Source organism: Gemmatimonadota bacterium, assembly GCA_016714015.1.
Lineage (GTDB): Bacteria > Gemmatimonadota > Gemmatimonadetes > Gemmatimonadales > Gemmatimonadaceae > Pseudogemmatithrix.
Genome location: JADJNZ010000005.1, coordinates 1 through 56,270, shown reverse-complemented (window position 1 = coordinate 56,270; position 56,270 = coordinate 1). Strand labels below are relative to the sequence as shown.

Here is a 56,270-nt window from a genome sequence, read left to right as displayed (position 1 = left end):
ACGCCGGGCGTGACCACGCTCGCCGACGTCGCCTGGTGGATCCAGGAGCAGCAGCTCGTGCGGGGACTCGGCTCGTCGTTCGAGGTGCCAAGCATCTACGTCACCGGCCCCAACGGGATCGAGGCGACCTCGAACGACCGCATCATCCAGCGCGGCGACATCATCATGATCGACTTCGGGGTCGGCTTCCTGAACATGTGGACCGACCAGAAGCGCATCGCGTACGTGCTCAAGCCGGGCGAGGTCGCGCTCCCCGCGAGCTATCAGCGCGCGTTCGACCAGGCCGTGCGCGTGCGCGAGGTGATCCGCCGGACCGCGAGGGCGGGCAAGACCGCGCAGGCGATGATGGACGACGTGAACGCGGCGATCGTCGCGGCCGGCTTCTCCGCGATGCGGGGCTTCAACCAGGTGCGCGCCGACGCCTCGACCGAGTTCATCATCGGCTGCCACTCGGTGGGCGACTGGGGCCACGGCATCGGGCCGTCGATGGCGTTCTTCAACCCGGGGCGGCTCCGGTTCGAGATCCGCCCCTCGAACCTCTTCTCGATCGAGCTCTTCGCCTACACGCCGATCCCCGAGTGGGGCGGCAAGAAGCTGCGGATCCCGCTCGAGGACGATGCCGTGGTGACGGCGCGCGGGGTGGAGTGGCTGTCACCGATCAATCATCGGATCCAGCTCGTCCGATAAGCCGCTGCTCCGCGATCCCAATGAGGTTCCGCTCGGGATCACGGCAGAAGCACATCCAGATCTCGTGCGTCGCCGTCTTCCCCACGAGATGCGGCTCGTCGTCGAACGGCACGCCGCGCGCGCGCAGGTCGGCGTACGCCCGCGCGCAATCGGGCACGTCGAAGTAGAGAATGGAGTTCCGGTGGTCGAACTCCGGCGCGCTCGGCGGCGAGAGCATCAGCCGCACGCCGCCCGCGTCGAAGAAGGCGAGTCCGTGCATCTCGAACTGCAACGGCAGTCCGAGTCCGTCCCGGTAGAACGGGACCGCCGTCGCGACGTTGTGCTGGACCAGCGCGACCTGTTGCAGCTTCCCCAACCGGATCCCGTCCATCGGTGCCTCCGCTGATCGGGCCGCGGCCGCGCGCCTGACGCCGCCCGGGCTTGCCCGTTAGTTAGCATTGCTAAATATTATCGGACATGCCGTCACGCCGCGCAAGGCCCGCCACGAGCAGCGCCCCGACGATCGACTCGATGCCGGCGCGCACGCCTCGCATGACGCGCGGCACACGCACGGCGGCAGGGGTGCACCCCGCCGCTGAGCCCCTGCACCGCGGCGCGCTGCACCTGATCCGACTCCTGCGCCGCGAGGACGACGCCAGCGGGCTCTCCCCCGCGCGACTCTCGGCGCTCGCCGTCCTCGTCTTCGGCGGCCCGACCAGCCTTGGCGCGCTCGCCGCCGCCGAGGGCGTCAGCGCCCCCACCATGTCGCGCCTCGTGACCGAGCTCGAACGCGGCCGATGGATCCGGCGTCGCCCCGATCCCGCTGACGCGCGCGCGACACGCCTCGAGGCGACTGTCGCGGCGCGGCGACTGCTGCTCGCGGGGCGCGCACGCCGGCTCGAGGCGCTCTCGGCCGCGCTCGACGGGGTCTCCGACGCGGATCGCGCCGCGCTCGAACGCGCGGTCCCGGCGCTCGAACGACTCGTGCATCGGCTCACCACCGGGGCCCCGACCGCCACGCCGCGGACCGCACGACGCCGTCGGCGCTTCGACTAGGCGCGGACGCTTCGCCTAGCCCGCGGCGACCCTGACGCCCATCTCTGCCAGCAGCCGCACCGCGTCACCGAGGCGCGCGAACCTCTCGTCCGTCGTGTGCCCCTGCCGGTACCGCGCGAAGATCTGCTGCGCGATCACCGCCACCTTGAAGAGCCCGAACGCGTGGTACCAGGCGGACGAGCGCATGGACCGCCCCGATCGCTCGAGATAACGCGCCCACAGCTCCGCGCGGGTGAAGTTCCCCGGCAGCGCCGTCACGCCGAGCCCGAGGGTCTTGAACGCGGGATCGTCCCCTGCCTCCACCCAGTAGGCGAGGGACGTCCCTACGTCGAGCAGCGGGTCACCGAGCGCCGCCATCTCCCAGTCGAGCACCGCGACGATCCGCTCCGGCTGCGTGGCATCGAGCACGAGGTTGTCGTACTTGTAGTCGTTGTGCACCAGGCAGGCGCCCGACTCGCTCGGCTGCCGCTCGGCGAGCCAGGCCGCGAGCTGCGTCATCGCCGGCACGTCGTCGGTGCGCGACCGCTCCCACCGCTCCGTCCATCCCTCCACCTGTCGCTGCACGTACCCCATCGGCCGTCCGAGCCCGCCGATCACCGGATCGCTCGGCGTGGCCCCATGGATCGCGACGAGCGTCTCCACGAAGCGCTCCGAGAGCGCCCGGAACCGCTCCGGCGTGAACACCGAGGGGGCCGTCGCCCCGCGCAGGATCAACCCGCGTACGCGCTCCATCACGTAGAACGGCACTCCGATGACCCTCGCATCCTCGCAGGTCGCGAACGCCCGCGGCGCGGGGACCCCGCGGAGCTCTAGCACGGACAGGATCCGCGCCTCGCGCGGCATGTCGTGCGCTTTCCCCGACGACACGCCGCGCGGCGGACGCCGCAGCACCGCCTCGCCATGCGTGCAGCCGAGCAGGTAGGTCAGGTTGGAGAATCCGCCCGGGAACTGCGACACCTCGTTCACGCGCCCCAACTGCGGGAGCTCGGCTGCGAGCCAGACGTTCAGGGCGTCGAGCGGGAGTTCCTCGCCGTCGCGCACAGGTCTCGTCTCACGCATCGGTCAGCGTCGCTCACGGGTGGAGTTGAGCGTGAATGATGGCCGTGGCTCCCGGCCTCTGCCAGTCGCAGGGCGACGGGGAGCTAGTGCCGACCTACCTCCTTCGGGCGATGTCGCCCGAGCAAGCGCCGGAACTACCGTGAGAGTGTGACGCGGATGTCCCGCGCACACGGCCAACACGGAGACCCCCATGCAAGTCCCGAAGCTCGTCGTTCCGGTCCCGGTCCCGTCCGAGACCGCGACACCGACCGTCCCGAGGCCGGCGAAGGTCGACCACCCCGCCACCGATGAACTGGTGACCCCGACCGACCCGAGGCTGTCGAACTCGATCTTCGGCGATCGGAAGCCGGCGAAGAAGTGACCTGAATCGTCGCGCGGTAGCGCGCGACCCCGGAGGCTCCATGCGTCCCAGCAGGACTGCAGGACTTATCCTCGTCATCGTCGGCGTCGCCACGCTCGCACTCGGCGGTTCCTTCCCGGGGACGCGCGAAGCGCTACGCATCGGGGACCTGCGTGTCACCACCGAGGTGCGGCGCCCCATCAGCCCCTGGATCGCGACCGTCGCGATCCTCGTCGGAACAGTGCTCCTCGTCACCGGGGCCGGGGACCGCTCGGCCAAGACGCGGTGGTGATCGTCATGCGCTCAGCGCCTGACCGTCGGCGGAGCCGCCTCGGGTCGATCCCTCACGCGATGATCGTGCTCGCCGCGATCGCCGCGGTCGGCATCCCCACCGGCATGCACGCGCAGTCTCGCGAACATGGACCTCGGGCAACGCGCGTCGGCGTGTCCCGCGCGATCGCACCGCGTGCGCCCGGCCTCCGACCCGATGCCGCGAAGCAGCACGTGGCCACACCGATCGATGCGGCGATGCTCGTGATCGGGGGCACCGCGTTGCTGATCGGACTCTCGCACGACGGCGAGGCGGGGCGGATCGTCTCCCTCGCCGGCGCCGTCGTCGGCGTCGTGGGGCTCGTCAACTACCTGCGCTGAGTCGACACGGGCGCCGCGGCGCCCGCTGACGCTATCCGCGCCGCCGTGTGCCGCGCGGCATGCCCGCTGCCTCGAGGATCCGCCGCGCGACCGCCGACTTGTGCACCTCGTCCGGCCCGTCATAGATGCGCGCGCCGCGCTCGTGGCGGAACCAGTACGCCAACGGCGTGTCGTCGGTCATCCCGAGCGCGCCATGCACCTGGATCGCGCGGTCGAGCACGCGCTGCAGCACACCGGCGACGTGGAACTTGATGAGCGAGATGCCGTCCCGCGCCGCATGCGCCCCCTCCCGCTCGATCCGGTGCGCCACATCGAGTACCAGCAGTCGCGCCGCGTCCATCTCCGCGCGGCACTCGGCGATCCAATGCTGCACCACCTGCTGCTGGCCGAGCGGCTCCCCGGGCGACAGCTCGCGCGTCGCAGCCCGTTGCACCATCAGGCGGAACGCGCGCTCCGAGATCCCGAGCCAGCGCATGCAATGGTGGATGCGCCCGGGCCCCAAGCGCTCCTGCGCGAGCGCGAACCCCTGCCCCTCCGCGCCGATCCGGTTCGAGACCGGCACGCGCACGTCGACGAATCGCAGTTCGGCGTGACTCGCGTAGTCGCTCCCGCCCTCGCCCATCACCGGGATGTTGCGCACGAACTCCAGTCCGGGCGCGTCCATCGGCACGATGATCTGGCTCGCGCGCTGGTGGGCCGGCGCGTCGGGCGCGGTCACGGCCATCACGATCGTGAACGCGGCGCCATCCGCCGACGACGTGAACCACTTGTGCCCGCTGATCACGTACGACTCGCCGTCCCGCACGGCCGTCGTCCCCATATGGACCGGGTTCGAGCCCGCGAACTCCGGTTCGGTCATCGCGAAGCAGCTTCGGATCTCGCCGCGCGCCAGTGGCGCGAGCCAGCGCTCCCGCTGCTCGTCGCTGCCGTGCGCGAGCAGCAGTTCCTCGTTCCCGATGTCAGGGGCGTTGCAGCCGAACAGATAGTGTCCGATCGGGCTCTCGCCGAGCACCGCACTCACCTCGCCGAACGCCGGCAGCGGCAGCCCGAGCCCGCCGAACGCGGGCGGGAGGTGGGGAGCCCAGAGTCCGCGCCGCTTCACCTCCGCGCGAAGCGCGCCGAGCTCCGGGAGCAGCTCGGCGAAGGGGCGCGAGAGGAACGCGCGCTCCATCGGGTGCGCGTGCGTCTCGAGGAACGAGCGGATCTCCGCCAGCGGGAGTGCGGTCATGCGGTCACCTCGGTGCGGGTCGCGCGGACTCAGCCGTCGCCCGTGCGGTCCTTCTTGGTCGCCCCGCGCGCCGATGCCTCGAGCGCGCCCCACTGCGCGGGCGTGAGCTGCGACATCCATGAGAACTGGCCGCCACCCTTGAGCTTCTCGCCACCGTCGATCGTGATGCAGTCGCCGTTGATGTAGTGCGAGAGATCCGACATCAGGAAGGCCGCGAGGTCCGCCAGCTCGATCAGTTCGCCAGGCCGCCGCATCGGGATCCGGTCGATCGCCGCGTCGAGCATCCCGGGATCGGGGAGCAGGCGGTCCCACGCACCCTTCGTCGGGAAGGGCCCCGGCGCGATCGCGTTGCACGTGATCCCGCGCGGACCCCATTCCACCGCGAGCGAGCGGGTCATGGCGAGCACGCCCGCCTTCGCCGCCGCCGACGGCACGACGTACGCCGACCCGCCCTCGGCGTAGGTCGTCACGATCGAGAGGACCCGTCCGGGGCGCGCGGCCGCGAGCCAGCGCTTGCCGAGCGCGAGCGTGCAGTAGAACGACCCGTGGAGCACGATGCCGAGCACCGAGTCCACGGCGCGATGCGAGAGCCGCTCCGTGGGCGAGGCGATGTTGCCCGCCGCATTGTTGACGAGCCCGTCCACGCCGCCGAAGTGTTCCCACGCCGCACCGATCATCGCGTCCACGGCGTCGGGATCCCGCACGTCGCAGGCGAGCGGGAGGACCGTGCCCCCGTGCGCCGCCATCATCTCGTCGGCCGCGGCGCGGAGCACCGCCTCGCGGCGCGAGGCGATCACGACCTTCGCGCCGAGTTGCAGGAACCGCTCCCCCATCGCGCGACCGAGCCCGGTCCCGCCGCCGGTGATGAGGATGACGCGGTCCTTGAGGAGATCCGCCGAGAAGCTCAAAGAAGACCTGCGACCACGCGCACGCGCATCGGGAGCACCGGGTATGAGGACTCGGCAAGGATACCGCGGGAAGCCGTGCGAGGGAACAGCGCAGCTGAGGGACCGAACCCCGCGATGGCTGATGCGGGGAGCGGCCACCGCGCCACCCCCCGCATCACCCTTCCGCCTCCACCCTCGAGCCTTCGTCGTTTACGCCGCCACCGGGGCCACCGCCACCGCCTCGGCCTCGATGTGCAGCTTCACCTCGTCGGAGACCATCACGCCGCCGAACTCGAGCGCCATGTTCCACACCAGCCCGAACTGCTCGCGCGAGATCTTGCCGTTCGCGACGATCGACGTGCGCTGGTTGCCCCAGGGATCCTTCACTTCCTGCGACATCTCGCCCTTGAGCGTCACCGACTTGGTCACGCCGCGGATCGTCAGGTCGCCGACGATCGTGAGTTCATCGCGCGTACCCGTGATCTTCGTCGACGCGAACGTGAGCTTGGGGTGGTTCGCCACATCGAAGAAATCCGGCGACTTCAGGTGCCCGTCGCGCTGCTCGTTGTTCGTCGTGATGCTCGTCGCGTCGATCTCCATCTGGATCGCGGTTGGCACGCCAGCGGCGTCCGTCTCGCCGGTGCCGTTGAAGACGTTGAAGGCGCCGCGCACGGTGGAGATCGCCATGTGCTTGACCGAGAAATCGACGTTCGCGTGGGTGGTATCGATGTTCCACTTCATGGGAGAGACCCTCTGGAGGTTGGGTGCTGGCGCGCCCTTGCATTGGGGCGCTTGGGAGATCGATGGAACGGTTCCTACGGCTGCCTAGTAATCTTATTTCGGTGATTTAGACTGGTACATATCTTATAACTGAGATAATAAGTAGCGAAAATGGGGCCGTCAAGCCCCCCCTTCCCTGCCAGATGTTCCAGCCCCGCTCAGCCAGGCAGCGACAACGACGCAGCCTCTTGGCCGAGCACCCGCAACAGGTCCGTGATCGCTCGCTGATCCGCGAGCCCGAGCCCCGCCATCGCCCGACGGATCACCTCCGCGTGCGCCGGGAAGACCTCCGTCATCAACCCGCGCCCCTGCGCCGTTAGCGCGGCATATCGCGCCCGCCGGTCCGACGCGCAAAGGCGCCGCTCGACCAGACCCTTCTTCTCGAGTCGGTCGATGAGGAAGGTGGTCCCACCGCTCGAGATGAGCGTCCGGCGCTGCACGTCGCCGAGGAGCAGCGGGCCCTTGTGATGCAGCGCCTCCAGCACGCCGAACTCGGCGGGCGTCAAGCCGTGGCGTTCGATATCGGCGCGCGCATGCGCCTCGATCGCCTCATTCGCGCGCGAGAGGACCACCCAGAGCTTCAGCGCGGTCGCGGTCGGCACGTCCTGCGGCGGTGCGGCGGGCGCATCCGGTCCCGCGAGAACGTGCGCAGGCGCCTGAAGTTCGGTTTCCGTTGTCATCTCAGTACTAAAGTATACCCCCTTCCTACTCCCGTCCAGCCTCACCGCGCATCGAGGTCGCCTCGGCCTCGAGCCCCTTCAATAGGTCGGCGAGGTGCGTGGCGGTCGTCCGTGGGTTCATGATCGTCACGCGCAGCACACGCCGCCCGCCGAGCGTCGTCGCGGTGATCCAGCCGCGACCCGAGCGGTTGTAACGCTCGCGGAGCTCGCCGTTGAACGCGTCATCCGCCCGATATCGGAAGCAGAGGATGTTCGCCTCGGGCACGTGCAGCGGCTCGAACCGATCATGCGCGTCGATGAGACCTTGCAGCGTGGTCGTGAGTTCGCAGAGATGGTCGTAGAGCATCCCGATGCCGTCGGCACCGAACCGCTGGAGCGTCGTCCAGACCTTCAGCGCATCCGCCCGACGCGAGCACTGGAAGCTCAGCGGCCCCAGGTCCACCCCCACCGCGTCGGTGCGCTCATGGAACAGGTACGGCGCCTGCTGCGCGTACGCCCGTGCGAGGTCGCGCGATTCGCGCAGGAGCACCGTCCCCGCGGCGAGCGGGAGCAGCATCATCTTGTGGGGGTCCCAGGCCAGGCTGCGCGCCCGCGCGATCCCGCGCACGCGATGCCTATGGCGCGCCGAGAGCAATGCGGACGCGCCATGCGCGCCATCCACATGCAGCCACACCGCGAACGACTCGCACACGCCGGCTATCCGCTCGAGATCGTCGAACGCCCCGGTCGCGGTGCAACCGGCCGTGGCCACCACGGCGAGCACGGGACGACCCGCAGCGCGAAGCTCGCCGAGCGTGCGCCCGAGCGCGTCGGGGTCCATGCGATGGTCGCGCGACGCGACCGAGACGCAGTTGGACGCACCGATCCCGAGCACGCCGGCCGCGCGCGAGACGGCATAGTGCGTATGCTCGCCATGCACGAGCACGGGCGGCGTGCCGACGAGACCGGTGCTCCAGGCTTCCGGCTGGTAGGCCGCGCGGGCCGCGAGCAGCGCGGTGAGCGTCGCCTCGGTCCCGCCCGAGGTGAGCGTCCCGCCCGAGCCGGGGCCGAAGCCGGCGAGTTCGCTCATCCAGGCGATCACCCGTCGCTCCACCGGCGTCGTCGCGGGGGACATCTCTCGCACGGCGTGCGAGTTGTTCACTGCCGAGATCACGACATCGCTCCAGACGGCGACGGCGAGCGGCGCCGAGACCTGATGGCCGAGATACATCGGATGCGTCAGCCGGTTCACGTCGGAGAGGACGTCGCGCTCGAGTCGGGCGGCGACCTCGTCGAGCGGGCGCAGACCCATCGGGAGCGGTTCGTCGAACCGGGACGCGAGATCGGCGGCGCTGCGCGAGGTCGACACGGGTCCGTCTCCCGCCCGTGTCCGTGCGAACTGGTCGGCGGCGAGCCGCAGGAACGATGAACCGCCCTCGAAGGCGGTATCCTCCTCGAGGGCGGCGAGCAGTGCGGCGAGGTCGGTCGTCGTCATACGGCAATCTAAGGTCGGCCGGCACGCTTGTCCGCGCGCGACAGCAGGGCGACATTGCCCGCATGCCGCTCCACCCCGTGCACCGCGCGTTCGCGCTCGCCACGCTCCTCGCCGCCTCGGTCGCGTCGGCCCAGGACGCACGCCTCATCCCCGCGCCGCGCGAGATCTCCACTCCCTCGGCGTCGGTCCGCTTTCGCGGTCCCATCACCTTCGCACCACTCGCAGAGACCGACGATCGCGCCGCCGCGCGCGAGTTCGCGGACGCGATGCGCGAACGCGGGTACCGGGCGGAGGTCACGCCGGTCGAGCGCGGCTGGACCATCGCCGTCCACCGCGTGGGCTCCGACGCCGCCGCCGATGTCCTGCGCACCGCGCAGCTCGTGTTCGACGACGCGATGCGCGACGAAGGGTACGTCCTCGCGGCGAGCGACCGTGGTGCCTCGATCGTCGCCGCGAGCGATGCGGGCGTGTTCTATGCGCTTCAGACCCTCAAGCAGCTCTTCACCGGTGCGGGCGAGCAGGCGATGCTCACCCCGGCGCTCATCCGTGACTGGCCGGCGATGCGCTGGCGCGGCGTGCAGGACGACCTCTCGCGCGGCCCGGTCCCGACGCTCGAGTACCAGAAGCGGCAGATCCGCCTCTTCGCCGCCTACAAGATCAACGTCTATTCGCCCTACTTCGAGCACACGCTCCAGTTCGCCTCGAATCCGGTGATCGCGCCGCCGGGCGGGTCGATGTCGCGCGCCGACGTGCAGGCCCTCGTCGAATTCGCGCAGCGCTACCACATCACCGTCGTCCCGCAGCAGCAGACGTTCGGGCACCTGCACCACATGCTCAAGCTGGAACTATACGCGCCCCTCGCCGAGACATCGCACGGGCACGTCCTCGCGCCCGGCCAGCCGGGGTCCCTCGAGTTCACGAAGACGGTGTTCGCCGAGATCGACTCGATGTTCCCGTCGCCGTTCGTGCATCTCGGCGCAGACGAGACGTTCGAGCTCGGGAAGGGCCAGACGCGGGCGCGGGTCGATTCGGCCGGGATGGGGCAAGTCTACCTCGAGTACCTCCGCGACATCGAGGGCACGCTCCGTCGCCCCGGAAAGCGCTTCCTCTTCTGGGGCGACATCGCGATGCGGCAGCCGCAGTTGGTGCCGTTGCTGCCCAAGGACATGATCGCCGTCGGCTGGGAGTATGCGGCGTCGCGGAACTTCGACCGGTTCCTGAAGCCCTTCCGCGACGCCGGGATGGAGACCTGGATCGCGCCCGGCGTGACGAACTGGAACCGCGTCTGGCCGAACAACAACATCGCGCTCGCGAACATCCAGGGCTTCGCGCGCGAAGGGCAAGCCGGCGGCGCGACCGGCATGCTCAACACGCAGTGGGACGACAACGGCGATGCGATCTTCGAGCAAGTCTGGCTCGGGATCGTGTTCGGCGCCGCGGCGGCGTGGCAGGCCGGTGAGTCCGACCTCGCGAGATTCCGCGCGTCGTACGGCCTGCAGTTCCACGGCGACACCACCGGCCGCATCGACGCGGCGCATCGGCACCTCGATGCGGCGCAGGCGGCGCTCCAGGAGTCCAGGGCTGGCGACGCCTCGAGCTATCTGTTCTTCGTCGACCCGTACAGCGACGAGGGGGTCTTCGACCTCATCCGGCTCCGGCCCGTGCTCTCGCGCGTGCGCGTGCACGCCGAGTCGGCGCTGGTGCTCATCGCGCAGGCGCGGCAACAGCGACACCTGCGCGAGGTGACGGCGCTCGATGCCATGGAGCTCGGCGCACGTCGCATCGACTGGCTCGCCGCCAAGTTCCAGTTCGCCGACGAGATCGCGATGGCCTACGCGCGCGCCGACTCGGCCGCGCGCGCCGGGACCGCCACCTGGCTCGACCTCGCCGAGCTCTCGGGGATCAACGGCCGTCTGCAGGACATGCGGGACGGCTACGTCCTCACGCGCGAGCTGTTCGAGCGCGCCTGGCGCGCGGAGAACCGCCCCTACTGGCTGCAGAACAACCTGGCGCGCTATGACGCCGAGATCCTCACCTGGGTCCAGCGCACGAGTGCCATGGATCGCGCCCGCCGCCGCTTCACCCGCGAGCAGCGGATCCCGCCACCCGAGGAGCTCGGGATCCCGCGCGCCCTCCTGCCGGCTAGCGAGGGAGGAGCGACGGTACCGCCGCGCCCGGCGCCTGCCGCACGCGGAACACCGCCGTCTCGGGGGCGTACAGGCGCCCCGTGAGCTCGGGTGCGATCTCGGCGACGCTGCGCGGCAGCGTCGCCGGGACGAGTTGATTGCGCACGACGAAGACGAGCAGGTGGAAGCGGTCGTCCGTCTCGAGGCCGCGCGAGAACCTCGGCTCCCACGCGCTTCCCATCACGCGGGCGAGCGAATCGGCTGGGGTCCGCGGCCCGGCGATGAACACCGCGTCGAACGCGAAGGGAACCTCGGTGAAGAGCCGGATCGTCGCCGTGTCGCCGCGCCCGACCGCCGCGGCGATCGCCGTGCGCAGGTCGGACTCGGTGCGCTCGAGACGCTCCGGACCGCAAGCGACGGCGCCAAGCGCGAGGGCGAGGGCGACGCGCGTCATCGCTCGCCGGGAGTTCGGAGCACCGGGGATCATCTCGTGCCTCTGGCCTGCTGGGGACCCGGGGGGATCGCGTGAGGAATCTGCCCACATCAGGATCGCCCCACCACCCCCAACGCGGACGCGGCGGCCACCGTAGAATTGGGTTGGCAGCACCCTTCACTAACCCCAGCCCGAGCCCCACCCTCATGCGACTGCACCGACTCCTGTCGGCCTGCGTCGGCGCCGCGGCCCTTGCCGCAGGTCCCGCGCACGCGCAGACCGTCGACCAGGCCGTCATCGACGGCCTGCGATGGCGCAACATCGGCCCTGCGAACATGCAGGGGCGCATCGCCGACGTCGAAGGCATCCCGTGGCCGTCCCGCACCTTCTTCGTGGCCGCGGCCGCGGGCGGTGTGTGGAAGACGACCAACAACGGTACCACCTTCCGTCCGGTCTTCGACAACTACGGCGTCGCCTCGCTCGGCGACCTCGCGATCGCGCCGAGCGACACGAACATCGTGTACCTCGGCACCGGCGAGCCCAACTCGCGCAACTCGATCTCCCCGGGCGGCGGCGTCTTCAAGTCGACCGACGGCGGCCTGACCTGGAAGTTCGTCGGCCTCAAGGAGACCGAGCACGTGGGCCGGATCCAGGTGCACCCCACGAATCCGAACGTCGCGTGGGTCGCCGCCCTCGGCGCCGCCTGGCGCCCGAGCAAGGAGCGTGGTCTCTACAAGACCACCGACGGTGGCGCGACCTGGCAGCTCAAGAAGTTCATCAATGACACGACCGGCTTCGTCGACGTCGATCTCGATCCGCGCAACCCGGACGTGCTCTGGGCGACGAGCTACCAGCGGCTCCGCGGTCCCTACTTCCTCAAGTCCGGCGGCGCAGGCTCCGCACTGTGGAAGTCGACCGATGGCGGTGAGACCTGGACCGAGGTGAAGGGCGGTGGCTTCCCGGCCACGATGAAGGGCCGCATGGAGATCGCGGTCGCGCCGTCGAACGGCGACGTCGTGTACGTCTTGGTTGAGGCCGATTCCAACCCGAATCCGAAGCCGGCCCCCGGTTCTCGCGCGCAGCAACTCCTGAGCGGGCTCTACCGCTCGGCCGACGGCGGCCGCACCTGGGAGCGCACCGCGACCGACAACGTGCGTCCGTTCTACTACTCGCAGGTCCGCGTCCACCCGACCAACCCCGACCGCGTGTGGTTCTCGTCCACGCCGGTGAAGGTCTCGGATGAGGGCGGCAAGAACGCGCGTAACGCGACCGTCGGCCTGCACGTCGACCACCACGCGATGTGGATCGATCCGAAGGACCCGCAGCGGCACATCGTCGGCAACGACGGCGGCATCGGCATCTCCAATGACAACGGCGGCAGCTACATCTTCCCGAACGCCTTCGCCATCGGGCAGCCGTACAACGTCTCGTTCGACATGGCGGTCCCGTACAATGTGTGCGGCGGCCTCCAGGACAACGGCTCGTGGTGCGGCCCCAGCCGCCGGCGCCAGGGTCCGATCACCAACTCGATGTGGTTCACGTACAACGGCGGCGACGGCTTCGTCACCGCGCAGGACCCCACGAACCCCGACATCATCTACGGGGAATCGCAGGGCGGCAACATCGGCCGCTATCAGGTGTCGACCGGCCAGCGCACGAACCTCCAGAAGCCGAACTACCGCGCGCAGTACATGGCGTGGGAGGACAGCATCATGAACGTGCGCGGCGACACCACCAAGCCGGCGACGCCGGCGCAGACCCGCCTCATCGGCGAGCTCCGTGCGCGGCAGAAGTCCGACTCGGCCGCCCTCCAGCTCCGCTGGAACTGGAACACGCCGTTCTTCATCTCGGCGCACAACAGCAGCACGCTCTACTTCGGGTCCAATCGGGTCATGAAGAGCACGAAGCGCGGCGACGAGATGTATCCCATCTCGCCGGAGCTCTCCTACGCCGACACGATGAAGCTCCGTGTGTCGACGCGCACCACTGGAGGCATCACGATCGACGCGACCGGCGCCGAGACCTTCGGCACGATCGTCTCGCTCAACGAGTCGTCGATCAAGCCGGGCTACCTCTATGCAGGCACCGATGACGGGCGCCTCTGGAAGACCGAGAACGATGGCGGTGCCTGGACGGAGCTCACGACCAACGTGAAGGACGTCCCGGCAGGCACCTACGTCTCGCGCATCGAGCCGTCGCACCATGACGCCAACACGTTCTACGTCACGTACGACAACCATCGCCGCGGCGACTTCACGCCGTACGCGTTCGTGACCCTGGACGGCGGGCGCACCTTCAAGTCCATCGCCGGCGGCCTCCCCAAGGGCGGCGCCGACTTCGTGCACGTCGTGCGCGAGGACCTGAAGAACCCGAACCTGCTCTTCGCTGGCACCGACGTCGGCGCCTATGTCTCGCTCGACAAGGGCGCGACCTGGACGAAGTTCATGACCGGCCTGCCGAACGTCCCGGTGCACGACCTCGCGATCCATCCGCGCGAGTCGGAACTCATCGCCGCGACGCACGGCCGGGCTTTCTGGATCGTCGACATCGCGCCGCTGCAGCAGATGACGGCGACGGTCGCGGCCGCGCCGGCCCACCTCTTCGCGCCGCGCACCGGCTTCCAGTGGGGCGAGAAGCCGTACAACGGCGAGTCCACCGGGCACCTCCTCTTCCAGGCGCCCAGCCCGCAGTATGGCGCGGACATCTGGTACCGGCTCACCAAGCCGGGCGGCCCGACGCGCATCGTCGTGCAGGACGCGAAGGGTGACACGCTGCAGACGCTCACCGGCCCCGGCGGCGCGGGCCTGCACCGCGTGACCTGGACGTACAACGGGCGTCCCGCGCCGCGCGCCGCGCTGCGTGGCGCTGCGCTGCGCGACTCGATCCTGCAGGCACGTCGGATGGTCGCCGCGTTCGACTCCATCGAGAAGGCCGGCACGGTGCCGAAGCCGGCACTCGACATGATCCGTCGCAACATGGAGCAGGGCGCCCAGGGCATGCAGGCGATGGCCCGCGCGTTCGGCTTCGGCGGCGGTGGTGGCGGCGGCGGTGGTGGCTTCGGCGGCGCCGGCCCGCAGCGCTGGGTCGACCGTCCCGGCGAGCAGGGCGCGCCGGCCGGTGGTCAGAGCGGTCGCGGTGCGGCGCCGCCGCCGGGAGGCCAGCAGGCGATGGGCCTCGACCAGAGCCAGCTGTTCGACATCATGCGCGCTATCGGTGTCACGCAGGGCGGCGGTGGTGGCGGCGGCTTCGGTGGCGCGGTACCGATCGCCAAGGAGGGCGACTATCTCGTGTCGATGACCGTCGATGGCCAGACGATGAAGCAGGTGCTCCGCGTCGAGCGGCGCGCCGGTGGCGACTCGAGCGGCTTCCCGTTCGAGGTCGAGGAGATGTTCAAGGCCTACGATCGCTATCTGCGCGATCGCCACTAGTCTGAGCGAAGGCACGAAGGGGGCGGATGCGCCATGCGCATCCGCCCCCTTCGTGCATCAATGGTCAATCGACGAACACCGCGCGCGCTACTCGTCCAGCGCCGTCACCTCGACGTCCGCGTGGCCGTCCGCGCCGAACTGCACGCGCACCGTCCACGGATTGCAGCAGACCTCGCAATCCTCGATGTATTCCTGCACGTCGCCGCCGCTGGGATCGAGCGTGATCTCGACCGACTCCCCGCAGTGCGGGCAGCTCACGGTCGCTTCGGTCTCGGCGTCGCCGTCCTCGCCGTCTTCCGGTTCTTCATAGTCGTCTCGCATGCGCGAAGGATAGTCGATCCGGCGCGCCGATGCGGGGTCAGTCGCGCACGCGCACCACGCGGACCGGCCCCTCGATGTTCGCGCCGTCCAGCGCGCGCACCGCGAGGCGGTCCACCGTCGCCTCCAGCTGGAGCGCCTTGACCTCGCCGCGGACGAGCGAGGTGCGCCACCGTCCACCCCTCATTCGTTCCTGCACCAGCCACCAGCGCGGGCGGGCAGGCCCCGACGGCGTGAGCCGCGCCTCGAGCCCGCCGAAGAGCTTCCGCCGCACCTCGACGGTCGGCTCTCCCTGCGGCTCCACCGCGAGCCACGGCGAGGTCGGCACCAGTGCCAGCGCGGGATACGCTTCGGAGCCCAGTCGGCTCGCCAGCGAATCCCGGTCCTCCAGGAACACCTTCGCCGAGAAATGCACGTTCCCCGTGGCGCCCGCCTCCGCGCGGGTCGCATCGACCTGCGCCACGATCTCGTCCGTCCGCCACGCCGTGCGCGACCGCTCACCCACGCGACTCGTGTAGTTCCCGGGCCACAGGTTGCGCCCCGCGACGTTCTGCTCGGCCCACCAACGCAGCAACACCGGATACGGCTGCGCTGGCGCGCCGATCGGCCAATAGAGCTGGGGAGTGAAGTAGTCGACCCACCCCTCGCGGAGCCACTTCCGCGCATCGGCGTAGAGCTCCGTGTACGCATCGAACCCGCGCACGATCGCCGGATTCCCCGGTCGCCAGATGCCGAAGGGACTCACGCCGAACTTCACCCACGGCTTCGTCGCGTGGATCGCCCGATACAGCTCCTCGACGAGGCGATCGACATTCTCTCGCCGCCAGTCGTCGCGCTCGAGCGTCCCGCCGGCCGCGGCATAGCGCGCGTAGCTCCCGGAGTCGGGGAACGCGATCGTCGCGCCCCCGCGATCCCGCTCCTTGTACGGATAGAAGTAGTCGTCGAGATGCACGCCATCGATGTCGTAGCGCGCCACGACGTCGGTGATCACGCGCACCGTCTGCGCCCGCACCTCGGGTTCGCCGGGGTCCATCCAGAGATGTGTGCCATAGGTCTTCACCAGCGCCGGGCGCGTGCGCGCAAGGTGCGTCGCCGCGAGCCGTCCCTTCGCCGACGGATGCTTCGCCCGGTAGGGATTGAACCAGGCGTGGAGTTCCATCCCGCGCTTGTGCGCCTCCGTGACCGCGAACGCGAGCGGATCCCACCCCGGCGACGGCGCCCGGCCCTGCCGGCCGGTGAGGTACTCCGACCAGGGTTCGAGTCGTGAGCGGTAGAGCGCATCGCCGGCAGGCCGGACTTGGAGGATCACGGCGTTCAGGCCGCTGGCGCGCGCGCGGTCGAGCAACGCGATCAGCTCCCGCTGCGCCTGTCGCGTCGGGAGCCCGGGACGCGACGGCCAGTCGATGTTGTCGACCGTCGCCACCCAGACCCCGCGGAACTCGCGCGCGATCTCCGGCGGCACGCACGTCGGCTCGGCGAGCGCACATGGCTCGCGATACGGCACCGTCCGCGCGGACGCCTCGCGCGGCGCCGACTCGGCGCGACGGGAGGGGAGCCGGACCCGCGCCCCCTCCTGCGCCTCCACCGACGCACCGACGAGGAGCACGGCAAGGAGGAGCGCGATCCGGGACGTCGAAGGGGTCATCGGGTCACCGGACCACATACGTGAGATTGCCGCTCGCGTGCGCGGAACAGGTCCCGCCGTACGTGCCGGGATAGGCGATCGTGAAGTCGGTCGTGGACTGCGCGTTCGCCGCGAAGAGCGCCAGCGAATGACGCAGGGTGTCCGCGTTCACCACGCGCACCACGGTGCGGCGGCCGCGTGCCGCGACGAACAGCGTCTCCGGCAGTGGTGCACCGTCCACCGTCGCCGCACCGCCCGGCGCGATGCGGATCACCACCGACGGGCGCGGCCAGGTGGACCAGGCGATGAATGCCGTGCCGGCGACGATCGCGAGCACCAGGAGACTACGGCTGACGGACACCGGCACGGACCTCGAGTGACTGGCCGGACGCGAAGGTCAACGTCAGCGCGATCGTGTCCCCCGCGGCATACGCGCGCGTCATCCGCGTGAGCATCACGTGCGCGCCCAACGGCGCGAAGAGCACGCTGTCCTCGCCCGGCACGGGGAGCGACTGCACCGACGCCATGTGCATCGTGTTGCCGTGCTGCATCGACATGTGCAACCCGACCTCCTCGGCCGCGGCGCTCGTCGCGCCCTGCAGCGTGTCGGAGACCGTCGCCCGATTGGTCAGCGTGAAGTAGACGGAGGTCATCGCCCCGCTGTCCGCGCTGCGCGCCCATGCCTCGTGCACGGCCAGCTCCGCCCGCGGCGGCGGCGGAGGCGCCGCCTCGGTCGCCGGACGTTCGGCCGACGTGCCGCAGGCAGCCATCACGGCAGCCATCACGGCCGCCACCGCCAGCGCCGACAGCCGCACTCTCGCCCGCGCGAGCGCGCTAGCGCAGTCGGCGCACATCGTCCGCGATCTCTTCACCACGCACTCCTGGAGGGATCATGAGTCGGAGTCGCCCCGCGCGATCCACGACGTACGTGTGGGCGGGATGGGCGACGGAATAGTCGCGCGTGCGCGGATCCCCCTCGGGATACGCCGCGATGCCCCAATCGCGCAGGATGCGCGCGAGGGCCGCATCCGTCACGCCATGGCCGACGAACGCCGAGTCGAACTGCTGGGCGTAGGCGGCCGCGACGGCCGGTGGGTCCCGCGTCGGATCGACGCTCAGGAAGAGGAAGCGCACGCCGGCGGTGTCCGCGCCGAGCGCTCGCTTCGCACGCGCCCAGCTCGACATCGTCGTGGGACAGACATCCGGGCAGTGCGTGTAGCCGAAGTAGAGCAGTACCACGTCGCCCTTCGCTGAAGCGAGCGTCGTCGGCGTGCCATCGCCGCGCTGCATCGCGAGCGGCGGCGCCGCCGACGGGGGGTCGAGCACGATCCCATGCCACGGTCGCTCGGCGCACGCGCCGACGCTCGCGCCGGCGAGCACGGCCGCGAACACGGTCGCGAACACGGTCGCGAACACGGTCGCGAAGGCGACGCGCGCACGACCGACGGGATGGGAACGGTTCGCTGGTCGGGGGGACCGCATCAGCGAAAGATACTCGGCGGCAGCGGCACGAAGGCACTGACCTCGCGCTGGTACTGCACGTACGCCGCTCCGCGAGAACGGAGCGCGTGCGCTTCGGTCGCCGGGATGCCGGTGACGCGCAGCAGGAAGTAAAGCATGAGCGCAGGGCTCACCACCGTGACCCACCCCCAGGGCGAGCCAAGGGCGAGGAGCACGAACGCGCACCAGATGAGCCAGTCGAAGAAGTAGTTGGGGTGACGGGACCACCCCCACAGCCCGACGCGACAGACCTGTCCACGATTCGCAGGGTCGGCCTTGAATCGCCGGAGCTGCGCGTCCGCGATCCCCTCGCCGAGCACGGCCACCGCGGCAAGCGCCACGCCGGCGAGCAGGAACGGATGCAGCTTCGGCGACGGGTCCGCGGCCGCGACGAAGAACGGCCCGGCGAGTACCGTCGCGAGGATCCCTTGGAACAGGAAGAACGTCAGGAACTTGAGCACGAGGTTCCCTCCCCAGCGCGCGCGGATCTCGGCATAGCGCGCGTCCTCGGGCTCCGACGCCACGCGCACCGCAAGATGCGACGCGAGCCGCGCCGACCAGAGCATCCCGACCACGGCCACGATCCACCGCCGCGTCGGGTCGCCGGGCCCCATGAGGCCTGCCACGAGCGCCTGCAGCCCGATCGCGACCGTCCATCCCACATCGACCACGGCCGCGTTCCGCAGTCGGAGGTGCAGGAGCCAGAGTCCGAACATCAGTACAAGGGCGAGACCCGCCCCGGTGCCCACCATCATCGTCATCCCATCCAAATGGTGCTCCCTGGCTCCGAGTGCCCGCGCGCCCCGACCCTTGCCGGAACAACAGGAATATTCTACTATTTAGTAATATGTCAATCGTCGCGCTCCTCCTCGCCTTCGCCATCGGCCTCACTCTGGGGCTGGTGGGGGGTGGGGGGTCGATCCTCGCCAACCCCGCGCTCGTCTACGTCGTCGGGATCAACCCGCAGTCGGCGATCGTCATGGGGTACCCGATCGTGGGCGGAGCGGCCCTCATCGGCGCATTCCAGCACTGGCGTGCGGGGACCATCGCGCTGCGCACCACCGTCCCCGTCGGCCTCGCGGCCATGGTCGGCGCCGGGCTCGGCACGCAACTCGTCTTCTCGCTCGGGCTCGATGGGCAGGTCCGCTTCGCGCTGCTCTCGATCACCATGGTCGCCGCCGGACTCGCGATGCTGCGCGACACCCTCCGCAAGACGCCGCCCACACCGCGCGGCGAACCGACCTGGCCGGCATTGCTCGGCATCGGCGTCGCGGTCGGCGCGCTCACCGGCGTCGTCGGCGTCGGTGGCGGGTTCCTCATGGTCCCGGCCCTCATCGTGCTCGGCGGCCTCGAGCTGCGGCGCGCTGTCGGGACCTCGCTCCTCGTGATCGCGATGAGCACCACCGTCTCGTTCATCGCGCAACGCTCGGCCGCGGACGTCCGGTGGGACATCATCCTCCCGTTCGGCGCGAGCACCGCTGCGGGTCTCGTGGCCGCCGCGTTCGTCGTGGCGCGCATCCCGCAGCGCGCCCTCAAGCAGGCCTTCGCGTCGCTCCTCGTCGTCGTCGGCTCGCTCATCATGTATCAGTACCTCACCATCTGACCACGGACGGTCCCATGTTCCTCAAGCGATTCTACGATGAGGGTCTCGCGCAGGCGTCCTATTTCATCGGCTGCGCCGCCACCGGCGAGGCGATCGTCATCGACGCCAATCGCGACATCGAGCCGTACCTCGCCACGGCCGCCGCCGAGAAGCTGCGGATCACGCATGTCTCGGAGACGCACATCCACGCCGACTACGTCTCGGGCTCGCGCGAGCTCGCGCACGCCACCGGCGCGACGCTCTACCTCAGCGCCGAGGGCGGCACCGACTGGCAGTATCGCTTCGCCGCGGAGGACAAGGCGACGCTGGTCCGCGACGGCGACCTGCTCAGGGTCGGCAACATCCGGCTCGAGATCATGCATACGCCCGGGCACACCCCGGAGCACATCAGCTTCCTCGTCACCGACACCGCCGCCGCTGACGCGCCGATCGGCATCGCGTCGGGGGACTTCGTCTTCGTCGGTGACGTCGGGCGTCCCGACCTCCTCGAGCGCGCGGCCAAGGTCGCGAACACCATGGAGGCCGGGGCGCGCACGCTCTTCAAGTCGCTCGAGCGGTTCCGCGCACTCCCCGACTTCGTGCAGGTCTGGCCGGGTCACGGCGCCGGCTCCGCGTGCGGCAAGTCGCTCGGCGCCGTGCCCACGTCCACGGTCGGGTACGAGCGGCGATTCAACTGGGGCGTCGGGACCACGAGCGAAGCCGACTTCGTCGAGCTCGTCCTCGCGGGCCAGCCGGAACCGCCGCTCTACTTCGCCGAGATGAAGCGGATCAACCGCGACGGTCCGCCGGTGCTCGGCGGCTTCCCCCGTCCGGCGCATGCCACGCGCCCCGTGCTCGCCCACGCGCTCGCCGCCGGCGCTGCGGTGATCGACCTCCGGCCCGCCCCGGACTTCGCCGCGGGGCACGTGCCCGGCACGCTGAACATCCCGCTCAACAAGAGCTTCTCGACCTGGGCGGGCTGGCTGGTGCGGTACGACGTCGACATCCATCTCATCGCCGACGACGAGGCCACCGTCGCGCGTGCGGTCCGCGAGCTGGTGATGATCGGTCTCGACCGCGTGACGACCTGGTACGCCCTCTCGGTCCTCGACGAATGGACGCGCGACGGCGGTGCGATCGGCACCATCACGCGGACGGACGCCGACGCCCTCGCACCGCGTCTGGCGCGCGACGAGGTCACCGTGATCGACGTGCGCAACCGCACCGAATGGGACGCGGGCCATCTGCCGGGCGCCCTGCACATCCCCGTCGGCCATCTCAGCGAGCGCGTCGCGAGCATCCCGCGCGACAAGCCCATCGTGCTGCAGTGCCAGGGCGGTGCGCGCTCCGCCATCGCCGCGTCGGTGATGCACCGCCTCGGCGTGACGGACGCGATCGATCTCGTCGGCGGCTTCGCGGCCTGGCAGGCCGCGGGACACGCGGTGGTCAAGGACGCCGTACCGGTAGGCGCCTGATGACCGCGCCGAAGGTGATGACGCCGAGCCTGCTCGGGGAGCTCTCCGACCGGTTCAAGGCGCTCGGTGAGCCGGCGCGTCTCCAGCTCCTGGCAGCGCTGCGCGACGGCGAGCGGAGCGTCTCCGAGCTCGTCGAGAGCACGGGACTGGGCCAGGCGAACGTGTCGAAGCACCTGCAGCAGCTCTGCGCCGCAGGCTTCCTCACGCGACGGAAGGAGGGGACCTTCGCCTACTACTCGCTGTCGGATGACGAGGTCTTCCGGCTCTGCGATCTCATGTGCGGCCGCGTCGAGGCCGACCACCAGCGCAAGCGCGCCGCGCTTCGCGCCACGCGCTGACCCCGCCATCCGAGGGCGAGGAGGCAAAGAAGATGCGACCGGGGCCCGGCGGACGATTCCGCCGGGCCCCGGGTCGTCCTGGACCTCCGCCGACTACTGCGGCGGCTGCTTCGAGACGGTGTCCGTCACGACCGCGCCGGTCGAGTCCAGCACCGGCATCGCGGCCGCATCGACGGCCACCGGCTTCGTGTACGGCGCCGCCAGCGGCGTCGTCCAGTCGGTATGCCCGCCCCAGAGTGCCGGATAGTGCTTGGCCATCTGGAGACCGTACAGCGGCTTGTAGACCCCGTTGTGACAGGTCACGCACTGCGCCTTCGGCGCGTCACCCATCGGGCCGAGCCGCGACGGATGGTACGTCGAGGCGAGCGGCGCGAGGAAGTTCGTGTTCAGGTCGCGGAGCATCTGGATGCCCGCGAAGGCCGTCACGCGTTGCGGCGGCGCCTGCTCCCAGCTCGCGAACTGCCGCGAGTTGTGGCAGAAGGTGCAGTTGACCCCGAGCGCCTGCGACTGGCTGATCATCAGCGCATAGGTCCACTCGGTCTGCTTGACGCTCGAGCGGTTCACCGCGTTCGGCGCGACGGTCCGCGAGACCACGCGGGCGCCCGCGCCATCGAGATAGTGCCGGAGGATCTGGTTCTCGTTCGTGTAGAACCAGAGCCCGTTCGGCAGCGGCTTCCCCATGTGGCAGGTATAGCAGGTCACGCCCGTGTTGGCGACGTGCTCCGTCCACTCGGTGTTGATCTGCCGCGTCATCTGGATCATCCGGCGTGCGACGGCTTTCGTGTAGATGGCCTTGCCGTCCGGATAGGTGTCCGCCGCGAAGTTGGTGAGGTTGTGGCAGTAGCCGCAGTTGCCTGGCGCGCCCGCCACCCACGTCGCCATCGAGATCATCGTCCGGTTGAACTCCGCGACCGGGATGTCGTTCAGCACCTGCACGTTCTGCCACGGCAGCGGACCTTCGGGCGACGGGCCGGCCGGCGGCAGGATCGCCGGCATGGCCGCCTGCAGGTTCGCCATCGCCGCCGCCTGGTCACGCGCGACGTAGTTGATCTCCATCGCGGTGCCGCGCTCGCCCTTCTGCACGACCACGCGATCGACCGAGCCGAAGAACTGGCAGGCCGAGGTCAGGAGCAGCGCGCTCGCGAGCGCCGCGGTCTGGAGGGTCCTGAGAGTGCGCATGTCAGTTCCCTCCCGGCGCGGGCGCCGCGACGGCAGTGGTATCAGGCGCGGCCGGCGCAGGCGCCGGGACGGTGTACGTCGGGAATCCGCGATCGAGCGCGCTCGGGTACTGGCCGCGGAGCGCTTCGAGCTGCTCCGGGGTCAGGATGTTCTGCGCCTTGTACTGCGGCGCCACCCCGTGCTTGACCGCCCAGAGGTACCAGTTGTCCACGACGGTGCCCGTGAGCAGGATCCCGATGCCACCGGTGAGTCCGACCAGCGACGCGAACCACCAGGCCCAGCGGTGGATCGACTCCATCGTCGCGTTCCAGCCCATCGTCCAGCGCCAGAAGATCGCCGAACGCTCGGCCGCGGTCCCGCGATCCGTGATCTGCTCGATCTCGCGCTCGCCGCCCAGGCGGCTCACCGCGAGGATCGTCGCCGCGTGCATCGCGAACAGCAGCACCGACCCGTAGAGGAAGGCGATCGAGAGCGCGTGGAACGGGTTGTAGTACAGGTTGCCGTAGCGGATCGAGAACGCCGCGGTCCAGTCCAGGTGCGCGAAGATCCCGAACGGCACCATCTCGCTCCAGCTGCCCACGAGGAGCGGCTGGAAGAAGAACGAGCTGTAGAGGAAGATCGCCGCGCCGAACGCCCAGGCGAGGTGCGTCCCCATCCCCAGCGCACGGGCGCGGGTGTAGGTCCGGATCCACCACGTGATGATCGCGCTCGTGAGGAAGAAGCCGGCGATCAGGTACCAGCCGCCCTGGTTCAACGGCGGGAAGCGCAGGCCGTATTGCGGCGACGGCGGTTCGAGCGCCAGCCACGGCAGCTGCCGAATGAACTCGACGGGGCTCCACCCCACCGACTTCATCATGTTCAGGCCGATGATCTCGAAGGCGAGGAATCCGCAGAGCAGCGAGACGATCCCCCAGAAGCCGAGGTAGATCGGCCCGATCTGCGAGTCGCCGATCTTGCCCGCCCAGTAGTTGAACGTGCCGGTGCCATAGCGCTGACCGAACGTCTCGTCGATCGGCAGCCCCGGATCGGGGGCCGTCCGGATCTGGACGCGCGTGAAGAGATTCTGGTATTCGAGCATGGGAATCTCCGTTAGCGCCAGATGGGAAGATTGAGCCACCAGCCCCAGCACTCGGGCCAACCCTTCGTCCAGAGCGGACCGGAGATCACGATGCAGACCGCGCTCCAGAAGCCCGCGCTGAGCGCGAGGAAGAGGCCGAGGCGATGGATGCCGATCGCTCCGATGGAATAGCCGAGGAAATCGCGGAAGAACACGTTCTCGTGTTCGCTCGTCTTCACCGGCTCACCCTTCTACGGTCGTCGCGTTCTCGCGGCGCGCCGATCCTCGTGATGCCCTCATCTCGAAGTTCGGGACGCTCGACCAGCTCCCAAAGGGCGCGCGCGTGGGTACCAGCAGCCCGCGGCGCGGATGCCAGCTGCGCGCGGTGCGCCCGGACCTCGTCACGCTCGACATCCGCGGCAACGTCGATACGCGCCTCGCGAAGCTCGAGAAGGGGGACTACGACGCGATCGTGCTCGCCGCCGCAGGACTCGAGCGGCTCGGCTGGCAACAGGTCGTCACCGAGTTCCTCGACACCGAGCGGATGGTGCCGGCGGTCGCCCAGGGGATCCTCGCGATCGAGGCACGCGCGGCCGATGACGACGCGCGCGCGCTCTGCGCGCATCTGGATGACGCGGCGAGCCGTCGCTGCGCCGAAGCGGAGCGGGCCTTCCTCGCGGCGATGGGCGCCGGATGCAACGCACCGCTCGCGGGCTTCGCGACGATCGACGGCGCACAACTGACGCTGACGGCGGTGGTCGGGGCACCGGATGGTCGCACTGCTCGCGTGGTGCGTCGCGGCACCGAGCCGGCGACCCTCGGGCGTGATGTGGCCGCCGCGCTCTCGAGCGGCCCGGGGGGCGGTCTGCTCGCCGAGGCGCTCGCGGCCGGAGTGCCTCCGGGATGAGCCCGAGTCGCGCGCTCGCCGCGCGCCGCGTGGTGGTGACCCGGGCCGAAGCGCAGGCAGCGCCACTGCTCGCCGCGCTGCGCGCCGAAGGGGCGCTGCCGATCGCGGCGCCGGCGATCCGTGTCCTCGGCCCGGAGGATCCGGCGCCGCTGCAGCAGGCGGCCGCGGACATCGAGCGATTCACTTGGCTGGTCTGCACGAGCACGAACGCCGTGCGGGCCGTCGCGTCGGCGGTGACGGATGCGCACGGTGCGGCCGCATGGCCCGAGGGCCTTCGGGCCGCGGCGGTCGGCAACGCGACCGCGCACGCGATGCGCGCCGAAGGACTCCGCGTGGCCTTCACGCCATCGAGCGCGGTGGCGGATGCGCTCGGACGCGAACTGCCGATCGCGCCGGGGGCGCAGATCCTCTGGCCCCATGGCGATCTCGCCGACGGCGCGCTCGCGACGACGCTCGCCGCGCGCGGTGCGCTCGTCACCGCTCTCGTCGCGTATCGTACCGTGGCGGACGTCGCGCTGCTCGGGCTCGTGGACGCCCTGCGCGACGGACGCGTGGACGCGATGACGTTCACGAGCGCCTCGACGGTGCGCCACGTCGTCGAAGGGCTCGCCGCGGCCGGCGTGGATCTCATGCGACCGGGCGCTGCGATGCGACCGCTCATCGTCTGCATCGGTCCGGTCTCCGCCGCCGCCGCGCGCGAGTGCGGCCTGACGGTCGATGCCATCGCCGAGCCGCACGACGATTCCGGACTGATCACCGCCCTGCAACAGGCCTTCGCCGCGCGCCCTGCCGCGGCCTGACCGAGGACCCCCCCCATGTACGATGCTTCCGCCCCACCCGCCGCGCCTGCGGTGCCTTCGGCTCGCCCCCGCCGCCTGCGACGCTCGCCCGCGCTACGCGCGTTCGTGCGCGAGACGGTGGTCACGGCCGGGCAGCTGATCCATCCGCTGTTCATCGTCGAAGGGAGCGGCGTGCGGAAGCCGATCAAGACGATGCCCGGCCATGCGCAGCTCTCGGTCGACCAGCTCGGCGCCGAGCTGGCCGAGATCCGCGCGCTGGGCATCCGCAGCGTGCTCCTCTTCGGCATCCCCGGGCACAAGGATGCGACCGGGACCGGTGCGTGGGACGCCGAGGGTCCGGTGGCGCGTGCGACCCGCGCGATCAAGGCGATCGCACCGGAGCTGGTCGTGATCGCCGACGTCTGCCTCTGCGAGTACACGTCACACGGGCACTGCGGCATCATCCACGACGAATCGGGGCACGTGGCGAACGACGAGACCCTGCCACTGCTCGCGAAGGCGGCGGTCTGCTACGCGCAGGCGGGCGCGGACATCGTCGCGCCGAGCGCGATGATGGACGGGCAAGTCGCGGCGATCCGCCGCGGCCTCGACGACGCCGGGCTCCTCGACACGCCGATCCTCAGCTACGCGGCGAAGCACGCATCGGCGTTCTACGGACCCTTCCGCGATGCGGCCGAGAGCCCACCCTCCTTCGGCGACCGACGCGCCTATCAGATGGATCCGGCGAACGCGCGCGAGGCGCTCGTGGAGGTGCAACTCGACGTGGACGAGGGGGCCGACCTCCTGATGGTGAAGCCGGCGGGGACGGCGCTCGACATCATCCGGCAGGTGCGCGACCGCTTCCCGCACCCGCTCGTCGCGTACCAGGTGAGCGGCGAGTACGCGATGCTGAAGGCGGCGGCCGAGCGCGGCTGGCTCGACGAGCCGCGCGCGGCGCTCGAATCGCTGCTCGCGATCCGTCGTGCTGGGGCAGACCAGGTGATCACGTACTACGCGAAGGAGGCGGCGCGATGGCTGTCCACCCAGGCGTGACCGTGTCGACGCATGGCGCGGCGACCGCGCAGAGCGACGCGTTGTTCGCCCGCGCGAAGACCCTCATGCCCGGCGGCGTGAGTAGCCCGGTGCGGGCGTTTCGCTCGGTGGGCGGGACGCCGCGGTTCATCGCGCGCGCGCAGGGCCCCTATCTGTGGGATGCGGACGACACGCGTTACGTCGACTTCGTGCTGTCGTGGGGGCCGATGATTCTCGGCCATGCGCACCCCGAGGTCGTCGAAGCCGTGCAACGACAGGTCGCGACCGGGATGAGCTACGGAGCGCCCTGCGCGCTCGAGGCCGACCTCGCCGAACGCATCGTCCGGTTGGTGCCGGGGATCGAGATGGTGCGCTTCGTCTCGAGTGGCACCGAGGCGACGATGAGCGCGGTACGACTCGCGCGCGCCGCGACGGGACGCGTGAAGCTCATCAAGTTCTCGGGATGCTATCACGGCCACGCGGATCCGTTCCTCGTCTCGGCCGGATCGGGCGTCGCGACGCTCGGGCTCCCCGACTCGCCCGGCGTCACGCCGGGGACGATCGCCGACACGGTGACGGTCGGTTACAACGACCTCGTGGCGACCGAGGCGGCCTTCGCTGCGCACCCCGGGCAGGTCGCCGCGTGATCGTGGAGCCGGTGGTGGGGAACGCGGGCTTCATCCTTCCCCGGCCCGGCTTCCTCGAGGGGCTCCGCGCGATGTGCACGAAGCACGGTGCGGTCCTGATCTTCGACGAGGTGATGACCGGCTTCCGCGTGTCGATCGGTGGTGCGCAGGAGCGCTTCGGCGTGACGCCCGACCTCACCACGCTCGGCAAGGTGATCGGCGGCGGCATGCCGGTGGCCGCCTACGGCGGGCGCCGCGACCTCATGGAGCAGGTCGCGCCGTCGGGCTCGATGTACCAGGCAGGGACGCTGAGCGGCAATCCGGTCGCGATGGCGAGCGGCATCGCGACGCTCGATGTGCTCACGCGCCCTGGGATGTTCGCGAAGGCGGAGAAGGCGGCGACGCAGATGGTGAAGATGCTCACGGCGTGGGCGCGCTCACGCGGCATCCCCTTCCAGGCGGCGAGCCTGGGCACGATGTGGGGGACCTTCTTCACCGACCAGCCGGTGCACGATTACGCGACCGCGAAGCAGGCGGACACGAAACGATTCGCGACCTTCTTCCATGGAATGCTCGCCAGCGGCGTCTATCTGGCGCCGAGCCAGTTCGAGGCGGGGTTCACCTCGATCGCGCACGATGACGCCGTGCTGGGCGAGGTGACGCAGGCGCTGGGGCGCATGCAGGGGGAAGGGTGAAGGCTGGATGCGGAAAGACGTGAACGACGAGAAGGGCGGCACCCGCACGCGGGTGCCGCCCTTCCGCCATCTGCTTCCTGCCCACAGCCTTCTACTTCAAAGAGGCGCCGGTCGGAATCGAACCGACGAATAGCAGATTTGCAGTCTGCCGCCTTACCACTTGGCCACGGCGCCGTGAACCGGAAGCTAGTCGCTTGACGCCACGCACTCAAGGAAGACACCGGCTGGCACCGGACCCCGCCGGGTCGCGTTCGGCAGGAGAGGTGCCGCTGGACCTCGCAGCACACGCCACGCTGTCGTCCCCACTGGAGGTCGGCTTGTCCCCTCGCCCGTTCGTGCGATCGCTCTTGCTCCGTCCGCTCCTGCTCCTCGGTCTGGCCGCCCCGATGGTCGCGGCACAGGCGCCGACCGTCACCCGCCGGGACCTCGCGGACGCATACCTGACCATGGACCGCGCGGTCATGCGCCGCGGACTTCCCGACTCGGCGCGCGCCGAGGTGAATGCCGCGTTCGACCGGACGACGCTCGCCTTCTTCGGCGGGCGATATGCGACCGTGTTGCGTGACATGCATGCGCTGCTGGCGCGCGTCGAGGGGGACACCGCCGCCGGTGGGGAGACACGCACGCTCCTCCCGTTGCGGCTCCGCGCCGAGCCGCGCGTGCTCGTCCCCGCGCGCGACGCGCGGCTGGTGGTCTCGGTGACGCCGATGTACGCCGACAGCGCAGCACCGGCGGAGGACCGGACGTATCTCGTGCGTGTGCGGTCCGAGGCGGGGCGTGAGGTGGCGCGCGTGCCGCTCCGGGTACCCGCCGGCACCGCGCCAGGCACTCGTGTCGAGGTCGCGATCGAGACGCGGGGACTCGCGCTCGCTCCGGGGCGCGTGAGCGTCTTGATCGAGCGCGAGGGCGGGCGCGTGCAGCAACGGACCTCGTTCTTCGTCTCGCACGAGTCGGTGGACAGCATCCGCACGCGACTGCTCGGCGCCCTCGAGGCGCTCGCACCGCGAGCGGACGCGCAGGCGCTGGAGGCCGTGCGCGCGCGCGCCGCGTTGCTCGTGGACCGGCCGGCGGACGACAACACGGCACAGTTCCTCGCCGACCCGATCCGCCTGGCCGACGAGGTCGCCGGCGAAGTACGCGCCCTGCAGGCGGGCGGCGATCCGTTCCGTGATCGGGTCGGCGGCTACTGGCGGACCATGCAGGTGGTCGGCGGCCCGGTCGCGATGCGGATCCACGTCCCGCCCGCAGCCCGACGCGGGGCGCCGCTCCCGGTGATGCTGGCGCTGCATGGTGCCGGCGCCGACGAGAACATGTTCCTCGAGGGCTATGGTGCGGGGCGCATCGCCGCGCTGGCGGACTCGCTCGGTTTCATCGTGATCTCGCCTGCGACGACGGCGTTCATGCGTGATCCGGCCGCGCTCGACAGCGCGCTCGCGGTGGTCGGTCGATCGCACCCGGTGGACCGGGCGCGGGTGACGGTGGTCGGGCATTCCATGGGTGGCGGCGCGACGGTGCGATTGGCGACGCTGCAGCGGGAGCGCCTCCGCGCGGCCGCGGTGCTCGCGGGCGCGGGCACGGCGCCGGCGGACGGCGCGATGGCCCCGACCTTGTTCGTCGCGGCGTCGGTGGATCCGATCATCCCGGCCGCCCGAGTGCGGGCCTCGGCGGAACAGGCACGACAGGTGGGCGTCCGCGCCGAACTCTGGGACGCGACCGGATGGGGCCACACGCTGGTGGTGGGGGCGTATCTCGACCGCGTGGTCGCGTGGCTGCTCGCTCAGTGACGGGGGTCACTGGAAGGAACGCGGGCGCGGTGCTTGCATTCGTCATGGCATAGCCGCCTCGCACGAGTGGGGCGCCGCTCCTCCACGTCCTGACCGGGAATCGACCATGCGTCACGTCCGTCCGCTCTTGCTCGTTCCCTTGGCGCTGGGGCTCGGCGCGTGCAGCCTCTTCGGCCGGAGCGGCGTCACGCCGGGGGCGTCACCGACGGCGGCCGCCGTAGCCGGGGCGCCGGTCCCGGTGGCGGGGCTGACGGACGCGAACATCGCGGCGATCGTCGTCGCCGCGAACAACGCCGACATCAGCTACGCCGAGCAGGCGCTGGCCAAGTCGCAGGACGCGGACATCCGGAGCTTCGCGACCATGGTACGGTCGGACCACCAATCGGTGAACCGGGCCGCGGTGGAGTTGGTGACGCGGCTGAAGGTGACGCCGGTGGACAACCAGCTCTCGTTCGACCTGCGGGACGATGCGGAGACGAAGCGACTCCGGATGCGGGACCTGGAGGGCTTCGCCTTCGACAGCGCGTACGCGGCGAACGAGGTGAGCTATCATGTCACACTGTTGGGTGCCATCGACGGTGCGCTCATCCCGTCGGCCCGGAACAGTGAGCTGAAGGCGCTACTCGTGGAGGTCCGTCCGGCAGTGGAGGCCCACTTGGGTCACGCGAAGCAGCTGGCGGCGGCGAAGACCGTTCGGCGTCGCTAGCGCTTTTGCCAACACATTGTCAATCAATGAGTTAGGCGGTTCACGCCCTCGGCCGACCGGTCGAGGGCGGCTCTTTTCCGGCCGTCTGCAATCGCGCGCGGCGCGCGGATTGCACTGGTTTTCGTGCGAATACTGCGTTCACGAAGTGACGCTTCAGGCGTTTTTGGCTTGAATCCTGCACAATGCTTGTCTAGATTTGCATTCTTCGCAGAAGAACGCGAACACCACGCCCAACCAACCAGTCCATGTCCGCCTCGTCGACCCCTCGTTCCGAAGCCCTTCGCGCCATCGCCACGCGCGCGGCGATCATCCCTGACGTGCCGGCGATGCGTCCGGACCCGAAGCCGACGTCGGCGTACTTCGGGAGCCACACCTTCGGCGCGAAGCAGATGCGCGACAAGCTGCCGAAGGACGTCCACCAGAAGCTCACCGAGGCGGTGCGTCTCGGGAAGAAGCTCGATGCCGACATCGCACCGGCCGTCGCGAAGGCGGTGAAGGAGTGGGCGATCTCGCAGGGCGTGACGCACTTCTGCCATTGGTTCCAGCCGCAGACGGGCCTCACCGCCGAGAAGCATGACGCCTTCCTGACGCTCGATGCGCAGGGCAACGCGATCGAGAAGTTCTCGGCCGAGCAGCTGATCCAGTCGGAGCCGGATGCGTCGTCCTTCCCGTCGGGCGGTCTGCGCGCGACGTGGGAGGCCCGCGGCTACACGGCGTGGAACCCGGCGTCGCCGGTGTTCATCATGGAAGCGGCGGGCACGAAGACGCTCTGCATCCCGTCGGTGTTCATCGGCTACAACGGCGAGGCGCTGGACGAGGTGACGCCGCTGTTCCGGTCGAGCGAGGTGCTGTCCAACGCGGCGCGCGAGCTGCTCGAGACGATCGGCGACACGGGCGCGCTCCGCGTCTACACGACGATGGGCACGGAGCAGGAGTTCTTCGTGATCGACCGCACGCACTTCGCGATGCGCCCGGACCTCGTGATGGGCGGCCGCACGCTGGTGGGCGCGGCGCCGCCGCGCGGCCAGCAGCTCGAGGACCACTACTTCGGCGGCATCCCGGAGCGGGTGCAGGCCTTCCTCGCCGAGGTGGAGCATGAGCTCTACAAGCTCGGCGTGCCGATCGTGACGCGGCACAACGAGGTGGCGCCGTGCCAGTTCGAGATGGCGCCGATGTTCGAGGAGACGGACATCGCGACGGACCACAACCAGCTCGTGATGTCGATCCTGAAGGACGTGGCGCTGCGCCATGGCCTCCAGGTGCTGCTGAACGAGAAGCCGTTCGCGGGCATCAACGGCTCGGGCAAGCACTGCAACTGGTCGCTGTCGATCGCGTCGGACAACGCGCTCAACGGCATCAACCTGCTCAAGCCGGGGAAGACGCCGCACCAGAACCTTCGCTTCCTGATGTTCCTCGCGGCGTTCCTGAAGGGCGTGCACAAGCACCAGGGGCTGCTGCGCGCGGGCATCGGGACGAGCGGCAACGAGCATCGCCTCGGCGCGAACGAGGCGCCGCCGGCGATCATCTCGGTGTTCATGGGCGCGGCGCTCACGAAGATGATCGAGGACATCATCGCCGGCCGCGCGGGCACCAAGGCGGAGCAGGCGATGCTGGCGCTCGGCGTGGCGAAGCTGCCGGAGATCGAGCAGGACAACACGGACCGCAACCGCACGTCGCCGCTGGCCTTCACGGGCTCGAAGTTCGAGTTCCGCGCGGTCGGGTCGTCGCAGAGCATCGCCTTCCCGGTGATGACGCTCAACACGGTGGTGGCGGAGGCGATCGTCGAGATCGTCGCGCTGCTCAAGGCGGAGCTCACGAAGGGCGGCTCGGTGGACGACGCGGCGCTCAAGGTGGTGCGCAAGATCTTCAAGGACACGAGCGCGATCCGCTTCGAGGGCAACGGCTACAGCGAGGCGTGGGTGAAGGAGGCCAAGAAGCGCGGCCTGCTGAACCTCCGCCGCGCGCCCGAGGCGCTGGCGCAGATGACGACGAAGCCGGTGAAGGACCTGTTCACCAAGCTCAACATCCTCACGGCGGCGGAGCTGGAGAGCCGCTACCACGTGCGCGTGGAGCGCTACGTGAAGGACGTGCTGATCGAGATGGAGACGCTGGCGGAGATGATCGACACGCAGATCCTGCCGGCCGGGTACGCCTATCTCGGGTCGCTCGCGGATGCCGCGGCGAAGGCGAAGCAGGGCGGGATCCGCGTGGTGCCGCAGAAGGCCGCGGCGGAGGCGACGGGGAAGCTCGTGACGGCGCTGCAGGCGAAGTCGGCGGCGCTGCACGCGGCGATCAAGAAGGCGCATGCGCTGCACGGTGACGAGGCGAAGTGCGCGGCGTTCCTCACGGCCACCGGCCATGATGCGATGAGCGCCTGCCGCGAGCTGTCGGACAAGCTCGAGGTGAGCATCGGTGATGCGTACTGGCCGCTGCCGCGGTACCGGGAGATGCTGTTCCCGGTCTGAGGCAGAAGGCAGAAGGCGGAAGGGAGAAGGCAAAGGGGGCGGAGCCGAGTGGCTTCGCCCCCTCGTCGTCACGGTGCACGGGCCGCTCGGCGCGAACTACCCTCCGCGTATACTCAACTGCTCGCCAGTGCCCGCTCGAGGTCCTTCCAGAGATCGTCCGCCTCCTCGAGGCCGACGCTCATCCGCATCAGTCCCGGGGTGATGCCCGTGCGGGCGCGCGTCGCGGCATCAAGCACGCGGTGCGTGAGTGCCGCGGGCGGCTGGATCAGCGTGTCGGTGGAGCCGAGACTCACCGCCGGCGTGATGAGCTCCAACCTGCGGATGAAGGCCGGCACGGCCTGCGAATCACCATCCGCGAGTTCGAACGCCAGGACGCTCCCTGGGCCGGCCATCTGCCGACCGAGCAGCCCGAGCGGATCCGCGCCCGGGCGGTCGGGGAAGTGCACCCTCGTGACGCGCGGGTGCGCAGCAAGGCAGGCGGCGAGACGCTCCGCGGTCGCCTGCGCGCGCAGTACGCGCAACTCGAGGGTCGGCAGTCCCCGGTGGAGCAGATAGCTCGCCATCGGGTGGAGGTTCGATCCGGTCGCCGCGCGGACGTGCTTGATCGCGGCCACCAGATCATGCCGGCCAGCGACCACGCCGGCGAGTACGTCGCCGTGCCCTCCGAGGAACTTGGTGGCCGAGTGCAGCACGAGGGACGCCCCGAGCCCCAGCGGACGTTGCAGCACCGGTGTGGCGAAGGTGGAGTCGACGAGGACGGGCACCGCGCCCGCCTGCGCGACGACCGCCGCGATGTCGATCAATCGCAACGTGGGGTTGGCCGGCGTCTCGATGACCACGAGCGCCGTCTCGGTGCGCATGTGCGCGCCGATCTCGTCGGGCCCGGCCCATGTCACGTCGAGCCCCAGCAGGGCGGACGAGAGCAGGTGGTCCGCCGTCCCATACATCGGGCGAACGGCGACCACGTGCGAGCCGCGCTGCTTCGCGGCCAGGAGCACCGCCGTGAGAGTAGCCATCCCGGACGCGAATGCCGCAGCGTCGTCCGCGCCCTCCAGTTCCGCGAGCGCCCGCTCGAATCGATCCGTCGTGGGATTGAACAGCCGGGAGTACACGAAGGACTCCGAGACCGGCGGCTCTCCGCTCACCAGCGCATCGAACGACCGGGCGGCCACCACGAGATCGGGCGTAGGGTAGGTCGAACTGAGGTCCAGCGGCGGAGCGTGTACGCCGAGCTTGGCGAAGTCGTGGCGTCCGGCGTGAACGGCGCGGGTGGCGAAGGCGTGGGTCATGTTGGCGAATATTCGATGGTTGGATGATATTGTCGCTCACATGACCGTCAGGGAGAAGCTTTGCCGCAGATGATTCGGCCAGTCACCGTTCAGAACGCACGGGACCGCACGGACTTCGAGATCCTCTCACATCTGCAGCACGATGCGCGGCTCTCCAACAAGGAGCTCGCCGCCAAGATCGGACTGTCGCCGTCGAGCACGCTCGCACGCGTCCGTCGGCTCGAGCGGTCGGGGGCGCTTCTCGGGTATCACGCCGAGGTGGATCCGCGGGTCTACGGCGTGACGCTCGAAGCGCTGGTCACGGTCCGGCTCGAGAAGCACGCGCGCGCGGCGATCCTCGGCTTCGAACGCCACCTTGCGTCACTCACCGAAGCGCGGGGCTGGTATCATCTCGCGGGTGCCAACGACTATCTGGTGCACGTCGCCGTGCGCGACGCGGATCACCTGCGGGAGTTCGTGATCGCGGCCTTCACCGGGCGGAACGAAGTCGCGCATGTGGAGACGAGCCTGATCTTCTCGCATCGGCGACGTGTGACGTTCGGCGTGCTTCCGCGCTGAGCCGGTCGCTCGGCGGCTGCAGGAACGAAACCCCATCCATCCGCTGCACGACGGTGGACGGGACGACGACGCCGAGGTGCTCGAGGATCGACGGCGCGATATCGACGATCGCGAGCGGTCCTTGCGCAGCTCGCGCGCGCACATCGCGTCGATCGGTGACGATCCACGTGGTCCGTTCGCGGGCGGACCGACCCCCGTGCCCCTTGCCGGTCGCCGCATCCCGCCCGTGATCGGTCGTGACGACGATCATCCACTCCTCCCCGAGCGCCCGCCGCCGCTTCACCGCCTCCCAGATGCGCCCCACCATGGCATCAGCGCGGCGGACCGCGGCGTCGAACGCCTCGCCGTCCCCATTGGCATGCGCGACATCATCGGTATGCTCGAGATACACCCACGAGAGATCCGGCGCGTCGGTGGCGATGGACGCGGCGGCAGCGGACGCGACATGCTCGTCGATCGCGCGGATGTACTCCTTCGCCGCATCGTGCGGATAGGCGACGGTGTCCCGCTCCAGCCCGTCGACGGCGTGGTCGATCCGGAAGTCGCCGGCGCCGGGCCTGCCCTCCCCGACGAGGACGGTGCGATTGTCGAGCCAGGTGGAGAAGATGGCGGTGCGTCGCGCGGGGTCGACGGTCTCGACGATGCGGAAGATGTTCCAGTACTCGTAGTTCGGGGACTGCCGATCGTTGCCCCAGACGTTGTGCTTGTTCCCCCAGGTCGCGGTGAGGAGGCTCATGTAGCCGGGCGCGGAGATGGTCGGGGTCTCGCTCCGTCCGCCCAACTCGCCACCGACGTAGGCGCGAGCATAGCCGCCGACGGCAGCGATCTCGTCGAGGGCAGGGGTGTCGACCCGTTCGATCACGTCGGCGGGGATCCCGTCGAGGATGATGAAGACCGCCTTCCGCGGGGCCTGTCGCCGCGAACCGGCCGAGGGGGTGGCCGAGGGCAGGAGCGCCAGACCGAGGAGGATCGCGAGCAGGATGCGCATGAGTGCGGAGCGATGGGTGGGTCGGCCGTCAGGGACCTACTTCGCGATCATGAACGTCACGTCGCCCACGCGCACCCGTTCCCGACCGGCCCCTTCGGGCGTGCGCTCGCCGCCGCCGGCGCGCATGGTGCGCACGGCCTCGAGCACGGCGGTGAGCCGCGCCGGCTCGGCGGTCGCGGTGTTGTGGGCCGGGAGCAGCCGACGCAACGTGGGGACGAGCGCCACCATCCGCTCGATCGATCGCTCGTACGCGGCCAGATCCGTGCCGGGCGAGAAGAGCCAGAGGGTGGAGTCGTAGTACGAGTCGCCGGTCCAGAGCAGCCCGTGCGCGGGATCGTGGAGCACGAGGGCATCGGGGGTGTGTCCGGGCGCGGCGTGCACCACGAGCGTGCGGTCGCCGAGTGCGATCGAATCCCCGTCGGCGATGCGCCGCGTGACGGTGAACGGTCGCGCGCGGAAGGCCGCGGTGTCGGTGCCCGGAGGCGGCGCCCCGCAGAAGCTCGTCGCGTCGACCTCACCGGCGAGGTCCGCGTGCGGACGTCCCTGCTCGTTCGCGCGCGTGAAGGGCGTGTCCATCGCGAGGATGTCGGAGAACTCCGCGTTCGCGCCCACGTGATCGAAATGGGTGTGCGAGTTGAGCACCGTGACCGGCAGCGTGGTCAGAAGCTCGACCGTGGGCCGCAGCGACACGAGCCCGATCCCGGTGTCGAAGAGGAGGGCGCGCGTGGTGCCGACGATGAGGTACGAGATCGCCTCCTGGAACTGCCGTGGCTCGACCAGCGCGAAGACGCCGGGTTCGACGCGATACACCGTGTACCAGTCGCTGCCCACATCCACGGACTCCAGCGCGGCATTGGCCGGCCGCGGGAGGGCGGCGCACCAGGCGCTCGCCTCGGTGACGACAGGCGGCGCGGGTGCGCGATCGCAGGCGACGAGCAGTGCGAGGATCGTCATCCGCGTGATCGCGGCGAGGGCGGTGACTCGGAAATCGCGCATGGCGACAAACCTAGCGTGCCGCGCCTTCAGCGCATGAGCCGACGGATCACGTAGCGGCCGTTCACGAGGGCGTGGAAGTAGAGGCTGCGTCCATCGGGCGACCAGGTCCCCGCCTCCACCAGCCCGGTCGGCCCCCGGATGCGGCGTGGCGTGCCCCACGCCTCGGTCACGATCGCACGGCGGGCGATCATCAAGACCGGCTCGCGACCGGGTACGAGCCGGGTGAAGCAGAGTTCGAAGCCGGTCGCGGTCATGGCCGGCGCGAACTCGAGCGCGCTGCTGTTCAGCGCCGCGAGCAGCGCCGCGCCGTCGGTGGCCGGAGTGAACCCCGCGCCTTCCCGCCGATACAGCCGCAGGTCCGCTTCGACGGGAAGTGCGGCGCCGGTGAATCGACCGCGCGCGACGATCAGCTGTTGACCGTCCGCCGAGAGGTCGACATCGAAGTCGAGGAGTCCTCCACCACCGGTCGAGACGCTCGCCAGCCGCGAGGGGGCGCTCGCCGTCGCGCCCGAGAGCGTGGACGTGAAGAGGGTCGAGAAGGTCGAGTCGTACGCGCGCAGCGACACGAAGACGAGCGTGCCATCGGTCGCGCCGGTGGGCACGGCATCGAGCGTGGCGCCATTGAGCGAGTCGAGCGGCCCGACGTACGCGAACGTGCTGTCATCGACCCGCGACGCGATGTGCAGGTCCGTGGAATCGGCGGGCGCATTGCGATCATTGAACACCAGATACTGCCCGTCCCGCGTGAGGAAGGGCTCCATCGCATGGTCGTCGTAGCCGGTGATCGCCACCGCGAACGGACCGGCGAAGCTGGTGTCGTCGTCGATGGGCGCGGTGCTCCCGCCGGTCGGGGCGCAGGACGAACCCGCCGCCGCGAGGATCAGCCACAACACCATGACGAGTGGCGCGCGTCGCATGAGACCCCGAAGGTGAGGGTGTCCAAAGATACCCCGCGTTCAGCGGAGGGATTCTGGCATCCCGCGTGCCGACGATGCACCTTTGGCGGGCACTCCCGGACCCATCGTCCGACCCTTCACCATCTCATGAGAGACCGATGACCAACGCTGCTCCCGCCCTGAACCTGACCAACCTGGGCTGCTCGATCACCTGCAAGGATGTGCAGGCGTCCATCGCCTTCTACCGCGACGCCATCGGCTTCGGCGTGGCCCAGACGTTCGAGCGCGACGGGAAGGTGGCGTCCGGCATCGTCGTGGCCGGGAGCTCGGCCATCGTGCTCAACCAGGACGACGGCAAGCTGGGGTGGGACCGGATCAAGGGTCAGGGATTCTATCTGCAGCTCAACGTGCCGAGCGCGGCGGATGTCGACGCGGCGGCGGTGCGGATCAAGGCCGCGGGCGGCACGCTGTTGAGCGAGCCGGCCGATCGTCCGTGGGGCGCGCGGATGTTCCAGTTCCTCGACCTCGACGGATTCAAACTCGGCGTGTCGACCCCGCTCGCGGGGTGACGGGCAGCGCATCATCGCCCGGGCGGACCCCAGCGCGCATCACCATCGCGTGCTGGGGTTCGCACGGGGATTTCGACCCCTCGCTCGGCCTCGGCCTCGGTCTCCAGGCGCGCGGGCATGTGGTCACGCTCGCGACGCTCCCCTACTTCGAGCCGCACACGCGCGCCGCGGGACTCGGCTTCCACGCCATCCGCCCGCACGTACGGCCGGACGACTCCGCGATCGTCGGGCGGATCATGAACGGGAGCCGCGGGACCGAGTACCTCATGAACGAGCTCATCTTCCCGAATCTCGGGGCGATGTACGAGGATCTCGCGCCGCTCGCCGACACGACGGACCTCTTCGTGAGCCATCCGCTCACGATGGCCGTCCCCATGATCGCCGAACTGCGGGGCATCCCGTGGGCGAGCACGGTGCTCGCCCCCATCTCGTTCTTTTCCGCGACCGACGCCCCCGTGGTCGCGCCGGTGACGTGGTTCAAGGACCTCGAGCGGCTCGGCGCGTGGCCGGGACACCTGCTCGCCGGCGCCGCGCGCTTCGTCACCGACCAGTGGGCGCGGCCGGTCCGTCGACTGCGTCGGTCCCTCGGGCTCCCGCCGGGTGCGAATCCGTTGTTCGACGGCCAACACAGCCCGACGCTCGTCCTCGCGCTCTACTCGCGCGTCCTCGGCGATCCGCAGCCGGACTGGCCCGCGAACACCCTCGTCACCGGCGCGATGTTCCACGACGCGGTGCACGGCACGGCGTTGTCGGCGGAGCTCGAGGCCTTCCTCGCCGATGGGCCACCGCCGGTGCTCTTCACGCTCGGCTCCTCGGCGGTGCTGTCGCCGGGGACCTTCTGGACGGAGAGCCTGGCCGCGGTGCGCCGGCTGGGACTGCGCGCGGTCTGCCTCGTGGGTCCGGGGAACGTCGAGCCGATGCGCGCCGCGCTGCCCGACGGTGTGATGGCGGTGGAGATGGCCCCGCACTCGCTGCTGATGCCGCGCGCCGCCGCGGTGGTCCAGCAGTGCGGGATCGGCACGCTCTCGCAGGTCCTGCGGAGCGGCGCCCCGATGCTCGCGGTGCCGTTCGCGCACGACCAGTTCGACAACGCGCACCGCGCCGCGCGGCTGGGCGTCGCGCGGATCCTCCCGCCGGCGCGCTATCGTGCGCCGCAGGTGGCGCAGGCGCTCGCCGCCCTTACCATGGAGCCATCGTACCGCGCCGCCGCGCAGCGCGTCGCCGCGACCGTCCGCGCCGAGCGCGGCGTGGATGCGGCGTGCGATGCGATCGAGGAGCGCTACGGACTGCGCTGAGCTGGCCTGCGGCGACTGGACTCGCTCTATTCCACGTCTCCTCCACCGGAGCACGACCGATGCGCGACCTGACCCGACGGGACTTCGGCAAGCTGGCGAGCGCCGCCGCCTGGGCAGCCGCACGGCCGTCGCCCGCGTCGTGCACCGGGAGCGGCCGACGGCGAGCGACCGCGGGCGAGGTGACCCTCCTCTACACGAACGACTTCCACAGCGCGTTCGACCCGATGCCGGCCTTCTGGCTCCCCGGCGCGCGCCGGCTCGGCGGGGCGTCCCACCTGGCGACGCTCGTCGAGCGGGAGCGTGCGGCGACCGGCACGTCCTTCCTCCTCGACTCGGGGGACATGTTCACCGGAACGCTCTCGCGGCTGACCGAAGGCGAAGCGCTCCTCGAGCTGATGCTGCTGATGCGGTACGACGCGATGGGCGTCGGCAATCACGAGTTCGACTATGGATGGCAGAGCTTCGAGCGGGGGATGCAGCGCGTCCCGTTCCCGATCCTCTGCTGCAACGTCCGGCACCGGACCTCGGGGGTGCGCTTCGCGCGCCCGCACACGATCCTCGAGCGGGACGGCGTCCGCCTCGGCGTGATCGGGGTGATTGGCATGAAGGCGGCGACGCGCACCATCATGCCGTCCAAGGTCGCGGAGCTCGAGTTCACCGACCCGGTGCTCGAGACGCGCGCGAGCGTCCGCGCGCTGCGCGACCAGGTCGATGTCATCGTGGTGCTCGGGCACATGGGACTCCCCGGACCGATGCAATCCGACGCCGAAGCGGACCCGTCGGTGCAACGTTCGCTCGACGAGGACCTGGCCTTCGTCGGCGCCGTGCCGGGGATCGACGTGTACATCGCCGCGCACTCGCACCACGGACTCGAGACCCCGCTCGTCCATGCGGACACGGGGACGATCATCACGCAGACGTACGGCTACGGCACGCGCCTCGGTCGCATCCGGCTCGCGCTCGAGGAGGGGCGCGTGGTGCGGCACGACGTCTCGTTGCTGAAGGTGTGGAGCGACGAGCTCGTCCCGCATCCGGCGATCACGGCGCGCATCGCGCGCTACCGGGCGAAGGTCGCCGACCAGATCGGCCCACCGGTGGGGCGCGCCGCGCAACGGTTCATCCGGAAGTACCACGCGGAGTCGTCGCTCGGCTCCTTCTGCGCGGATGTGATGCGCGAACGCGCGGGGTCGGAGGTCGGCATCACCAACGCCGGCGGCCTGCGGGCCGACCTCGCCGAAGGGCCGCTCGACAAGGGTGACGTGCTGAACGCCCTGCCGTTCCTCAACGACTCCGTGACGCTCGAGGTGACGGGCGGCGCCCTGCGCGCGGTGCTCGAGCAGGGCTGCTCGCTCGAAGCCGGCATGGTGCAGGTCTCCGGCGTGCGGATGACGTGGGATCGCACGCGCCCGGCCGGCGCCCGGGTGCTCGACGTACAGGTGCACGGCGCGCCGCTCGAGCTGGAGCGGCGCTACCGCGTGACCACCAACAGCTTCCTGGCCGAGGGCGGGGACGGCTACGCCGGGTTCGTGGGGAGCCGGGTCCTCGCCCGCGACCTCGTGCTGAGCGACCTCGTGCTCGACCACATCCGGCGGGCCGGGACCATCACGCCACCACCCGGCGGGCGGATCGTCGCGCGCTACGGCTTGTTGGCGTCGAGCACGCGCTTGCGCGCCAGCCAGGTCTGCCCGTTCACGATCCAGTCGGCTGCCGGCTCGCCCTTGAGGTAGTGATCGAACCACTGCTGGATGCGCCGGTGGTAGTCGATCGCGTTCTCCTTCTTGCCGAGCCCGTGCCCTTCGCCGGGATAGTTGAGCATCACGGCGTGCTTGCCCGCGCGGCGCGCGTAGTTGTACAGGAGCACGCCCTGCCGCATGTCGACGGTGGGATCCTCGCTGCCGATCTCGATGAGGATGCTCTTCGCCGGCATCCGGTGAATGCGGTTGAGCGGCGAGTTGGCGAGCATCGCCTCGAAGTCGTCCCAGGGCGCGACCTCCATGCGGAACTGGCCGGTCTCCCAGTGGTCGAACTCCGGGACGCTGCCCCAGTGCATCTGCCCGGCGAAGCTGATCATGTCCGAGATACCGGCGCCCATCACCGTGGTGGCGAAGAGGCGGCTATGCGTCGCGAGGTAGGCGGCCTCGTAGCCGCCCTGCGAATGGCCCATGTGGCCGATGCGCGCCGGATCGACGAGCCCGCGCGCGATGACCGCGCGCACGGCGGGCTCGACCGCGTGCAGCGTGGCGATGCCCGGTTCGCGCGGTCGGAACACGATGTCGGGCATCAGCACGAAGTAGCCGCGCTGCGTGAAGACGTTGGTGTTGTAGTAGTCGTCCTCGCGGGGCGCGATGTAGCGGTGCAGGTCCTGCGTGAGCAGTTCGTACGTGTACACGACCATCGGGTACTTCTTCGCCGGGTCGTAGTTCGCGGGATAGTACAGGATCGCCTGCAACGGGCGCCCGATGGTGCTCGTGAAGTCCATCAACTCGGCGCGCCCCCAGGCATAGCGCGACTGGAAGGCATTGGTCGCGGTCCGCGCGACGGGCGCCGCGAGATCGGCCCCGGCAACGAACGCGTTCGGCGATTCGTCGAAGCGCTGGCGCGTGTAGATGAACCGCTCGGCGCTGTCGGCCTTGGCGAGACCGCGGAGCGACGCATCGGCGAGCACGAGCCGTTCCACGCGGCCATTCACCAGGCGGGCGTAGCCGCTCTTCTTGCTGCGGCGACCGAACAGCTCGAGGTACACGGGCCGGGTGAGATCCACCGCGCGCTCGACGGCGGACGCGTTGAAGCCACTGAACGAGATCAACCGATGGCGCAGGTCCTCGGCCGCCCCGTCCGTGAGACGGGTCCCGCCGGTCCCGTCGAGCTTGATCGCCCAGAGGTCGCGCACGTCGGCGACGAGCACCGTCTCGCCGTCCCTGGTCCAGTTCACGCCCCCGACCGGCGGCAGGACGTCGCTCGGATGATCATCGACGCGATCGACGAAGTCGGCGCGGCGCGCGCTTGTGAGCGGCGCGGTGAGATTGGTGCGGCGACCCGTCGCGATCTCGTAGGTCCAGTAGTCCTTGCCGTCGAACCAGGCGAGGCGACGCCCGGTGGGATCGGCGCCGAGGTAGTAGCGGACCTTGGTGAGTGCCGACGTGCGCACCCCGTCGGCGACGCGCACGATGTACACATCCTGATCCCGCCGCCCGAACTTCTGACCGAACGGATACGGCGTGCGGTCGGTCTCGGTGACGTAGCGATCGCCCTCGAGGACACTCGCCGATTCCTCGGCGTCCTCGGTGAGCGGCCGCACGACGGCGGACCCGACCGTCCATGCGGCGAGCCGCGTCGCACGGAGATCCGAGGATTCGGCCGAGCGCTGCTGCGGGATCACGCGGACGTCGTTCGGGTGCCAGATCTCCACGTCCGAGACCTTCTCGGCGCTCTTCTTCGGCGCGGCGGCCGTGTCGAGTCGCGCCTGCAGGCCAAGGAAGAGGGTCGTGCCGTCGCGTGCCCAGAGCGGCCGGCGCCCCTCGGCGATGCGAAGCGTCGCGGCGAGTCCGTCGCGCGTGACCGACGGGTCGAAGGTGCGTGCGGCGCTGGCGACGGCATCCGCGCCGGTCCAGGCGACGACCGCATGCGCGGTGTCGACGAAGGCCCTGTCGGAGAGGGTGCGGAGCACCGCGAGGTCGGTGCCCTTCGCGCGCCAGGCGAGGGCGCGGTAGACACCGCTGCCGCTCTCGAGCACGCGCGCCGCGCCGATGTCCCCGTCGAACAGTTGCACGCTGCCACCGCTGCCGCCCTCGGGGGTCACCGTCATCGCAAGAAGCGCGCGGACGTCCGACCAGGCGTGCTCGCCGACGTTGCCGAACAGGTAGCGCGCCCCGTTCCGGAGGTCGTGCACGACGATCTCGTAGGTGCGCTTCCCCTCGGCGGGGTAGCGCTGCAGCGCGACGAAGCGCGCGTCGGGACTGAAGGCGAAGGAGGAGACGTCGGCGAGCGTGACGAGCGTCCCGGAACGGAGATCGCGCAGCGCGAAGCTGTTCCGGATCGGCTTCTTCTCCTTGGTCAGCCGTTCGCGGTCCTTGGGACCGACACCGACGAGGTAGGCGGCCCATCGCGAATCGGCACTGAAGGCGGCGGCGGTGCCGTAGGCCGCGACGAACGTCGTGTCGTTCGTCCCGCCGCGGAGCCGGAGTTCGTTCTCCTCGTTCACGCGGTTCACGCCGATGGCGAGCCAGCTGCCATCGGGGGAGAGGCGGGTGAGGCCGAGCTGCTCCCACTGGCCGTAGTCGGCCGGCGTGAGGAGGGGGCGCGAGGTTTGCGCGCCGGCGGCCCGGGACAGGAGGGCGACCGCGACCACGACGGTGAGTGCAGCGGTGCGGCGGAGACGCGGAGCGATACGAGACATGGGCGGGAAAGGTGTGGGGACGTGCGGGATCATTTCTTCCGCGCCGGGGACCGCGTGGGCTTGCGCGGTCCCTTCGTCGCAGGCGGGGACGACGGCGCCGATCCGTCCGCGCGTGCCTTCACGAGCTTCTTGGGCGCGATGAGGCGCCACGACTCCTCCACGAGCAGCGCGATCTCGCCCCACGGGGGATCGCGATCGAGCCGCACGCCGATCCATCCCCCTGGCCCGACGTAGGGCGGGAAGTAGAAGCGGTCGGGATCGGCCTTCAGCATGAGCTCCTGATTGCCCGGCGCGGCCTTGAGCCAGACGCCCGGACGCCCGCCGCTGTGCTTCTGGTCGCTGGGCTGGGTGTACATCGCGAAGATCTTCCCGCACCGGAAGGTCGACGTCTCCCAGGCGGGGACCTCGACCGCCTGCGGGAGGGCGAGACAGATGCGGCGCAGGCGCTCGAGGGGCGACGGAGGCATGTCCGAATCTGCGCCAAGTGCGCGTGCGTTGCGAGCGCCGACGGGCGGGGCGATGTTCGGGCACCCTCACCGACCCTCGGATCGTGCCGATGCCCGTCCAGTCCTCGCCCTCGCGACATCTCGCCCGCCTCGTCGCGATGTTCGCGGCCGCCTCGCTCGCGCTCGGTGCGCGGCCCGCCCGCGCCCAGTCCGACACGACGCGGCTGCGTGTGGCAGGCCTCGAGCGCCCGGTCGAGATCATCCGCGACCGGTGGGGCATCAATCACATCTACGCGGCCACCGAGCACGATCTCTTCTTCGCCCAGGGCTACGCCGCGGCGAAGGACCGGCTCTTCCAGTTCGAGGTGTGGCGACGTCAGGCGACGGGTACGGTGGCCGAATGGCTCGGGCCGCGCGAACTGGAGCGCGACATCGGTGCGCGCCTGTTCCGGTTCCGCGGCGACCTGCGCGCCGAGCTGAACCACTATCACCCGCGCGGCGCGGCGATCATCAGCGCCTTCGTGGACGGCATCAACGCGTACGTGACCGAGGCCCGACGCGACCCGGCATCCCTGCCGATCGAGTTCCGGCTGCTCAACACGCTGCCCGGGCTGTGGACCCCCGACGTCGTGATCTCGCGACATCAGGGCCTGCTCGGGAACATCACCGAGGAGCTCACGATCGGCCGGGCGGTCGCGGCGCTGGGGGCGGCGCGCGTGAAGGCGCTCTCCGACTTCGGCCCCGGCGACCCCGATCTCACGCTCGCACCCGGGATCGACTCCGCACTGCTCGCCGGCGACCTCCTCAAGCCGTACAACGCGTTCCGTGCGCCGCTGCAGTTCCGGCCCGAGGACGTCGTGCCGGCAAGTCGTGCGCGGGGCGACGCCCCCGCCGAGCCGACGACAGGACCCGACGAGCGTTTCGCGTGGACCCACGACCAGCGCGACATCGGCAGCAACAACTGGGTCGTGAGCGGCCGTCTCAGCGAGAGCGGCTATCCGCTCATGGCGAACGATCCGCATCGCGCACTCTCCGCACCGTCGCTGCGCTATTTCGCGCACCTGGTGGGACCAGGGTGGGACGTCATCGGCGGAGGTGAGCCGGTCCTCCCGGGGATCTCGATCGGCCACAACCAGCATGGCGCATGGGGGCTGACGATCTTCTCCACCGACGGCGAGGACCTGCTGGTCTACGACACCGATCCGGCGGACCCGGACCGATATCGGTATCGCGGCGGATGGGAACGGATGCGGCTGATCGTGGACACGATCAACGTGCGGGGCATGGCGCCGACGATCGTCACGCATCGCTACACGCGGCACGGACCGGTGGTCTCGCGCGATGCGGGCCGGCACAAGGCCTTCGCGGTGCGCGCGGCCTGGATGGAGATCGGCGGCGCGCCGTACCTGGCCAGCCTGCGGATGGACCAGGCGCGCACCTGGGAGGAGTTCCGCGAGGCGAACCGGTACTCGCACATCCCCGGCGAGAACATGATCTGGGCCGATCGCGCCGGACACATCGGCTGGCAGGCGGTGGGCATCGCGCCGCGGCGCCCGAACTCCAGCGGGCTCGTGCCGGTGCCGGGGGATGGCGCCTTCGAATGGAACGGCTACCTCGACATCCTCGAGAAGCCGCATGTGGCGGACCCCGCCGAGGGGTTCTTCGCGACCGCGAACAACGACCTGATCCCACGGGACTATCCGCACATGGACGCGATCGGGTTCTCGTGGGCCGATCCCTATCGGTGGGCGCGCGCGAGCGAGGTGCTCGGCAGCGGCCGGCGCCATACGATCAGCGACATGACGCGGCTCCAGACGGACGAACTGGCCTTGCCCGCGCGGCAACTGGTGCCGCTCCTGCGTGACCTGCCCATCGCCGATGCGCGGGTGGACTCGCTGCGGCAGCGACTGCTGGCGTGGGACCACGTGCTCGGGCGCACGAGCGTGGCGGCCGGGATCTATGTGGCATGGGAGACCGCGTTGCGACGCCTCACGTACGAGGCGGTGGTGCGACCGTCCGAACGGCGCCTCATCCGGTCGGTCTCGCTGCGGAACGTGGTGCGCTGGCTCCATCTCCCGCCCGGGGCGCTCGGCGCGGACGCGAGGATGGAGCCGATGGCGGCGCGCGACTCCCTGCTGGTCCGCGCGCTCGTGGAGGCGGAGGCCTCGTTGCGGCAGCGCTTCGGCGTCCGCGTGGACGGATGGGCCTACGGGCGCGATGGCTACCACCATGCGCTCATCCGCCATGTCCTGAGCGATGCGGTGGATGCCCCGACCCGCGCGCGTCTCGACGTGGGCCCGCTCCCGCGCGGCGGCTATGCCAACACCCTCAATGCGACGGGGAATGCGGCGAACCAGACCGCTGGCGCCTCGTTCCGTCTGGTCGTGGACCTCGCCGACTGGGATCTCACGCTCGGCACCAACAGTCCGGGACAATCCGGCGACCCGACCAGCCCCTGGTACCGCGACCTGTTCGACGCGTGGGCGCGGGACCGGTTCTTTCCCGTGACGTACTCGCGCGAGCGGGTGGAGGCGGCGGCGGCCGCGCGCACCCTGCTGGCACCGAGGTAGCGGGACCGACGTCGCTGGAGATCCGCTCGACCAACGCCCCCCGCCGGGGCCACGTAGACCTAGGCTGGACCGAATCCCACCCCACCGGAGTCCTTCGCATGACCCGAGCCGTGCCCTACCGTCCCCTGCTCGTCGGGGCCCTCGCCCTGGCGATCGCCGCCGTGCGCCCGCTCGCGGCGCAGGGGCAGCCGATCGACCGCGAGTACACCGCGAAGATCAAGGAGTACCTCCAGGATCCGCGCATCTCCACCGAACTCGTGGCGGACCTCCCCGCCTCGGCGACGGTGCCGACGCCGCTCAAGTTCCTCGGGCGCATCGTCGGCACGCCGGGGGAGCTGACGTACGCGAAAGACATGTACCGCTACTACGACGCGCTCGACGCGGCGAGCCCGCGGGTGAAGGTCTGGCGCATCGGGCAGACGGAGGAGGGGCGCGACCTGATCATCGTCGCGGTGGCGGACGAGGCGGTGATCCGCGACCTCGACCGGTACAAGGGGATGTTGAAGGAGCTCACCGATCCGCGCCGCACGACCGAGGCCCGGGCACGCGAGCTACTGAACACCGCCAAGCCGATCTACTGGCTCACCAGCGGTCTGCACTCGACCGAGACCGGCGGCCCCGAGATGCTGATGGAGCTGACGTACCGGCTGGCGGTCACCGAGAACGAGTTCTACGAGAACATCCGCAAGAACGTGATCACGTTCATCACGCCGGTGCTCGAGGTGGACGGCCGTGAGCGGCAGGTGGACACCTACTACTTCAACAAGAAGCGCGCGACCGGGGACGCCCGGCTGCCGCTGATGTACTGGGGCAAGTACGTCGCGCACGACAACAACCGCGACGGGATGGGACAGTTCCTCGCGCTCACGCGGCACGTGAACCGGCAGTTCCTCGAGTGGACGCCGCAGGTGATGCACGACCTGCACGAGTCGGTGTCGTACCTCTACTCGTCGACCGGCACGGGCCCGTACAACGAGCAGCTCGACCCGATCACGGTGAACGAGTGGTGGATGATGGCGCAGGCGGACGTGATGGAGCTGACCAAGCGCGGCGTGCCGGGCGTCTGGACCTACGGGTTCTATGATGGCTGGGTCCCGAACTACCTGTTCTTCGCGGCGCACACGCGCAACGCGATCGGGCGCTTCTACGAGGTGCAGAGCTACGGGCCGGACAACAACCCGAACCTCCGCGTGGGCGCGCAGACGACGAGCCGCGAGTGGTTCCGTCCCAATCCGCCGCTCCCCGAGATCAAGTGGGGCCCGCGCAACTCGGTGAACATCGGACAGTCGGGCGTGCTTTTCTCCCTCGACCACTTCGCCAAGAACCGCAAGCTCTATCTCGAGAACTACTGGCTCAAGGCGCAGCGCGCGGTGGCGCGTGGCCGCACCGGTCCGGTGAACGCGTGGGTGATCCCCGCGGGCCAGCGGCGGAAGGCGGACGCGGTCGCGGCGGTGAACGAACTCCTCCGGCAGGGGCTCGAGATCTCGGTGGCCGACAACACCTTCACGGCGGGCGGCGTGACGGTGCAGAAGGGCGACTACGTGATCCGCGGCGACCAGCCGTACCGGACGCTCGCCGACATGTACTTCTCGACCCAGAACTACCCCGCATCGAACCCGCGCCCGTACGACGACACCGGCTGGACGTTCCAGCTGATGCGCAACGTGGTGATGAACACCATCGGTGACACGACCGTCTTCGCCCAGCGGATGACGAAGCTCACCGGGCCGGCGAAGGCGCCGGGCGGCGTGGTGGGGAGCGGGCCGGTGGTGGTGATCGACCACACGACCGACAACAACCTCATGACGATGCGCTTCCGCCTGAAGGACGTGCGGATGCTCGCGGCGGAGGAGCAGTTCGAGGCGGCGGGCCGGACCTACCGCGCGGGCGCGTTCATCATCCCGGACGCGAACCTGGCTCAGCTGAATCCGGTGCTGTCCGAGCTCGGGATCACCGGCACGGCGGTCGCCGCCGCGCCGACGGTGAAGCAGCACGAGCTCGACATCCCGCGCATCGGCTACATCCACAGCTGGCAGCGCACGCAGGACGAGGGGTGGGTCCGCGCCGCGCTCGACACCTACGGCGTGCCCTACACCTACTTCGCCGACACGCGGCTCCGTGAAGGGAACCTCCGGGCGAAGTACGACGTGATCATCTATCCGCACGTGGGCGGGACGGCCGAGTCGCAGGTGAACGGCATCGCGATGACGGGCTCGGCGCCGCTCCCGTACAAGCGGACGCCGGAGACGCCGAACCTCGGTGGCGTGGACGAGTCGGATGACATCCGCGGCGGCATGGGCTTCGAAGGCCTGATGGAGCTCCGCAAGTTCGTCGAGGCCGGCGGCACGCTCATCGTCGAGGGCTCGACCTCGACGATCTTCCCCGAGTATCACCTGACGAACGGCGTGACGGTGGAGACGCCGGCGAACCTGTTCGTGCGCGGTTCGGTGATGCGCGGCCTGGTGACGGACCGCACGAGCCCGATCGCCTACGGTTACGCGGCGCAGGTGCCGGTGTACTTCAACACCGCCCCGGTGCTCAACGCCGGCGGTGCGGGTGCCGGCGGACTCGCGGGCTTCGGCGGTGGTGGCGGCCCCGCGGGCCAGAACACGACCCCGATGGCGACGCCGCTCACGCTCTCGACGTGGGATTGGAACACGGTCGATGAGGCTCCGGCGCGCGGTGGGGCTGCTGCGGGGCGCGGTCCGGGTGGCGCGGGCGGGCCGGGCGGCGGTGCCGGCGCGGGCCGCGGCCCCGGCGGCGGTGGTGGCGGTGGCTTCGGCGGTGGAGCCGCGGCGGGCGCTCGCCCGCGCGTGATCATGAGCTTCCCGGCCAACGCCAGCGAGATGCTGCTCTCGGGTTCGCTCGCTGGCGGGGAAGCACTCGCCAGCCGCGCGCAGGTCGTGGATGCGCCGCTCGGGACCGGCCACGTGGTGATGTTCGGCATCCGCCCCTTCTGGCGGTGGCAGACCCACGGGACGTTCTTCCTCGGGTTCAACTCGATCCTGCACTGGAACGACCTCGGCGCAGGACGCTGACACGTCGCCGTCGGACACGGCGAGCCGGTGATCCAAGGGGCGCCCGGTGCGCCCCGCACGTAGAGAAGGGCCCGGCACGCGTCGCGTGCCGGGCCCTTCTGCGTTCTGCGTTCTGCCTTCTGCCTTCTGCCTTCTACTTCTGGAAGATCCCGAAGCCGAAGAAGCAGGGCTCATCCGAGCACTTCGCCATCGTCACCTTCACGCGCAGCTGGCCGGAGGCCTTCGGCGAGAAGCTCACGACCGGGGCGTCGTCATCGAGGACATCGCGGGTGAGGACGTCGGAGCCGTCGAGGATCTCGATGTCGAGATCGCTGCAGTCCTTGTCGCAGGCGCCGACGATCTTGTACTCGGTGCCCTTCTCGAAGTTGAGGGTCCAGCTGTCGGTCTTGCCCTCGCCCATGCGGCCGATGATGTAGTTGAGCGAGCCGAAGCCCTGCCCGTTGACCGTGGTGAAGGCGCGCTCCAGCTGCTTCCAGACGAGCTGGGCGTGTTCCTGCGCCTGGGCATCCGACGGACGGGCCGCGAGCGCGAGAAGGGCGACGAACGTGAGCGTGAGGGCCTTCATGGAGCGCTTCAGCATGGGTGGTTCCCGTCCTCGAGTGATGGTAGGGGTGGTCTGACGGGTTCAACCATAGCAAATCCCGTGCGAGGCGGATAGCGGGGCGGCCGGATCGAGTGCCTGACCGTCGGCACGTAGCGGAAATGCTGACATCAGGAGCAGGGGGCTCCCTACTGTGGACCGATCGGTCCGATCGCATTTTATGATGCAAGTCACATGCACCTTTACCGAGGTCTCGTCTAATGGCGCACTCCCGAACGCTTCCCTGCCTGCTCCTGTTCGTGCTCCTCACCTCCGCCTGCTCGTCCGCCCCGCGCGACGACGCCCAGACGACCGCGCCGGGTGCCGGACAAGCCTCGGTGCGGGACGACGACTCCCAGCCTGACGTCGTGAAGGTCGCCGTGGGATCGCCGGACCATTCGACGCTGGTCGCCGCCTTGAAGGCCGGAGAGCTGGTCGATGCCCTCGCGAACGCCGGTCCCTTCACCGTCTTCGCGCCGACCAACGCGGCCTTCGACAAGTTGCCGGCCGGGACCGTGGAGACGCTGCTCAAGCCCGAGAACAAGTCCCAACTGAGGACGGTGCTGCAGCATCACGTCACGACCTCGGCCCTCGATCTGGACTATTTCGAGGACGGACAGATGGTCGGGATGGTGGACGGGACGAAGGAGAAGTTCACCCGGCGCGATGGCGCCGCGTACATCGGCGAGGCGAAGGTCGTGGCCTCGGTGCGGGCATCGAACGGATGGGTGCACGTCATCGATGCCGTCCTGGTTCCGGCGGCGCCGAAATAGGCGCCCCGGCTTCGGGACCTTCAGCGCGCGTCGTCGTCCTCGGCGCGCGCCGGGGTGAGGCGTTCACTCGTCAAGGCGACGAAGCCGACCGTCAGCCAGAGGAGCGCGCCGAGCCAGTCGCGGGTCGCGAACCCGTAGATCACCGCCGTCCAGAACCCAGCGAGGAACAGGATCACGTTGAACGGCATCGCGTACTGGGGCACGGAACCTCCTCGAGTGGCCTGCGCCTGCTCCTCGGAACCCGCGGTGATACGTGTGGGACGCTCGATCCGTTCGTGCGGCAACCGTGGCATTCCGCCATCTCCTTGGGTCGAGAGCGGGCCAACGGTCCTCCGGAGTGCTACCCCGTCTGGCCTCGTCCGGCTTCGCGGGACGTGACCGAGTTCCCTGGTGCGCCTCGGACCTCTCCCCGACAGTATCGGGCCCCGCACCGACAACTGAAGCTCGCGCCCTGGTCGTCGAGCAGCTCGGCGTAGTCCAGAGTGAGCTCCTCCCCCGCCGGGATGTCCTGGGCGGCGACGACATCGAGCCCGATGTAGGTCGTGTTGGCGTCGCAGGAGTGGTTCTGCGGCGCCCAGCTGGTGGGATCCTCGTCCCAGATCACGTACACGTGGTCGCTGAGCGGGACCGCGTAGTGCCGGAACAGCTCACGGTCGGCCGCGTTCCAGTTGGCCGCCACATGGCGCTTGGTGACGATGCGGGCGGCCCGCTGTTCGCCGCGGAAGATCACCTCGCCCTCGGCGATGGGCCGTGTGGCGACGATCCCATACCCCGCGATCCCGTTGCCGCGCATCTCGTACGCCTTGTGCTTCCGTCGGTGCCGCGCGATGCCCTCGGCGATGATCCGCTGGAGGAAGGCGGCCTGACCGATGCCGTCGAGCTTGAGGATGTGGTCGGCCGAGCCCTCGGACCCTTCCTCGTAGAACACCGAGCAGGTGAAGTTCACCTCGAGGAAGTGGATCGTCCCGGCGGCATCCATGCGGAAGTCCATCCGCGCATACCCCACCCCGGCGAATCCGGCGAAGATGCGTTCGGCGGCATCGCGCAGTCGCTGGGCGAGCGCGGGATCCTCGAGCCGGACGTTGGCCTCGGGATGCTGTTCGCTGGTCTTGAGCGCGTAGCTCTTGTAGCGGAAGCCCTTCGGGAAGACGTACTCGATGGGCGCGAGCGCGCTGCCATGCCCCTTCCCCGACTCCTCGCCGATGACGAGCACGGTGAACTCGCGCCCGTCGATGTACTCCTCGATGAGCAGGTCGGGATACTCGTCGGCCAGCGCGAGCGCCTGGGTGAGGAGCGCGGCGTGATCGGTGACGACGGAGTGGTCGTCGACGCCGAGCGAATCCCCGGCCTTGGCGGGCTTCACGAAGAGGGGGTATCGGAGCCCCTTGGTGGCGGCGGCGAGCATCGCATCCCCGGCGGCGAGACCGCCCGGGCCGGCGACCGCGCGGGCGATGGCGCCTGCGTCGACCTGCGCATGCATCGGCGTGCTGATGCCGACGGTGTGCGCCACGTACTTCATGAGGGGCTTGGACGGGTCGTACAGCAGCGGCGTGGGGCCGGTGTACGGCAGGTCGAGCAGCTCGAGCGAGTGGATGACGTCGATCGACGGCACGTCCCACTCGAGGTAGCCCTCGCAGAGGTTCACGTAGATGTCGAAGCCCTGCGGCGCGAGCCGCTTGAGTTGCCGGTACGTGGAGACCTTGCTCAGCGCCTCGTGATGGACCTCATGGCCCGGGAGGAGGCGGGAGAGGTCGCGCGCCGGGTCGTAGTGTCGGTAGTCCACACCGGACGTCGTGTAGTCCGGCTGGAGGACGCAGACCTTCATGCAGTGGCGGCGCGGCGGGTGCGGGAGAGGCGCGGCCGGGCGACGCCCGGGTCGGCGGAGACGGCGATGATCTCCCCGACGGCGCTCGCGAACGAGGCCCGCGCGAAACGGAGGATGGCGCCGATGGACGTGTACGCCTCGTCCTCGGAGATCCCGCACTGGGCGTTGACCTCGAGGACGTGGATCTCCCCGGTCGCCTGGTCCTGACGGAGGTCGACGCGGCCGTAGCCGCGGCCGCCGACCGCCTCGTACGCGGCCCAACTGACGTCCTTGATCCGCTTGGCGAGCACACGCGAGACGGGGCGGTACTTCCAGAGGTCGGCGTCGTCCTCGAGCGGATCCTCGGTCTCGTAGAGGCCCCAGAGGCGGTCGAACGAGAGGAAGCGCTCGTTGGCCGGCAGGTCGGGATTGAAGCCGCGCTCGACGGGGGGATAGATGGTCGCGCTGCGCGGCCGGTCGTACGCCCCGACGATGAACGTGGTGAACTCGGGGCCGTCCACGAAGCGCTCGACGAAGACGCCGCCACCGGCGACATCCCAGCCGTGATAGCCCTTGTTGAGGCGCTTGAGCGCGGCGCGCAGGGCCTGCGGCGACTGGACGACGCTCTTGGTGGTGATCCCCATGCTGCCCGCGGAGACCGCGGGCTTGAGGATGAGCGGGGCGCCGAGCCGCTTGAGGATGTCGGTGACGCCCGATCCGTCGCGCGGGACCACGGCCCAGGGCGAGGTGGGCACACCCGCCCGATCGAAGGCCTCCTTCATGACGATCTTCGACGTGGTGACGTCGTAGAAGCGCTCGTCGGCGCCGGTGTACCGGAGACCGTTGGCCTTGAGGCAGCGGATCACGCTCAGGCCGGGCGATCCATTCACCTCGTCGCCATCGCAGAGATTGAAGACGACGGGCTCATGCCCCTTCGACTCGCGGAGGATCGTCTGGATGACCTGCTCGTAGTTGCGCAGGGTCACCGGCTGCCACCGCCAGGCCACGCCGAGGGCGGCGAAGGCGCGCTCGTACTCCGCCTGACTCTGCGAGAAGTCGGCGTACCAGGCGATATCGACGTCGTCGGTCTCGACGAGCGGCGCGAGCACCCACACCAGCAACGGTGCGTTGGAGGGTGCTGCGAGCGCGATCGGTGCCGCGGTCACCGGGTCGGCGTGTGGCTCATGATGCGATGATAGATACTCTTTATTACTTATCGCGCAATGGGGGGCGCATCGGACCGCATCTCGCGCTGCAGCGCACGGAACGCGAGGACCGTGAGTCCGACACCCATGAGGAGTGCGACCGCGAAGACGACGCCGTTCCGTTCGAGGAGCGTCTCGCCGAGGTAGACGGCGAAGAACACGAACGGGATCTCGCCGAGCAGCATCATCGGCAGATAGCGCCGGAACGGGTAGCGGAGCACGCCGAGCACGTAGCTCGGCAGCTCGGACTGCAGGGCCAGGCGGAAGAGGAGCACCGTGCGCCACTGCGCGCGCGCGCGGAAGAAGGTCTCGTAGCGCCGGAACGGCGCCTCGGGCACGAGGCGCTTCACGATGCGGCGCCCCAGGGTCCGCGCCATCCAATAGCCGGCGGTCCCGCCGAGCACGCCGCCGACCCACAGCATGAGCATCGTCTGTTGCGCACCCCAGACGTACACGCCGACCGGGACGAGGGCGGAGCTGGAGAAGAACGAGAGCATCGCCGAGAGCGAGGCGAGGCCGACGAAGGCCAGCATGCCCGCCCGCGGATACGCACGCATCAGGCGCTCGGCGATCGCCAGGACGTCCACGAAGGCCTGATGGAGCGCGTCCGACGTGGTGACGGCGAGGACGATGGCGACGAAGGCGACGAGCAGCGCGACGCGCCGATGGTGGAGCGGATGGTGAGGCACCGCCTCACGCTCGCCTAGAAGCGACCGATGCGCAACCCGAGCTGGACGCCGTCGACGAACTCGCTCGATCCGTTGGCGAAGGCGACGCGATCGGCGGTGTAGGCGAGCCGCAGCGCGAACCGCGAGTTGGGCAACGCCACGGTGAGACCGGCGGCCCCGCCACGTCCGCCGTCCGATCCGCCCTGTGCGTTGACGTCGCCACTGAGCACCTGCCAGAGCTCGACGTCGGCCGTCGCACGACCGGGGATCACCTCGCTCTCGTATCGGCCGCGGGCCTCGAGCCGCATCCAGCGCACAGTGCCCCCGGGCGCGATGAAGGCGCGCGCACGCGGTCCGGCCCCGAGCGAGAAGCCGCGGCCGAGGTCGGCGCGCACGAGCACGCTCGCCTCCGCGAAGACCTCATCACCCCCGAGCGATCCCGACTCCGGGGTGAGGTTTCCTTCGAGATAGGTCGCCTCGAGCGTGAAACGGCGGAACCGGACACCGCCCCCCGCCCCGAGCACCGGGCCGGTGAGGGAGGATTCGGCTCCCCCGACGCGCGAGACCCGCTGCGTCGAGGCGGAGACCGCCCCGAGAAGCTCGGGCCCCTGCGCCCACAGCGGCGCGGCGATGGACGACGCGACGACCCAGGAGGAGATCGTCGCGGCCGCGCGTAAGAGGCGGAAACGGCGGCTCATGGCAACGTCGTCACGGTCGGGCGGCCCGCGACGATGCGCAGCTTGGTCGCGGCGCGGCGGCTCTCGTTCTCGGCCTGGATCCGGTCCACCTCGCGCTGCCAGGTCTCACGTTGCCGGCGATTCCATTCGATGTTCTCGGGGATGGGGCGCGGCTGCTTGGCGCGCGTGAAGCCGATCGCCCCGGCGGCGCCCAGCGCGGCGGCAACACCGAACCGGATGGATCCACCCTCATTGCCTGCCCCCGCAACCGACGGCAGGGCGGCGGCCGCGAGCGCCCCGACGATGCCGGTCACGAGGAAGCGCGTGCCACCCGTCGCGGCCGCGGACTCGGGACGGAAGGTCGTCGCCGGCAGCGGGGCCGGCAGCGGCAGCGTGTCCTGGTCCGCTCGCGTGATGGCGAGCGGGACCATCACTTCGCGCTCATCGCGACCGGCCGGGGAGCGTGAGGTCACCCGGAGGCGATACGGCCCCGCCTCGCGCAGGCGCCCAAGACCATCGCGGCCGTTCCAGAGCAGTTCGAGGCTGTCGCCGATGGCGCCCTCATGCAGCACGCGCACCGGCCCACCGACCGCATCGATGATGGTGACCCTGATGTCGTGCAACGACGCCGCGTAGATGCGGACGGG

General features: G+C 70.0%; 52 protein-coding genes, 1 tRNA gene and 2 pseudogenes (1 of these 55 running past the window's edge). 24 read left to right on the top strand and 31 right to left on the bottom strand.

What is annotated here, in order from left to right:
- A protein-coding gene (locus IPJ78_10610; GenBank protein ID MBK7906997.1) for an aminopeptidase P family protein crosses the window boundary here: on the top strand, window positions 1-687 show its 3' portion. Its footprint begins 627 nt before the window's first position; the window shows 687 of its 1,314 coding nt (coding positions 628-1,314); its start codon lies off the left edge, out of view; its stop codon occupies window positions 685-687.
- Here the strand turns inward: IPJ78_10610 and IPJ78_10605 are convergent.
- Entirely contained in the window at window positions 659-1,057 is a 399-nt protein-coding gene (locus IPJ78_10605) for a VOC family protein (protein MBK7906996.1), read from the bottom strand. The two genes, IPJ78_10610 and IPJ78_10605, sit on opposite strands and share 29 nt — an antisense overlap.
- An 86-nt stretch (window positions 1,058-1,143) precedes the next feature.
- Here IPJ78_10605 and IPJ78_10600 point away from each other — a divergent pair, with 86 nt between their 5' ends.
- Entirely contained in the window at window positions 1,144-1,722 is a 579-nt protein-coding gene (locus IPJ78_10600) for a MarR family transcriptional regulator (protein MBK7906995.1), read from the top strand.
- Between the two features lie 15 nt (window positions 1,723-1,737).
- Here the strand turns inward: IPJ78_10600 and IPJ78_10595 are convergent, their stop codons facing one another.
- Window positions 1,738-2,781 (bottom strand): phosphotransferase family protein, encoded by a 1,044-nt coding sequence (locus IPJ78_10595; protein ID MBK7906994.1) that lies wholly within the window; start codon window positions 2,779-2,781, stop codon window positions 1,738-1,740.
- A 190-nt stretch (window positions 2,782-2,971) separates the two neighbouring features.
- Between IPJ78_10595 and IPJ78_10590 the strand changes: the two genes are divergently transcribed.
- Genes IPJ78_10590 through IPJ78_10580 form a run of 3 tightly spaced genes read left to right on the top strand, consistent with a single transcriptional unit; the run spans window position 2,972 to window position 3,772 of the window.
- A complete protein-coding gene (locus IPJ78_10590; GenBank protein ID MBK7906993.1) occupies window positions 2,972-3,142 on the top strand; it encodes a hypothetical protein in 171 nt (56 codons plus the stop codon).
- Between the two features lie 40 nt (window positions 3,143-3,182).
- A complete protein-coding gene (locus IPJ78_10585; protein ID MBK7906992.1) occupies window positions 3,183-3,413 on the top strand; it encodes a hypothetical protein in 231 nt (76 codons plus the stop codon).
- Window positions 3,414-3,472: 59 nt separating this feature from the next.
- Entirely contained in the window at window positions 3,473-3,772 is a 300-nt protein-coding gene (locus IPJ78_10580; protein MBK7906991.1) for a hypothetical protein, read from the top strand.
- Window positions 3,773-3,803: 31 nt separating this feature from the next.
- On the opposite strand, the gene IPJ78_10575 is transcribed toward IPJ78_10580, so the two are convergent.
- The 5 genes from IPJ78_10575 to IPJ78_10555 form a co-directional block, all read right to left on the bottom strand.
- Window positions 3,804-5,000, bottom strand: coding sequence for an acyl-CoA dehydrogenase family protein (locus IPJ78_10575; protein ID MBK7906990.1), 1,197 nt, complete (start codon window positions 4,998-5,000; stop codon window positions 3,804-3,806).
- A 29-nt stretch (window positions 5,001-5,029) separates the two neighbouring features.
- Complete coding sequence (locus IPJ78_10570; protein ID MBK7906989.1) at window positions 5,030-5,833, bottom strand: SDR family oxidoreductase; 804 nt, start codon at window positions 5,831-5,833, stop codon at window positions 5,030-5,032.
- Window positions 5,834-6,097: 264 nt separating this feature from the next.
- Window positions 6,098-6,628 carry a YceI family protein gene (locus IPJ78_10565; GenBank protein ID MBK7906988.1) on the bottom strand — a complete coding sequence of 177 codons (531 nt, stop codon included), beginning with the start codon at window positions 6,626-6,628 and terminating at the stop codon, window positions 6,098-6,100.
- Window positions 6,629-6,825: 197 nt separating this feature from the next.
- Complete coding sequence (locus IPJ78_10560) at window positions 6,826-7,347, bottom strand: MarR family transcriptional regulator (protein MBK7906987.1); 522 nt, start codon at window positions 7,345-7,347, stop codon at window positions 6,826-6,828.
- A gap of 25 nt (window positions 7,348-7,372) precedes the next feature.
- Window positions 7,373-8,821 (bottom strand): pyridoxal-dependent decarboxylase, encoded by a 1,449-nt coding sequence (locus IPJ78_10555; protein ID MBK7906986.1) that lies wholly within the window; start codon window positions 8,819-8,821, stop codon window positions 7,373-7,375.
- Between the two features lie 62 nt (window positions 8,822-8,883).
- Here IPJ78_10555 and IPJ78_10550 point away from each other — a divergent pair, with 62 nt between their 5' ends.
- A complete protein-coding gene (locus tag IPJ78_10550) occupies window positions 8,884-11,052 on the top strand; it encodes a family 20 glycosylhydrolase (GenBank protein ID MBK7906985.1) in 2,169 nt (722 codons plus the stop codon).
- Here the strand turns inward: IPJ78_10550 and IPJ78_10545 are convergent.
- Complete coding sequence (locus IPJ78_10545) at window positions 10,964-11,401, bottom strand: hypothetical protein (GenBank protein MBK7906984.1); 438 nt, start codon at window positions 11,399-11,401, stop codon at window positions 10,964-10,966. The two genes, IPJ78_10550 and IPJ78_10545, sit on opposite strands and share 89 nt — an antisense overlap.
- Window positions 11,402-11,586: 185 nt before the next feature.
- Here IPJ78_10545 and IPJ78_10540 point away from each other — a divergent pair, with 185 nt between their 5' ends.
- Window positions 11,587-14,808, top strand: a complete 3,222-nt coding sequence (locus IPJ78_10540) for a hypothetical protein (protein ID MBK7906983.1) — start codon at window positions 11,587-11,589, stop codon at window positions 14,806-14,808.
- Window positions 14,809-14,895: 87 nt separating this feature from the next.
- Here the strand turns inward: IPJ78_10540 and IPJ78_10535 are convergent, their stop codons facing one another.
- Genes IPJ78_10535 through IPJ78_10510 form a run of 6 tightly spaced genes read right to left on the bottom strand, consistent with a single transcriptional unit; the run spans window position 14,896 to window position 19,011 of the window.
- Window positions 14,896-15,129: a CPXCG motif-containing cysteine-rich protein gene (locus tag IPJ78_10535; GenBank protein ID MBK7906982.1), complete on the bottom strand. Its 234-nt coding sequence runs from the start codon at window positions 15,127-15,129 to the stop codon at window positions 14,896-14,898.
- A 37-nt stretch (window positions 15,130-15,166) separates the two neighbouring features.
- The gene (locus IPJ78_10530) at window positions 15,167-16,771 is read right to left on the bottom strand and encodes a family 10 glycosylhydrolase (GenBank protein ID MBK7906981.1); all 1,605 of its coding nucleotides are present in this window, start codon (window positions 16,769-16,771) and stop codon (window positions 15,167-15,169) included.
- A 4-nt stretch (window positions 16,772-16,775) separates the two neighbouring features.
- Window positions 16,776-17,111 (bottom strand): hypothetical protein, encoded by a 336-nt coding sequence (locus IPJ78_10525; GenBank protein ID MBK7906980.1) that lies wholly within the window; start codon window positions 17,109-17,111, stop codon window positions 16,776-16,778.
- Window positions 17,095-17,532 (bottom strand): copper chaperone PCu(A)C, encoded by a 438-nt coding sequence (locus tag IPJ78_10520; protein ID MBK7906979.1) that lies wholly within the window; start codon window positions 17,530-17,532, stop codon window positions 17,095-17,097. Before IPJ78_10520 ends, IPJ78_10525 begins: the two co-directional genes overlap by 17 nt.
- 52 nt (window positions 17,533-17,584) lie before the next feature.
- Window positions 17,585-18,232 (bottom strand): SCO family protein, encoded by a 648-nt coding sequence (locus IPJ78_10515; protein ID MBK7906978.1) that lies wholly within the window; start codon window positions 18,230-18,232, stop codon window positions 17,585-17,587.
- On the bottom strand, window positions 18,232-19,011 hold the full coding sequence (locus IPJ78_10510; protein MBK7906977.1) for a DUF1295 domain-containing protein: 780 nt from the start codon (window positions 19,009-19,011) through the stop codon (window positions 18,232-18,234). Before IPJ78_10510 ends, IPJ78_10515 begins: the two co-directional genes overlap by 1 nt.
- A gap of 86 nt (window positions 19,012-19,097) precedes the next feature.
- Here IPJ78_10510 and IPJ78_10505 point away from each other — a divergent pair, with 86 nt between their 5' ends.
- Genes IPJ78_10505 through IPJ78_10495 form a run of 3 tightly spaced genes read left to right on the top strand, consistent with a single transcriptional unit; the run spans window position 19,098 to window position 21,645 of the window.
- Window positions 19,098-19,853: a sulfite exporter TauE/SafE family protein gene (locus IPJ78_10505; protein MBK7906976.1), complete on the top strand. Its 756-nt coding sequence runs from the start codon at window positions 19,098-19,100 to the stop codon at window positions 19,851-19,853.
- A gap of 14 nt (window positions 19,854-19,867) precedes the next feature.
- Window positions 19,868-21,307: an MBL fold metallo-hydrolase gene (locus tag IPJ78_10500; GenBank protein MBK7906975.1), complete on the top strand. Its 1,440-nt coding sequence runs from the start codon at window positions 19,868-19,870 to the stop codon at window positions 21,305-21,307.
- Window positions 21,307-21,645: a winged helix-turn-helix transcriptional regulator gene (locus tag IPJ78_10495; protein MBK7906974.1), complete on the top strand. Its 339-nt coding sequence runs from the start codon at window positions 21,307-21,309 to the stop codon at window positions 21,643-21,645. The genes IPJ78_10500 and IPJ78_10495 overlap by 1 nt, the downstream gene beginning before the upstream one ends.
- Window positions 21,646-21,738: 93 nt before the next feature.
- On the opposite strand, the gene IPJ78_10490 is transcribed toward IPJ78_10495, so the two are convergent.
- From IPJ78_10490 to IPJ78_10480, 3 genes and pseudogenes are all read right to left on the bottom strand, one after another.
- Window positions 21,739-22,824, bottom strand: coding sequence for a photosynthetic reaction center cytochrome c subunit (locus IPJ78_10490; GenBank protein ID MBK7906973.1), 1,086 nt, complete (start codon window positions 22,822-22,824; stop codon window positions 21,739-21,741).
- Between the two features lies 1 nt (window position 22,825).
- A complete protein-coding gene (locus IPJ78_10485; GenBank protein ID MBK7906972.1) occupies window positions 22,826-23,902 on the bottom strand; it encodes a photosynthetic reaction center subunit M in 1,077 nt (358 codons plus the stop codon).
- 11 nt (window positions 23,903-23,913) lie between these two features.
- A pseudogene (locus IPJ78_10480) lies at window positions 23,914-24,132 on the bottom strand (photosynthetic reaction center subunit L).
- Between the two features lie 47 nt (window positions 24,133-24,179).
- Between IPJ78_10480 and hemC the strand changes: the two are divergent.
- From hemC to hemL, 4 genes and pseudogenes are all read left to right on the top strand, one after another.
- On the top strand, window positions 24,180-24,788 hold the full coding sequence (gene hemC, locus IPJ78_10475) for a hydroxymethylbilane synthase (GenBank protein ID MBK7906971.1): 609 nt from the start codon (window positions 24,180-24,182) through the stop codon (window positions 24,786-24,788).
- Entirely contained in the window at window positions 24,785-25,588 is an 804-nt protein-coding gene (locus IPJ78_10470; GenBank protein MBK7906970.1) for a uroporphyrinogen-III synthase, read from the top strand. Before hemC ends, IPJ78_10470 begins: the two co-directional genes overlap by 4 nt.
- Window positions 25,589-25,603: 15 nt before the next feature.
- Window positions 25,604-26,620: a porphobilinogen synthase gene (hemB, locus tag IPJ78_10465; GenBank protein MBK7906969.1), complete on the top strand. Its 1,017-nt coding sequence runs from the start codon at window positions 25,604-25,606 to the stop codon at window positions 26,618-26,620.
- Window positions 26,599-27,920 (top strand): annotated as a pseudogene (hemL, locus tag IPJ78_10460) (glutamate-1-semialdehyde 2,1-aminomutase). The gene hemB and the pseudogene hemL overlap by 22 nt, the downstream one beginning before the upstream one ends.
- 102 nt (window positions 27,921-28,022) lie before the next feature.
- On the opposite strand, the gene IPJ78_10455 reads toward hemL, so the two are convergent.
- Window positions 28,023-28,094: transfer RNA gene (locus IPJ78_10455), tRNA-Cys, on the bottom strand.
- 143 nt (window positions 28,095-28,237) lie between these two features.
- Here IPJ78_10455 and IPJ78_10450 point away from each other — a divergent pair.
- The 3 genes from IPJ78_10450 (at window position 28,238) to IPJ78_10440 (ending at window position 32,875) form a co-directional block, all read left to right on the top strand.
- Window positions 28,238-29,704 (top strand): dienelactone hydrolase family protein, encoded by a 1,467-nt coding sequence (locus tag IPJ78_10450; GenBank protein MBK7906968.1) that lies wholly within the window; start codon window positions 28,238-28,240, stop codon window positions 29,702-29,704.
- Window positions 29,705-29,810: 106 nt separating this feature from the next.
- Window positions 29,811-30,410 (top strand): DUF4142 domain-containing protein, encoded by a 600-nt coding sequence (locus tag IPJ78_10445; protein ID MBK7906967.1) that lies wholly within the window; start codon window positions 29,811-29,813, stop codon window positions 30,408-30,410.
- Window positions 30,411-30,655: 245 nt separating this feature from the next.
- Window positions 30,656-32,875 carry a glutamine synthetase III gene (locus tag IPJ78_10440; GenBank protein MBK7906966.1) on the top strand — a complete coding sequence of 740 codons (2,220 nt, stop codon included), beginning with the start codon at window positions 30,656-30,658 and terminating at the stop codon, window positions 32,873-32,875.
- A 113-nt stretch (window positions 32,876-32,988) separates the two neighbouring features.
- Here the strand turns inward: IPJ78_10440 and IPJ78_10435 are convergent, their stop codons facing one another.
- The gene (locus tag IPJ78_10435) at window positions 32,989-34,164 is read right to left on the bottom strand and encodes a PLP-dependent transferase (GenBank protein ID MBK7906965.1); all 1,176 of its coding nucleotides are present in this window, start codon (window positions 34,162-34,164) and stop codon (window positions 32,989-32,991) included.
- A 69-nt stretch (window positions 34,165-34,233) separates the two neighbouring features.
- Here IPJ78_10435 and IPJ78_10430 point away from each other — a divergent pair, with 69 nt between their 5' ends.
- A complete protein-coding gene (locus IPJ78_10430; protein MBK7906964.1) occupies window positions 34,234-34,722 on the top strand; it encodes an Lrp/AsnC family transcriptional regulator in 489 nt (162 codons plus the stop codon).
- Here the strand turns inward: IPJ78_10430 and IPJ78_10425 are convergent.
- From IPJ78_10425 to IPJ78_10415, 3 genes are read right to left on the bottom strand one after another with little or no spacing between them, the layout of a single operon-like run.
- Window positions 34,634-35,710: an alkaline phosphatase family protein gene (locus IPJ78_10425; protein MBK7906963.1), complete on the bottom strand. Its 1,077-nt coding sequence runs from the start codon at window positions 35,708-35,710 to the stop codon at window positions 34,634-34,636. The two genes, IPJ78_10430 and IPJ78_10425, sit on opposite strands and share 89 nt — an antisense overlap.
- Window positions 35,711-35,746: 36 nt before the next feature.
- Entirely contained in the window at window positions 35,747-36,706 is a 960-nt protein-coding gene (locus IPJ78_10420; GenBank protein ID MBK7906962.1) for an MBL fold metallo-hydrolase, read from the bottom strand.
- Window positions 36,707-36,732: 26 nt separating this feature from the next.
- Complete coding sequence (locus tag IPJ78_10415; GenBank protein MBK7906961.1) at window positions 36,733-37,623, bottom strand: PD40 domain-containing protein; 891 nt, start codon at window positions 37,621-37,623, stop codon at window positions 36,733-36,735.
- A 137-nt stretch (window positions 37,624-37,760) separates the two neighbouring features.
- Between IPJ78_10415 and IPJ78_10410 the strand changes: the two genes are divergently transcribed.
- Genes IPJ78_10410 through IPJ78_10400 form a run of 3 tightly spaced genes read left to right on the top strand, consistent with a single transcriptional unit; the run spans window position 37,761 to window position 41,193 of the window.
- On the top strand, window positions 37,761-38,171 hold the full coding sequence (locus IPJ78_10410) for a VOC family protein (protein MBK7906960.1): 411 nt from the start codon (window positions 37,761-37,763) through the stop codon (window positions 38,169-38,171).
- A complete protein-coding gene (locus IPJ78_10405; protein ID MBK7906959.1) occupies window positions 38,168-39,466 on the top strand; it encodes a glycosyltransferase family 1 protein in 1,299 nt (432 codons plus the stop codon). Before IPJ78_10410 ends, IPJ78_10405 begins: the two co-directional genes overlap by 4 nt.
- 59 nt (window positions 39,467-39,525) lie before the next feature.
- The gene (locus IPJ78_10400) at window positions 39,526-41,193 is read left to right on the top strand and encodes a bifunctional metallophosphatase/5'-nucleotidase (GenBank protein ID MBK7906958.1); all 1,668 of its coding nucleotides are present in this window, start codon (window positions 39,526-39,528) and stop codon (window positions 41,191-41,193) included.
- Here the strand turns inward: IPJ78_10400 and IPJ78_10395 are convergent.
- Together IPJ78_10395 and IPJ78_10390 are read right to left on the bottom strand one after the other, a co-directional pair.
- Window positions 41,103-43,862: a S9 family peptidase gene (locus tag IPJ78_10395; protein ID MBK7906957.1), complete on the bottom strand. Its 2,760-nt coding sequence runs from the start codon at window positions 43,860-43,862 to the stop codon at window positions 41,103-41,105. The genes IPJ78_10400 and IPJ78_10395 overlap by 91 nt on opposite strands.
- Before the next feature lie 29 nt (window positions 43,863-43,891).
- Entirely contained in the window at window positions 43,892-44,329 is a 438-nt protein-coding gene (locus IPJ78_10390) for an MmcQ/YjbR family DNA-binding protein (GenBank protein MBK7906956.1), read from the bottom strand.
- A gap of 137 nt (window positions 44,330-44,466) precedes the next feature.
- Here IPJ78_10390 and IPJ78_10385 point away from each other — a divergent pair, with 137 nt between their 5' ends.
- Together IPJ78_10385 and IPJ78_10380 are read left to right on the top strand one after the other, a co-directional pair.
- On the top strand, window positions 44,467-46,878 hold the full coding sequence (locus tag IPJ78_10385; protein ID MBK7906955.1) for a penicillin acylase family protein: 2,412 nt from the start codon (window positions 44,467-44,469) through the stop codon (window positions 46,876-46,878).
- A 98-nt stretch (window positions 46,879-46,976) separates the two neighbouring features.
- The gene (locus IPJ78_10380) at window positions 46,977-49,916 is read left to right on the top strand and encodes a hypothetical protein (GenBank protein MBK7906954.1); all 2,940 of its coding nucleotides are present in this window, start codon (window positions 46,977-46,979) and stop codon (window positions 49,914-49,916) included.
- Window positions 49,917-50,049: 133 nt separating this feature from the next.
- Here the strand turns inward: IPJ78_10380 and IPJ78_10375 are convergent, their stop codons facing one another.
- A complete protein-coding gene (locus IPJ78_10375) occupies window positions 50,050-50,496 on the bottom strand; it encodes a hypothetical protein (GenBank protein MBK7906953.1) in 447 nt (148 codons plus the stop codon).
- A gap of 221 nt (window positions 50,497-50,717) precedes the next feature.
- Here IPJ78_10375 and IPJ78_10370 point away from each other — a divergent pair, with 221 nt between their 5' ends.
- Window positions 50,718-51,269 (top strand): fasciclin domain-containing protein, encoded by a 552-nt coding sequence (locus IPJ78_10370; GenBank protein MBK7906952.1) that lies wholly within the window; start codon window positions 50,718-50,720, stop codon window positions 51,267-51,269.
- Window positions 51,270-51,289: 20 nt separating this feature from the next.
- Here IPJ78_10370 and IPJ78_10365 read toward each other — a convergent pair whose 3' ends face one another.
- From IPJ78_10365 to IPJ78_10340, 6 genes are all read right to left on the bottom strand, one after another.
- Window positions 51,290-51,472: a hypothetical protein gene (locus tag IPJ78_10365; GenBank protein ID MBK7906951.1), complete on the bottom strand. Its 183-nt coding sequence runs from the start codon at window positions 51,470-51,472 to the stop codon at window positions 51,290-51,292.
- Window positions 51,473-51,609: 137 nt separating this feature from the next.
- The gene (locus tag IPJ78_10360) at window positions 51,610-53,094 is read right to left on the bottom strand and encodes an SET domain-containing protein-lysine N-methyltransferase (GenBank protein ID MBK7906950.1); all 1,485 of its coding nucleotides are present in this window, start codon (window positions 53,092-53,094) and stop codon (window positions 51,610-51,612) included.
- Window positions 53,091-54,239, bottom strand: a complete 1,149-nt coding sequence (locus IPJ78_10355) for a hypothetical protein (protein ID MBK7906949.1) — start codon at window positions 54,237-54,239, stop codon at window positions 53,091-53,093. Before IPJ78_10355 ends, IPJ78_10360 begins: the two co-directional genes overlap by 4 nt.
- A gap of 47 nt (window positions 54,240-54,286) precedes the next feature.
- The gene (locus IPJ78_10350; GenBank protein MBK7906948.1) at window positions 54,287-54,967 is read right to left on the bottom strand and encodes a TVP38/TMEM64 family protein; all 681 of its coding nucleotides are present in this window, start codon (window positions 54,965-54,967) and stop codon (window positions 54,287-54,289) included.
- Between the two features lie 14 nt (window positions 54,968-54,981).
- Window positions 54,982-55,644, bottom strand: a complete 663-nt coding sequence (locus tag IPJ78_10345) for a hypothetical protein (protein ID MBK7906947.1) — start codon at window positions 55,642-55,644, stop codon at window positions 54,982-54,984.
- A partial coding sequence (locus IPJ78_10340; GenBank protein MBK7906946.1) for a hypothetical protein occupies window positions 55,641-56,270 on the bottom strand: 630 nt, incomplete at its 5' end. The genes IPJ78_10340 and IPJ78_10345, both read right to left, overlap by 4 nt.

Coding starts and splice junctions, on each gene's coding strand:
- IPJ78_10605 (MBK7906996.1), bottom strand. CDS start 1,057: ATGGACGGGATCCGGTTGGGGAAGCTGCAACAGGTCGCGCTGGTCCAG.
- IPJ78_10600 (MBK7906995.1), top strand. CDS start 1,144: ATGCCGTCACGCCGCGCAAGGCCCGCCACGAGCAGCGCCCCGACGATC.
- IPJ78_10595 (MBK7906994.1), bottom strand. CDS start 2,781: ATGCGTGAGACGAGACCTGTGCGCGACGGCGAGGAACTCCCGCTCGAC.
- IPJ78_10590 (MBK7906993.1), top strand. CDS start 2,972: ATGCAAGTCCCGAAGCTCGTCGTTCCGGTCCCGGTCCCGTCCGAGACC.
- IPJ78_10585 (MBK7906992.1), top strand. CDS start 3,183: ATGCGTCCCAGCAGGACTGCAGGACTTATCCTCGTCATCGTCGGCGTC.
- IPJ78_10580 (MBK7906991.1), top strand. CDS start 3,473: ATGATCGTGCTCGCCGCGATCGCCGCGGTCGGCATCCCCACCGGCATG.
- IPJ78_10575 (MBK7906990.1), bottom strand. CDS start 5,000: ATGACCGCACTCCCGCTGGCGGAGATCCGCTCGTTCCTCGAGACGCAC.
- IPJ78_10570 (MBK7906989.1), bottom strand. CDS start 5,833: ATGGGGGAGCGGTTCCTGCAACTCGGCGCGAAGGTCGTGATCGCCTCG.
- IPJ78_10565 (MBK7906988.1), bottom strand. CDS start 6,628: ATGAAGTGGAACATCGATACCACCCACGCGAACGTCGATTTCTCGGTC.
- IPJ78_10560 (MBK7906987.1), bottom strand. CDS start 7,347: ATGACAACGGAAACCGAACTTCAGGCGCCTGCGCACGTTCTCGCGGGA.
- IPJ78_10555 (MBK7906986.1), bottom strand. CDS start 8,821: ATGACGACGACCGACCTCGCCGCACTGCTCGCCGCCCTCGAGGAGGAT.
- IPJ78_10550 (MBK7906985.1), top strand. CDS start 8,884: ATGCCGCTCCACCCCGTGCACCGCGCGTTCGCGCTCGCCACGCTCCTC.
- IPJ78_10545 (MBK7906984.1), bottom strand. CDS start 11,401: ATGACGCGCGTCGCCCTCGCCCTCGCGCTTGGCGCCGTCGCTTGCGGT.
- IPJ78_10540 (MBK7906983.1), top strand. CDS start 11,587: ATGCGACTGCACCGACTCCTGTCGGCCTGCGTCGGCGCCGCGGCCCTT.
- IPJ78_10535 (MBK7906982.1), bottom strand. CDS start 15,129: ATGCGAGACGACTATGAAGAACCGGAAGACGGCGAGGACGGCGACGCC.
- IPJ78_10530 (MBK7906981.1), bottom strand. CDS start 16,771: ATGACCCCTTCGACGTCCCGGATCGCGCTCCTCCTTGCCGTGCTCCTC.
- IPJ78_10520 (MBK7906979.1), bottom strand. CDS start 17,532: ATGGCTGCCGTGATGGCTGCCTGCGGCACGTCGGCCGAACGTCCGGCG.
- IPJ78_10515 (MBK7906978.1), bottom strand. CDS start 18,232: ATGCGGTCCCCCCGACCAGCGAACCGTTCCCATCCCGTCGGTCGTGCG.
- IPJ78_10510 (MBK7906977.1), bottom strand. CDS start 19,011: ATGACGATGATGGTGGGCACCGGGGCGGGTCTCGCCCTTGTACTGATG.
- IPJ78_10505 (MBK7906976.1), top strand. CDS start 19,098: ATGTCAATCGTCGCGCTCCTCCTCGCCTTCGCCATCGGCCTCACTCTG.
- IPJ78_10500 (MBK7906975.1), top strand. CDS start 19,868: ATGTTCCTCAAGCGATTCTACGATGAGGGTCTCGCGCAGGCGTCCTAT.
- IPJ78_10495 (MBK7906974.1), top strand. CDS start 21,307: ATGACCGCGCCGAAGGTGATGACGCCGAGCCTGCTCGGGGAGCTCTCC.
- IPJ78_10490 (MBK7906973.1), bottom strand. CDS start 22,824: ATGCGCACTCTCAGGACCCTCCAGACCGCGGCGCTCGCGAGCGCGCTG.
- IPJ78_10485 (MBK7906972.1), bottom strand. CDS start 23,902: ATGCTCGAATACCAGAATCTCTTCACGCGCGTCCAGATCCGGACGGCC.
- IPJ78_10470 (MBK7906970.1), top strand. CDS start 24,785: ATGAGCCCGAGTCGCGCGCTCGCCGCGCGCCGCGTGGTGGTGACCCGG.
- hemB (MBK7906969.1), top strand. CDS start 25,604: ATGTACGATGCTTCCGCCCCACCCGCCGCGCCTGCGGTGCCTTCGGCT.
- IPJ78_10445 (MBK7906967.1), top strand. CDS start 29,811: ATGCGTCACGTCCGTCCGCTCTTGCTCGTTCCCTTGGCGCTGGGGCTC.
- IPJ78_10440 (MBK7906966.1), top strand. CDS start 30,656: ATGTCCGCCTCGTCGACCCCTCGTTCCGAAGCCCTTCGCGCCATCGCC.
- IPJ78_10435 (MBK7906965.1), bottom strand. CDS start 34,164: ATGACCCACGCCTTCGCCACCCGCGCCGTTCACGCCGGACGCCACGAC.
- IPJ78_10430 (MBK7906964.1), top strand. CDS start 34,234: ATGATTCGGCCAGTCACCGTTCAGAACGCACGGGACCGCACGGACTTC.
- IPJ78_10425 (MBK7906963.1), bottom strand. CDS start 35,710: ATGCGCATCCTGCTCGCGATCCTCCTCGGTCTGGCGCTCCTGCCCTCG.
- IPJ78_10420 (MBK7906962.1), bottom strand. CDS start 36,706: ATGCGCGATTTCCGAGTCACCGCCCTCGCCGCGATCACGCGGATGACG.
- IPJ78_10415 (MBK7906961.1), bottom strand. CDS start 37,623: ATGCGACGCGCGCCACTCGTCATGGTGTTGTGGCTGATCCTCGCGGCG.
- IPJ78_10410 (MBK7906960.1), top strand. CDS start 37,761: ATGACCAACGCTGCTCCCGCCCTGAACCTGACCAACCTGGGCTGCTCG.
- IPJ78_10400 (MBK7906958.1), top strand. CDS start 39,526: ATGCGCGACCTGACCCGACGGGACTTCGGCAAGCTGGCGAGCGCCGCC.
- IPJ78_10395 (MBK7906957.1), bottom strand. CDS start 43,862: ATGTCTCGTATCGCTCCGCGTCTCCGCCGCACCGCTGCACTCACCGTC.
- IPJ78_10390 (MBK7906956.1), bottom strand. CDS start 44,329: ATGCCTCCGTCGCCCCTCGAGCGCCTGCGCCGCATCTGTCTCGCCCTC.
- IPJ78_10385 (MBK7906955.1), top strand. CDS start 44,467: ATGTTCGCGGCCGCCTCGCTCGCGCTCGGTGCGCGGCCCGCCCGCGCC.
- IPJ78_10380 (MBK7906954.1), top strand. CDS start 46,977: ATGACCCGAGCCGTGCCCTACCGTCCCCTGCTCGTCGGGGCCCTCGCC.
- IPJ78_10375 (MBK7906953.1), bottom strand. CDS start 50,496: ATGCTGAAGCGCTCCATGAAGGCCCTCACGCTCACGTTCGTCGCCCTT.
- IPJ78_10370 (MBK7906952.1), top strand. CDS start 50,718: ATGGCGCACTCCCGAACGCTTCCCTGCCTGCTCCTGTTCGTGCTCCTC.
- IPJ78_10360 (MBK7906950.1), bottom strand. CDS start 53,094: ATGAAGGTCTGCGTCCTCCAGCCGGACTACACGACGTCCGGTGTGGAC.
- IPJ78_10345 (MBK7906947.1), bottom strand. CDS start 55,644: ATGAGCCGCCGTTTCCGCCTCTTACGCGCGGCCGCGACGATCTCCTCC.